The sequence below is a fragment of the Nonomuraea sp. NPDC005730 genome, assembly GCF_040630865.1.
Taxonomy (GTDB): Bacteria; Actinomycetota; Actinomycetes; order Streptosporangiales; family Streptosporangiaceae; genus Nonomuraea.
In genome coordinates this window covers 1-55,672 of sequence record NZ_JBEXYK010000044.1, presented here as the reverse complement: position 1 = coordinate 55,672, position 55,672 = coordinate 1, and the positions used below count along the sequence as shown (strand labels likewise).

Here is a 55,672-nt window from a genome sequence, read left to right as displayed (position 1 = left end):
CAGGGGCGTCGTAGGACGCGACGGCGGCCGGGGGGCGGCCGTTCCAGTCGTCCTCCAGCTCGTCGAGGAGATGCTTGCGGACGAAGTTCTTCGGGTTGAGGTCGGCGGGGTCGAAGTTCTGGAACTCCGGCCCGAGGCCCGCCCGCAGGTCGTCGCGCGCGTTGTTGGCCATGCGCCGCAGGTTGCGCAGCGTCTTGCCCGCCTGCGAGGCGGCCTGCGGCAACTTGTCAGGACCGAAGACCAGGAGCGCGATGACGATCAGCGCTCCGACCTCCATCCACCCGAGTCCGAACACCGTACGCTCCTACCCGCAGTCCACAATCCTCTCCACAGACTAAAGGCTCCAGCCCGTGGCTGAACCGTCCCCCATGGGTCATATCACTCAGGACGGGGTGGGAGCCGGTTGATCGTCGGCGACGATGGTGAGGGTGGCGGTGCGTTCCTGGCCGGCGCGCTGGTACTTGATGGTGAGCTTGGCGCCCGGCGCCTTGCTGCGGATCAGCGCGATCAGCTCGTTGCCGTCCTGCAGCGCCAGCCCGTCGACCTCCAGGATGACGTCGCCCGCCTTCAGCCCGGCCTTGTCGGCGGGACCGTTGGCGTCGACCGGCTGGCGGCCCTCGGCGGGCTCGGAGGCGATGCGCACGCCCTGGCCCTTGTAGTCCTTGTCCAGCACGATGCCGATCTTGGGACGCTTGGCCTTGCCCGTGGTGATCAGCTCCTCGGCCACCCGCCGCGTCTGGTTCACCGGGATCGCGAAGCCCAGGCCGATGCTGCCGCTCTGGCTGTTCACCGAACGGCTGAGGGTGGCGATCGCCGAGTTCACCCCGACCACCTCGCCCCGGCCGTTGACCAGCGGGCCGCCGGAGTTGCCGGGGTTGATGGCGGCGTCTGTCTGGATGGCGCTGATGTAGGCGGGCTCCTCGGTGGCGGCGCCCGTCTCGTCACCGGCGATGACCGGACGGTTGAGCGAGCTGACGATGCCCGTGGTGACCGTGCCGCTGAGGCCGAGCGGCGAGCCGATGGCGATCACCGGGTCGCCCACCACGACCTGGTCGGAGTTGCCGAGGGTGATCTCCGGCGTGCCGAAGGTCTCCTCGGGCTTGACCACGGCCAGGTCGGAGCCCGGGTCGCGGCCGACGATGCGGCCCGCGGTGGTCTTGCGGTTGTTGAACATGATCCGGATCTCGCCGCCCTTGGCGGCCATGGCGACCACGTGGTTGTTGGTCACCACGTAGCCGTTCTTGATCAGGAATCCGGAGCCGGAGGCGCCCTCGGTGTTGGTGCCGTTGCCGACCTCCAGCGAGACCACGCTGGGCAGCACCCGCGCGGCCACGCCGGCCACCGAGTCGGGCGCCCTGTTGGTCGCGCCCGTCGGGGCCGGGCCGAGGCTGTAGGACGGGTCGGTGCCGCTGCTGCCCGACCTGGTCAGCAGGTACGTGCCGAGGCTGCCGAGCACGGAGGCCACCAGCGCGATGACCACGGCGATCGCGATCAGCACGCCGACGTTGAGCCCGCGCCTGGGCATCGCGCCCGCGCCGGGCCCGCCCTGGGGCGGCGGCGGGGCCCATCCCGGGCCCATGCCCAGGGCCTGCCGCGGCGGCGGCGGCTGGTTGCCGCCGTAGGCGCCCATGAAGGGCGGTGGCTGCATCGGCCGCGGCCCGGTCTCCGCCGGCCCGAAGGACGGGGTCTCGTATATCCGCGTGCCGCCAGGGCTCTCGAACGGCCTCTCGTACCCCCGCGGCCCGGCGGGGCTCTCGAAGGACGGGCCCTCGTACGCCCGCGTGCCCCCGTCGTGCGGCGGCACGCCATCGGAACGCCCCGGCGACTCGTACGGCGACACCGGGCTCTCGGAACGGCCGGACGACTCGTACGGCGACGCACCCGCACTGTCGGAACGGCCGAGCGACTCGTACGGCGACGCACCCACGCTGTCGGAGCGGCCAGGCGGCTCGTACGGCGACGCACCCTGGCTGTCAGGGCGGCCCGACGGGTCGCCCCAGGACGCGCCGAACGAGGCGGGCGGGTCGGGCCGTCGGTCCGCCTGCTCGCCCGGCTCGTCGGCGGGCAGGAACTCCGGCCGCCCCTGTGGCTCGGGGAAGTCCGACGTCGTGCGTCCTTCGTCCGGGCGCGTCTCGTCGGTCATCTACGTCTCACCACTCCTTGCTCGGCCACCGCAATCTTGGCTCTGGCGGCATACGAGGGTCATAAAAGGCTTTGTTTGTGACAAATCCCGAACCCAGATCGTATGCCCCAAGCATCGTCGACTACGCCACCCGAGTATCCCAGGCGAGCCCCCGGTTCAGGGCGTGGCGGTCGGCGGCGCGCTGGTGGCCGGCGAGTGCGGGACCCGCCAGAGCTCGACCGGCGGCGGCGAGGTCTGGGGCCCTGTGCCCGAGACCGCGAAGAAGGTGCCGAGTGCGACCGCGGCGGACACCACGCCCACCGCGACGTACGCGCCGCGCCGCCTACCGCCCCGCCCAGGGCCCGAGGCCCCAGCGGTGGCGTCCCTGCGCGGGCGGTTGTCCAGGGGCGCGATGCTGTGGGGCCCAGGAATGGGCACCCCCCCGAACGTACGGGTAGGGAAAGGGCGCTCCCTCGGCGGCAGCGGCCCACCCGGCTCCGCCATGCGCAGCAGCGACATGGTGAGATCGGCCGGCATCGCCGGGCCGTCGAGCGAGCGCAGGCGCGACTTCAGCGCCCGCATCGACTCGACCTCTCGCCGGCAGTCAGCACAGAAGGTCAGGTGGGCGAGCGCGCGATCGCGCTCGGTGTGGTTCAGCTCTCCGTCGACGAGCGCCGAAACGCGTTCTCCTAGATGAGCCATATCAGACTTCCTCCCCACTGATCACGGTCGGGGGGAGTTGGGTAGTACGGGGGGCTCGATGGTCGAGCGCCTCCCGCAACTGCGCCCGGCCACGGTGAATACGGCTTCGGACCGTACCCAGCTTGACGCCGAGCGTGGCCGCGATCTCCTCGTAGGACAGGCCCTCGATGTCACACAGCACGATCGCGGCCCGGAACTCCGGGGCGAGCGCGTCGAGGGCGGCTTGGATATCGGGCTCCAGGTGGGCGTCGTCGAACGCCTGCGCCGGCGACGGCTCACGGCCGCGCAGCCGCTCGGCGGCGTCGTCGGCCAGCCCCTCGAACCGGATGCGCTGCTTGCGCCGCGCCATGTCGAGGAACAGGTTCGTCGTGATCCGGTGCAGCCAGCCCTCGAACGTGCCGGGGGTGTAGCTCGACAGCGACCTGAAGACCCTGACGAAGACCTCCTGCGTGAGGTCCTCGGCATCGTGGACATTGCCGGTAAGCCGGTACGCCAGCCGGTACACGCGTGCGGAATGAGTCCGCACCACTTCCTCCCATGTGGGAGGCGTCCAATCAGACGACACGGGAGTATCCGCCTGGTGGTCGCTTTCGTCCACCAGCACTCCTCTCTTTGGGACCACCGCTACCGTCATAGTGCCTGGTTTCGTCCCTTCGTGCGCACTGCCTGCCTTCCGGACCGGCAAAGCCCGTTTAAACCTGCAACGCCTTCGGACCGTCCTGAGTTCCCGTGCAGGCGTGACTCCCCTAGGCTGCGATCGGTGACCAATCGCACGAAAGTGGGGGGAGGAGGCCGATGACCAGTCCGGTGGAGGCCACTCTGGCCTATGCGGAGCAGTTCCATCACGAGGATGAGATCCTGCACGCGGCGCGTCAGCGCGGGCTGGAGATGGGTGCGGTGCCCATCCTTCCCGGGGGCGGGGCGGCGCTCTGCTTCCTCGCCACCGTCGTCAACGCCAAGTCGGTCGTCGAGATCGGCACCGGCTGCGGCGTCTCGGGGCTGTGGCTGCTGCGCGGCATGCGCGGCGACGGCACGCTGACCAGCGTCGACGTCGAGCCCGAGCACCAGCGGCTGGCCCGGCAGGCGTTCGCGGAGGCGGGCTTCTCCGGCGGGCGGGTGCGGCTGATCTCGGGCCGGGCGCTCGACGTGCTGCCCCGGCTCTCCGACGGCGGCTACGACATGGTCTTCGCCGACGGCGCCAAACAGGAGTACGCCGACTACCTGGCCGAGGCGGTGCGCCTGCTGCGCGTCGGCGGCGTGGTGGCCTTCGACAACGCGCTGTGGCACGACCGGGTGGCCGATCCCACGCAGCGCGACCCCGACACGGTCTCGCTGCGCGAGCTGGGCAAGCTGGTGCAGGGCGACGACCGGCTGCGGTCGGTGCTCATGCCCCTGGGCGACGGCCTGCTGGCCGCCGTGAAGATCGCCCAGTAGCCCGCGCCGGGCCCCGAACCAGCCCGGGTCAGCCCCGGGTCAGCCACTCCAGCAGCACGCGCACGCCGAACCCGGTCGCGCCCTTGGTCAGGGTGCCCTCGTCGACCGTGCTGCGGCCGACGCCGGCGATGTCGAGGTGCGCCCACGGGCGCTTGCCCGCGAACTCCCGCAGGAACAGCGCCGCCGTGATGGACCCCGCGCCGTAGCGGGAGCCGCTCTCGACGTTGGCCAGGTCGGCGATCGAGGACTCCAGGGCCGGGGCGTAGTCGTCGATCAGCGGCATGCGCCAGAGCCGGTCGTCGCTGGCCTGACCGGCGGCCAGGAGCTGGGCGGCCAGGTCTTCGTCGGAGGCGTAGACGGCGCCGACGTTCCGGCCGAGCGCCACGGAGATGGCCCCGGTGAGGGTGGCGATGTCCACGACCGCGTCGGGGTCGAGCTCGGCGTCGGCGTAGGCCAGCGCGTCGGCCAGCACGAGCCGGCCCTCGGCGTCGGTGTTCAGCACCTCGACCGTGCGGCCGCCGTAGTGCCTGATGACGTCGCTGGGACGCTGGGCGGTGCCGGACGGCATGTTCTCGGCCGCGGCGATCAGGCCCGTCACGCGTACGGGGGCGCCCAGCCGGGCCAGCGCGGCCAGCACGGCGATCACCACCGCGCCGCCCGCCATGTCGGTCTTCTGGGTCTTCATGTTCTCGGTCGGCTTGAGCGACAGGCCGCCCGAGTCGAACGTGATGCCCTTGCCCACCAGCACGACGTGCCGCTCGGCCGGCTGCTCGGGGACGTAGGAGAGCTGGATCAGCCGGGGCGGCCGGACCGAGCCGCGCCCGACGGCCACGATGCCGCCGAACCCCTCGGCCTGGAGCTGCTCCTCGTCCCACACCCGCACCGGCAGGCCCTGCTCGGCGGCGCGCTCGGCGAGCCAGGCGGGATGCTTGACCGAGGACGGCATGTTGGCCAGGTCGCGGGCCAGCGCGACGGCCTCCGCCACGATCTCGGCCCGGCGCACCGGCTCCTCGTCGGCGCCGGCGAACTCGATCGACCGCACGCCCTTCCGGCCCTCTTTGCCGATCTTGAAGGTGTATCCGGCCAGCAGCGCGGCCTCCGCGAACGCCGCGACGTCGCCCTCGGGCGGCACCACGGTCAGCGTGTCGCGGCCCTTGACCTTGCGCGCCAGCGCCGCACCGGCCCTGCGCAGCGCCCGCGGCGAGCCGTCGCCCACTCCGTACAGGAGCACGCGCCCGACCCCGCCCGCCCGCGCCACGGGGACCTCGACGATCTCGCCCGCCTCTCCCTTGGCCTCGTAGTGGGCCAGCAGGTCGGCGACCGGAAGGTGCAGCTCGACGTACGGCTCGACAGAGGGACGCAGGTCGGAGGTGTAGGGCACGGCCAGCAGCTCGGCACCCTCGGGAACCTCGGCGACCGCGGAGACGGTGGTCTCGATGGGCACGGAGCCCTCCAAACGTCAGCGACCCTGGCGCCGGACTTACGCCAGGGTCGGAGGATCAGGTTGTCTCGGGAGCGCTCAGCCGACGACGTTCTTCAACGCCTCGCCGAGCGCCTTTGCCTCGTCGGCGGAGATCTCCACGACGAGCCGGCCGCCACCTTCGAGAGGGACCCGCATGACTATGCCGCGCCCTTCCTTGGTGACCTCGAGCGGACCATCGCCGGTCCGCGGCTTCATCGCCGCCATGCGTGCATCCCTTCCTGCCTTGGGCTCCCGCGGCCCGCGATTTCCGACCGCCCGAGGGGGTGGTCGGCGCATTCACGTCTTCTGTGATGTCCTATTCTCCCGCATCGAGAGCCCTCATGGGTAACGATCTCCTCCCAGAATGCGTTGTCGAGGCAGGCGATGGCGTCCAAACTGGACTTCGTGCACGCTCGCGCCGCTCTCTTCGACCTGTACGGAGACCACCTGCGTTCGCGCGGTGGGCAGGCGACCGTGGCCGCGCTCGTACGGCTCATGAACCCCCTGGAAATCGCCGCTCCGGCCGTCCGCACGGCGGTCTCGCGGATGGTCCGGCAGGGCTGGTTGCGCCCGCTGCGGCTGCCCCAGGGAGCCGGCTACGGGCTCACCCCGAAGTGTGTCAGGCGCCTTGATGAGGCAGCGCTGAGAATTTACCGATCAGGGACACTCGCCTGGCACGGCCGCTGGCACGTGATCGTCTTCGAGCCGGTCAGGGAGCGCCAGCGCCGGGAGCGGATCAGGGCCGACCTGACCTTCCTGGGCTACGCCTGCCTGTCGGAGACGACGTGGATCGGGCCGCGCTCCTCCATCGAGCTGGACAACCTGCTGGACGGCGAGGGCGTGCGGGCCGACCGGTTCGACGCGGCGCTGGAGGGCGACCCGCGCGAGCTGGTGGCGCGGGCCTGGGACCTGGCGGCCATCGGCGAGGCGTACGAGCACTGGCACACCGAGGCTGTCACGCTGATCAGCACCCTGCCCGAGGACGCCCCGCCCGACCGGGTGTTCGCCACCAGGAGCAGACTGGTGCACGGTTGGCGCAACTTCCTGTTCCGCGACCCCGGGCTGCCGGCCGAGCTGCTGCCCGCGGGCTGGCCGGGCGAGAAGGCCCGCACGTTCTTCGAGCAGGAGGCCACCAGGCTGCTGCCCGCAGCCGCCGCGTTCGTCGACAGGGAGCTCATGTGATCCGTTACGACATGGCCGACGCCGTCGCCACCCTCACCCTCGACCGGCCGGAGTCGATGAACTCGCTCACGGCCGAGGTCAAGGCCGCGCTGCTGGCGGCGGTGGGCAGGGCGGCGGCCGACCCCGAGGTCAGGGCGGTGCTGCTCACCGGCTCGGGCCGGGCCTTCTGCGCCGGCCAGGACCTGCGCGAGCACGCCGCCAACCTGGCCGCGGGCCGCGGGCTGGCCGACACCGTGCGCGAGCACTACAACCCGATCATCGAGCTGATCGCGACCATGCCCAAGCCGGTCGTGGCGGCGGTCAACGGCGTCGCCGCGGGCGCCGGCGCGGCCCTGGCCTTCGCCTGCGACCTGCGCGTCGCCTCCGACAAGGCCAAGTTCGCGCTGGCGTTCGCGGGCATCGGGCTGGCCCCCGACTCCGGCGCGTCCTGGACGTTGCAGCGCCTGGTCGGCCGGGGCCGCGCGACCGAGCTGCTGCTGCTCGGCGAGCCGCTCGACGCGTCCGCCGCGCTCGACCTGGGGCTGGTCACCCGCGTGGTGCCCGCCGACGACCTGCCGAAGACCGCCCACGAGCTGGCCGTACGCCTGGCCGCCGGGCCCACCACGGCCTACGCCGCCACCAAGCGCGCGCTGGCCCACTCCGCCACGCACTCGCTGGCCGACTCGCTCGCGCTGGAGGCCGACCTGCAGGACGCGTGCGTGGCCACCGAGGACCACCAGGACGCCACCCGCGCCTTCCTGGCCAAGGAGCGGCCGGTGTTCAGGGGCCGCTGAGCGGCGGCGCTCAGCGGGCCAGGCAGCCCTCGATGTGGTCGTTGACCAGCCCGATCGCCTGCATCAGCGCGTACGCGGTGGTCGGGCCGACGAACCTGAACCCGTGCTTGCGCAGCTCCTTGGCCAGGGCCCTGGAGCCGGGGGTGATGGCGGGCACGTCGGCCATCGTCCGGGGCACCGGCGCGTCGGGGTCGGCGAACCGCCACACCAGCTCCGACAGGCCCTCGGGCAGGTCGAGCGCGGCCCTGGCGTTGCCGATCACGGCCTCGATCTTGGCCCGGTTGCGGACGATCCCGGCGTCGCCGAGCAGCCGTTCGACGTCGCGCTCGGTGTAGGCCGCCACCTTGACGGTCGAGAAGCCGTCGAAGGCGGCGCGGAAGTTCTCCCGCTTGCGCAGGATCGTCAGCCACGACAGGCCCGACTGGAACGCCTCCAGCGCCACGCGTTCGAAGACCTCGTCGTCGCCCTTGACCGGGCGGCCCCACTCCTCGTCGTGGTAGGTGATGTACAGCGGGTCGCCCATGCCCGGCCAGGTGCACCGGATGAGTTCGGTCACGGGCGCTCGTCCTCGTCCTTGTCCTTGCCCAGGGTCGCGTGCACGGAGTCGTCGTCCTTCTCGGGCTCGTCCTGCTCGGGCTCGTCCTTCTCGGGCTCGTCGGTCTTGGGCTCGTCCTGCTCGGGGATGTGCCAGTCCGGCTCCTCCGACGGGTCGCGCAGCTCCGGCTCGCTCGCCCACTCCACCGTCGCGCCGCTCGACGTGACCGGGTCGCCGGACTCCGGCAGCTCCCTGGGCGCGGTGGGCGCCTCGGGCTCGTGGTCGGTGCGCAGCCCGGCCCCGGGCGTGGCGTAGATCTCCTGGCGCGCGTGCAGCCGGCTGGACAGCAGCTCCGACACCCGCTGCTCCAGGACGGCGATCCTGGTGTCGCGGGCGCTGATGGCCTGGGCGGCCCGGCGCAGGGTCTCGTCGACGCTCTGCGTGTGGTACCCGACCAGGTTGACCGGTAGTTGCAGCGCCATGAAGTCGACCGCCGTGAGCTGTCCGGCCTCGGGCAGGTCGAGCGGCGGGACGTCCGGCGGGAACTCGGTCAGCTCCCCGCCTCTGCCGAGGGAGACCAGGACCACGCAGGCCAGGATGGCGATCGCGGCGATGGCGAGTATGACCAGCACATTGGCATCGTACTCATATGGACGAGCGCGTTCAGCGATCTACCACAAGTGCGGGCAATCGGGGCAGGCTGGTCAGCCGGTGGCCTCACCCAGCTCGGCGACGCTCGGACGGACCGGCTGCGGACGCGCCTCGAGGTGGGCGAACGCCTCTTCGACCGTGGTCGTCCAGGAGATCGCGTCGAAGACGTCGGCCCGGGTGAAGCCCTCGGCGTGCATGCCGGAGACGAGCTGCCGCAGCGGCTCGTACAGGCCCCAGGGGTCGAGGATCACCAGCGGCCGGTCGTGGATGCCGAGCACCCGCGCCGTCCAGATCTCGAACAGCTCCTCCAGGGTGCCGATGCCGCCGGGCAGCACGAGGAAGGCGTCGGAGCGGGCGTCCATGACGCCCTTGCGCTCGCGCATGCCGTCGGTGACGATCAGCTCGTCGGAGTCGGTGTCGGCCACCTCGATGTCCACCAGCACCTGCGGGATCACGCCGACCGTGAACCCGCCGGCGGCGCGGGCGGCGGAGGTGACCGCGCCCATGCACGAGACCGTGGCGCCGCCGCTCACCAGCGTGTGACCACGCCTGGCGAGCTCGGCGCCCACCTCCCGGGCCAGGTCGACGTACTTCCTGTCGATGCGGAGGCTGGAGGCGCAGAAGACGCAGATGTTCACGGGCCGACAGCCTATTGGGGCTCCGCGGTCTGGGCGGCGGCGGCCTCCAGCTCCTCCTCCCGCTGGTGGGAACGGGCCCGGTCGGAGTCGGCGATGATCCGCACGGCCTCGTCGGGGTCGTCGGTGACGGAGATCAGGTCGAGGTCCTGGGCGGCGATCTTGCCGGTGCCGAGCAGGGTGTTCTTGATCCAGTCGAGCAGGCCGCCCCAGAACTCCGAGCCCATCAGCACGACCGGGAACGAGGTGACCTTGTGGGTCTGGACCAGCGTCAGCGCCTCGAAGAGCTCGTCGAGCGTGCCGAAGCCGCCGGGAAGGGCGATGAAGCCGCGCGAGTACTTGACGAACATCGTCTTGCGCACGAAGAAGTAGCGGAACTCGATGCCGAGGTCGACGTAGTCGTTCATGCGCTGCTCGAACGGCAGCTCGATGCCGAGCCCGACGGACACCGCGCCCTCGACCTCGGAGGCGCCCCGGTTGGCCGCCTCCATGACGCCGGGGCCGCCGCCGGTGATCACCGCGTAGCCGGACTCGGCCAGCGCCCGGCCGAGCCGCCGGCCCATCTGGTATTCGGGGGTGCCCTCGGGGGTGCGGGCCGAGCCGAAGACCGTGATCGCCGCGGGCAGCTCGGCGAGCTGGCCGAACCCCTCCACGAACTCGGCCTGGATGCGCAGCACCCGCCACGGGTCCATGTGCACCCAGTCGGACGGGCCCTGCCGGTCGAGCAGCCGCTGGTCGTGGGTGGAGCTGGGGACGAGACTCCCGCGCACGACCGCCTGCCCCTGACGGCGTTCGGCTCGTTGCTTCTGTTCCATGGTGGTCACGCTAGTCCTCTCCGTACCGGCCCGCGGTGCCGTTCCAGACCCGGGCCGCGCCCGCCGAAGCGGGCACTTCGAGGATGAACGCCCAGGTCGAAGGCCAGATGAAGGCTCCGAAAAAATCTTGGGAAAAGCAGGGAACCGAATTTCGACCCCCCTGCGTCTAACTGCCGAGGGTGCTGCTCGGGACTGAAAGTGGCTTTCCCCGCCAAATGGCCGGCGAGGAAAGCCACTTTCATTTTGTCAGCCAGTTCAGCAGGGCCCGCTCGCTCTCCGTGATCTTCGGCAGCGACACGTACTCGCCCTGCTGGTGCGCCAGGTTCGGGTCGCCGGGGCCGTAGTTCACGGCCGGGACGCCGAGCGCGGAGAAGCGGGAGACGTCCGTCCAGCCCAGCTTGGCGCGCGGGGTGCCGCCGACCGCGGCGGCGAAGGCGGCGGCCACGGGATGCGTCAGGCCGGGCCTCGCCCCGGGCGCCGCGTCGAGGAAGCTCACCTCGTAGCCCTCGAACACCTCGCGCACGTGCTGCTCGGCCTGCTCGACCGTCAGGTCGGGGGCGAAGCGGTAGTTGACGGTGACCACGCACTCGTCGGGGATGACGTTGCCGGCCACGCCGCCGCGCACCGCGACCGCGTTGAGCCCCTCGTGGTACTCCAGCCCGTCGACCACCGGCAGCCGCGCCTCGTAGGCGTTGAGCCTGGTCAGCACCGGCTCGATGCCGTGGACGGCGTTGACCCCGAACCACGACCTCGCGCTGTGGGCCCGCTTGCCGGTCACGGTGACGTCGGCGCGCAGGGTGCCCTGGCAGCCGCCCTCGATCACGCCGTCGGTCGGCTCCATCAGCACCGCGAAGTCGGCCGCCAGCCACTCGGGGTGGTCTCTGGCGACCCTGGTCAGGCCGTTGCGCTCGGCCTCGATCTCCTCGCAGTCGTAGAAGACGTACGTCACGTCGCGGTTGGGGGCCGGGACGGTGGCCGCCAGCTTCAGCGCGACCGCCACGCCCGCCTTCATGTCGGAGGTGCCGCAGCCGTAGAGCAGGTCGCCCTCCACCCGGCTCGGCAGGTTGGCCGCGACCGGGACCGTGTCGAGGTGGCCCGCGATCAGCACCCGCTCGGCCCGGCCGAGGTCGGTGCGGGCCACGATCGTCTCGCCGGAGCGGTCGACCTTCAGGTGCGGCAGCGCGGACAGCGCCCGCTCGACCGCGTCGGCCAGGGCCTTCTCGTCGCCGCTCACCGACTCGATGTCCACGATCGCGGCGGTCAGCGCGCGTACGTCCTGTGTCAGGTCCAGCATCAGGTGTTCACTCCATGTTCGCGCAGCACCTCGTTGAGTGCCGCCTTGTCGTGCCGCTGCTCCGGCTCCAGACGCTTGATCACCAGCACGCACGGCAGCCCGAACGTGCCGCCGGGGAACTCCTTCTGCCGCGTGCCGCCGACCGCCACGCACCAGTCGGGCACCCTGCCCCGGGCCAGCTCCTCGCCCGTCTGGACGTCGATCACGGGGATCGTGCCGGACAGGATGGTGCCCGCCCCGATCACCGCGCCCCGGCCCACCCGCGCGCCCTCGACGATCATCGAGCGGCTGCCGATGAACGCGTCGTCCTCCACGACGACCGGCACCGCGCCCGGCGGCTCCAGGACGCCGCCGATGCCCACTCCGCCGGACAGGTGCACGTTCTTACCGATCTGGGCGCATGAGCCCACCGTGGCCCACGTGTCGACCATGGTGCCCGAGTCCACGTACGCGCCGATGTTCGTGAACGACGGCATCAGCACCACCCCCGGCGCCAGGTACGAGCCCCAGCGCGCGATGGCGCCCGGCACCACCCGCACCCCTTCGAAGGACGTCTTGAGCGGCACCCTGTCGTGGTGCTGGAAGTCGCCCACCTGGGAACGTGCCATGCCCAGCAGACGGAAGGCGAGCAGGATCGCGCGCTTGGCCCGCTCGTCCACCACGACCTCGCCGCCGACCAGGCGGGCGACCCGCGCCTCACCCTTGTCCAGCAGGTCGACGGCGCCGACCACCTGGATGCGCGCCTCCACGTCGGCCGGGGACAGCTCCGCGCGTCGTTCCCACAGCTCGTCCACCACCGGGGACATCACGTGACTCATGGCCACGGAGCTTATCCGGCCGGGTAGGTTCTTCAGGGTGCGCCTGCGCTTCTCCCGTGGAGTCATCACCATCGCGATCATCGTCGTGGTCCTCGCCGTCGGCGTCTCCGTGGGGCTCTACCTCCTGCTCAAGCGGGCGACGCCGCTGGTCCTCCCGGAGGCCTACTGCATGGTGCGCACCCCCGAGGGCGTCCTGACCCTCGATCCGGAGCAGGCGCAGGTCTCCGCCACCATCGCCGCCGTCGCGGCCCGCCGCCGCCTGCCCGAGCGGGCCGTCGTCATCGCGTACGGCACCGCGCTGCAGGAGTCCAAGCTGCGCAACCTCTCCTGGGGCGACCGCGACTCGGTGGGCGTGTTCCAGCAGCGCGAGTCGCAGGGCTGGGGGCGCAAGAAGCAGCTGATGGACCCGGTCTACGCCAGCAACAAGTTCTTCGCCGCCCTGGTGAAGGTCAAGGACTACCGCAAGCTGCCGCTGGCCGAGGCGGCCCAGGAGGTGCAGCGGTCCGCGGGCGGCTACGCGTACGCGCAGCACGAGCAGGACGCCAAGATCCTGGCCGCCGCCTTCACCGGCCGGGTGCCCAGGTCCGTCCACTGCTGGTATCCGCCGCCCAAGCAGACGCCCGCGCCGCGGGCCAGGGCCGCCGAGGCGCGCAAGCAGCTCGCCAGGGCGCTCGGCGACCCGGCGATCACGACGAGGAAGCGGGGCTGGCTGGTGGCGTCCTGGTCGGTGGCGTACGCGGAGAAGTACCAGCTGCGGCGCGTCGGCTACAGCGGCGCGACCTGGGTCAACGACGTCGACGCGGACGGCTGGAAGAAGGGCGGCCAGACCGGCGACGGCGAGGTCGAGCTGTCGTGACCGCCCGCGCCTTCCGCCGCGGCTCCGGCGCGGACGTCAGGTGGCGCGGGTGATGATGGTGATCGAGCCCGGCGGCAGCGGCTGGGCGTAGCTGGCGGTCCAGGCGTGGCCCTGGATGCGGTCGAAGGAGAGCAGGCGGCCGTCGGAGGCGTGGTAGTCGGCGAAGTCGAGCAGGCCGCGTTCGGGGTTGCCGGTCTCGCCCTCGCTCCTGAAGGCCGCGGTGCCGCGCTGGATCGGGAAGAACTCCACGCCCTCCATGATCAGCATGCTCTTGGCCGGGACCATGCCCTGCGTCGGCACCTCGGTCCACAGCAGCACCTCGAGATGGGACGCCTCGCCCGCGGCCTTGCCCTCGCGCACCGCGACCGAGAGCCACAGGCGGCGGCGGGCGACGTCGCGCAGGAGGTATTCGATCCACTGCTGGCCCTGCCAGGAGACGTGCATCGCGCCCAGCACCCGGTAGGGGGAGCCGTGCACCTCGATCCGGTCGGCGACCTGGATCGTGCGCGGGTCGGCGTAGTCGGTGCCGGCATGCCCGGGGGCCTCGACCGGCGCCGGCAGCGGGGTCTCGACCGGAGCGACCTCGACCGGTGGCGGCGGCGCGCTCGACCGGCCCCTCCTGTCCTGCCGCATGGTGGCCAGGAACGCCCCCAGCAACAACAGGACGGTGGCGATGCTCAGCCCGAGTACGACCATGGAGGTCATGCTCATCGATCAGCTCGCTCCACTCGCGGTCTGTCTCGGCAGACGCCTTTATCAATTTGTCCGTGCGCTACGACGGGCGATCCTACTGGAGGCGGCGCACGGCCGCACTGATGCGTTCGTCGGTGGCGGTCATCGCGACGCGGATGTGCCGTCCACCAGCCGATCCGTAGAAGTCTCCCGGCGCGACCAAAATTCCGATTTCGGAAAGCTTACTCACTTGATCCCAGGCGTTCTGCCCATTCGACGCCCATAGGTACAGACCGGCGGTCGAATGGTCGATCGTCCACCCCGCCCGCTCCAGCGCGGGGCGCAGCACGGCGCGCCGCGCGGAGTACAGCTCGCGCTGGCGTTCGGCGTGCGTGTCGTCGCCGAGCGCGACCGTCATCGCGTCCTGGACCGGCTTCGGCATGAGCATGCCGGCGTGCTTGCGCGTCTCCAGCAGCCGCTTGACCAGGACGGGATCGCCCGTCACGAACCCCGCCCGGTAGCCGGCCAGGTTGGAGCGCTTGGAGAGCGAGTGGACGGCGAGCAGCCCCTCGTGGGAGCCCCCGCAGACGTCGGGATGGAGGATGGAGACCGGCTGCTCTTCCCAGCCGAGCTCGATGTAGCACTCGTCGGAGGCCACGACCGTGCCGCGCTCGCGCGCCCAGGAGACCACCTTGCGCAGGTGTTCGGCGGGCAGCACGCGCCCGGTCGGGTTGCCCGGGGAGTTGATCCAGAGCAGGTCGACGTGCTCGGGGCCGACCGACAGCGTGCTGTCGGAGGCGGTGGCGGTCGCGCCGGCGAGCCGGGCGCCCACGTCGTAGGTGGGGTAGGCCAGCTCGGGGATGACCACCCGCCGGGCGCCGAGGTAGGTCGGCAGCCAGGCGACGAACTCCTTGGAGCCGATCAGCGGCAGCACGTCCTGCTGGTCGACGGTGACGCCGTGGCGGCGCCGCAGCCAGCCCGCGGCGGCCTCGCGCAGCGCCTTAGTACCGTGGGTCAGCGGGTAGCCAGGGCTGTCCGCGGAATCGCGCAGAGCCTGCTGGACGACCTCGGGCACCGGGTCGACGGGGGTGCCGACCGAGAGGTCGACGATGCCGTCGGGATGCGCCAGGGCACGTTCCTTGTACGGTTCGAGCCGGTCCCAGGGGAAGTCGGGCAGCTTGTTCACGGTTCTCCAGGGTCGTTCGGGCCGTACACGCCTGCCGCGGACACGGGCGCACGGGGCCCGCCCGACGTGGACGGCCCCGGCGCACGCGACTCGCTAGTGGTCCTCGCCCTGCGGCGGCAGCGCGGCCACCACCGGGTGGTCCTTCTCGATCTTGCCGACCTTCGAGGCGCCTCCGGGCGAGCCGAGATCCTCGAAGAAGTCCACGTTCGCCTTGTAGAAGTCCTTCCACTGCTCGGGAAGGTCGTCCTCGTAGAAGATGGCCTCGACGGGGCACACAGGCTCGCACGCGCCGCAGTCCACGCACTCGTCGGGGTGGATGTAAAGCATGCGCTCGCCCTCGTAGATGCAATCGACGGGGCACTCCTCGATGCACGCCTTGTCCAGGACGTCCACGCAAGGCTGCGCGATGACGTAGGTCACCTCGAGCTCCTTTTTCTCCGCACCATGGCATGACTCTGACCGCGGTTTGCTACGCCCTAGTATTGCCGTGCTTGCCAGCTGGCCGAAACGGAGGGTGGCAAACTCATGGCCGCACGCCTCGTCGTCGCGATCACAACTCAGGACATAGGCGCACGGATCACCACTCGAAGACGCGTCCCTGGAGGCTTCCGAGACGCCGTCGGCGTGCTCGAATCCTGGGCGGGCGGCGTGTTGAAAGTTCGCAAGCGGGACGGCACTTTGGTGGAGATCGACGAGGAAACGCTGGTCGCGGCCAAGGTCGTTCCGGTCGCGCCTCCTCGACCTCGGGCGAAGTAACGGTAAGTATTCATTGTGTGACCGTACGTATCTGCGCCGCCGTAGCAGCCGTTCTCGCCAGCGCCGGATGCGGCGCGTCCACGTCCCAGTCCACGTCCGAGGGGTCCAAGGACCTGCCGGTGCTCAACGTCCGGGCCGCTTCGCTGAAGCAGGGCTTCGGCACGATGGGACGCCTGGCCGAGGCCGCCAAGAGCGAGGGCCAGCTCACCGTGATCGGCCTGCCGCACGACTGGGTGAACTACGGCGAGATCATCGACACCTTCGCCGACAAGTACGACATCAAGGTCAACGAGCTGGAACCGGGCGCCAGCAGCAAGCGCGAGCTCGACGCCGCCGCCCAGCTCAAGCCGGACGTGTTCGATCTCACTCTGGACATGGCCGTCTACGGGGCCGACAAGTTCGCGCCGTACAAGGTGACGGGCTGGCAGGACCTGCCCGACCACGTCAAGGACCCCAAGGGGGCCTGGTACGGCGTGTACGGCGGCTACATGTCGATCGGCTACGACCCGCGCGAGGTCAAGGCCCCGGCCTCGTTCCCCGACCTGCTCAAGCCCGGCTACCGCGTCGCGCTCGACGGCGACCCGCTGCGCTCGGCGGCGGCGTTCGGCGGCGTGATGGCCGCGTCCATGAAGGCCGGGGCCAGGCCGGACGCCAGGCAGGGGGTGGACCTGTTCGCCCGGCTCAAGCAGGCCGGGCAGCTCGTCGAGCCGGCCAAGGCGAACGTGATCATCGACTGGGACCACCTCAACGCGACCCGCAGCGCCGACCACGCCGACTCCTGGGAGGTGACGATCCCGCGCGACGCGCCGTTCGGCGGGTACCACGTCCAGGCGATCAGCAAGACCGCCCCGCATCCGGCCGCCGCCCGGCTCTGGCAGGAGTTCCTGTTCTCCGACGAGGGCCAGAACCTGCTGCAGAAGGGCTACGCCCGGCCGGCGCGCGGCGAGGCCATGCTCATGAAGGGCAAGCTCGACACCGAGCAGGCCGCCCGGCTGCCCAAGGCCGCCGGCCCTCCCGTGCTCCTGACGATCCCGCAGACGGACGCGGCGAAGGCGTACCTCAAGCGGGAATGGAGCAAGAGCGTGGGATGAGTCCGTTGTGACTTGATATGTCGTAGAGACGATCAGGCTCTAAAGTGAACGGACAGCACGGCCACGGGGGCCCGATGTCTGACGAATGTGAGCTGATCGTCTTGCGATACGACGCACCGAGCTTGGAGCGGTGGAACAGTCGCGCCTACGACAGCAGTTTCGGGTACGTCTCCACCCAGGGCGCGCCGCTGGTCGACCTGCTCGACCCGCAGCCCGGGGAGCGCGTGCTCGACCTCGGGTGCGGCACCGGGGTGCTGACCGCGCAGATCGCCTTCAGGGGCGCGGACGTCCTGGGCATCGACGGTTCCGCCGCGATGATCGAGAAGGCGCTGGCCCAGTACCCGGGGATCGACTTCATCATCGGCGACGGCCACGACTTCACCGTGGTGGACCCGTACGACGCCGTCTTCTCCAACGCGGCACTCCACTGGATGAGCCGCGATCCCGCCGCCGTGATCGCCAGCGTCCGCGAGGCGCTGAAGCCGGGCGGCCGGTTCGTCGCGGAGATGGGCGGCGCGGGCAACTGCGCGGAGCTGACCGCCGCGATGCTGACCGCCTGGCGCGAGTACGGCCTGCGCGAGCCCGACCTGCCCTGGTACTTCCCCACGCCCGCCGAGTACGCGCGCCGGCTGGAGCAGGAGGGCTTCGTGGTCCGGCTGCTGGAGTACTTCGACCGGCCGACGCCGCTCGACGAGTGCCCCGGCGGGGCCGCCGACTGGGTGCGCATGTTCGCCTCGTCCGTGCTCGAAGGACTGCCGCCGGAGATCGTCGACCCCCTGCTCGGACGGGTCAACGAGCTGGCCGCGCCCGCCCTTCGGAGGGAGACGGGCTGGATGGCCGACTACGTGCGTCTACGCTTTGCCGCTGTTCGGCGCTGATGCGTAGTGCATGATGCGTAGGGCTGTTTTGCCGGACTATGGTCTGTTCCGTGGGCGGCGAGATGTTGGCTGCGCCGCTCCGGCGGCGTGAGGGGCTGGTGAACGGAACGGGATGAACTTCTGCCTGAGCGACCTCGTTCCACCGTTGAGGTGGAGCGACGCGTCGACGATCACGCTACTGACCGGGCAGCCGGATCTGCCGGACGCGTGGTGGCGAAGCCTGCCCATGCCGCTGGTGCTCGCAGCCATCGGCCCGGAGTCGCTGGGCGAGCTGCTGACGGAGATCGCGCTGGAGCACTGGCCGGCCGCCGCCGTCGGTGACGTCCTGCCGGCTCTGCACGTCCTGGACCCGGACGAGGCCGACGAACCCGCCGTCGCCATCGCGCTCGACCGCGCCGGGTCGTGGACGGGGCTGCTCTCGCTGACCGGGCGGGAGCTGGTGGACCAGCCGTTCATCCAGGCCCGGCCGGTGCTCAACACGCTGTTCGGGGCGGTGCTCGTCCGGCTGGCGCATCCGTACGCGGGTGGGCGGCAGGTCGAGGCGCACGTACCGGCGGCCCTCGCGGCCCCGGCGGACGCCGTCGTGGCGGCGGACGCCGTCGTGGCGGCGGACGCCGTCGTGGCGGCGGACGTCGCCCATGAGCCCGCCTTCCATGAGGGCGAGGCCGTCGAGGAGGCGGCTGACCGTGACGGCGAGCGGGTGCTCGACGCCGACTCGGAGCCGGTCGTCGAGGAGGTGCCGCGGCCCGAGCCCGAGCCCGTGCTCGACGCCGCCGAGGAGCCCGCGCCCGAGCCCGCCGCCGAGGAGGCGTCCGCGCTGGAGGCCGAGGGGGTCGGCGGCGAGCCGGAGCCCTTCTCCCCGGAGGACCACGACGAGCCCGCCGACGTCCCTGAGGTCCCTGAGGTCCCTGAGGTCCCTGAGGTCCCTGAAGGGCGGGACGAGGAGCCGGCCGGGGCCGCACAACCCGAGGCCCCCGCGGACCACACTGAGCCCGACGAGGCGGACGCCGAACACCTTGAGCACCAGGCCGACGCCGAGCACGCCGAGCCCGAGCCCGAGCACGCCGAGCACCAAGCGGACGTGGAGCACGCTGAACCCGAGGCCGAACACGCCGACCCCGAGGCCGACTCCGAGCACGCCGAACCCGACGAGGGCGACGAGATCGACGAGGCGGGCGGCGAGGAGTTGCCCGAGCTGATCGAGGCCGCGTTCGCCGGGCTCGACGACAAGAGCTGGGCCGTGGCGCAGAACCGCGTCTTCACCGACGAGCCCTCGGCGGTCGACCAGCTCGCCAGGCTGTTCGCCGTCCCCCCGGCCGACATCTCCGCCACCGAGCAGGAGCTGCGCGCCCGCCTCGACCAGTGGCTGGCCAGCGAGGAGGCCGCGCCGTACCGCGCCCACCTGGACGAGCTGCGCAGGACGCTGGGCCCGGCCGCCCCCAAGGAGCAGCTGATCGGCGCGGCCGACTGGCACGCCAGGGAGATCCGCGCGCTGGAGGTGCCGGCCTGGCAGTTCGTGCTGGCCACGCTGCCCGCGCAGCCGAATCCGGCGGCGGAGTTCCAGCAGCCGCACTCGGCGTTCGGCGCGATGCAGCCGCCGCCGCCCTTGCCGCCGCCGCCCATGCCACCGCCGCCGCCCCCGGCCGGTCCGCCCGGTCCGCCGCAGTTCCAGGCGTTCACGCCGGCCCCGCCGCCGCCCGCGGAGGGCAACGGCGGCCCGGAGCAGAACAAGCCGTACCAGCCGCTCAAGGACGTCTCCCAGACCAGGCGCTGCTTCCGCCAGCCGGACGGCCGCTGGTGGCTGCGGATCGACGTGACCGCCGAGCAGCTCGCCGGCGGCGAGTGCGCCCTCCCGACGGGCTTCGCGGCCTACCTGGGCCTGTCCCCCGGTGAGAGCCGGGCGGTCAGGAGCGCGGCGGGCGAGCTGACCATGACCTGGCACGGCAGGCCGGTGCTGGAGTCCATCGAGCGCCTGCTCGTGGACGTCGGCGCCAAGGAGGGCGGCCACCTGTTCCTCACGCTGTCGGACGAGGGCGTCCTGCGCGCCCGTCATCTGCCGGTCGCCGCCCAGAACGCCGAGAGCATCACCAAGGCGCTGCGCCTGGTCGGCTACACGGCGCCGGGCGGCACCCGGGACCAGGCGGCCAGGGTGATCGCGACGAGGATCGGGCTCACCGGCCCCGTCGGACTGCCCGACCTGCTCACCAGGCTCCGCGAACGCGGCGACCGCGACCTGCTCGCCCTCTTGGACTGACCGCCCGTGCCGCGGCTCGCGATCGGCCCTGACTTTCCAGGGGAGCTCGGCGCACTGGCTCAGCCGGTGCGCAGGGACGCCGTGGTCGCGCTGCGCCGGTTCCTGCTGAACGTCTCCGGAGCCCCGCACCCCGAGCGGGTGCGGGGCTGCCGGGACGCCAAGGTCGCCACACTGCGCCTGGCCGACGGGCACCGCGGCGTGGTGGTCCGGCAGCGCGACGTCTACTGGCTGCTCGCCGTGCGGCCCGATCCGGAGGCGTGGTCGTACGCCCAGCGCCACCGGTACGGCGTCAACCCCGTCATCGGCGTCGTCGAGGAGTGGGACGCCGAGACCCTGGACCGGGTCGAGCCCGCCTTACGCAGGTCGGCCCGCCCCTCGCGGCTGTTCGAGCAGATCTGCGACGGCGACCTGCTCGCGCTCGGCATCGACGTGCACGCCCTGCCCCTGGTCAGGCTGATCTCCACCGAGGCCGACGTGGCCGCGCTCGAACCGCTGCTGCCGCCCACCCAGTACGCGCCGCTGGCCGTCCTGGCCCGGGGCGGCACGCTGTCGGAGGCGTGGCGCGAGCTGGACAACTGGCGCGCCCGCGACGAGGAGACGGGCGCGATCGACCCCGACGACCTGCACGCGGCACTGCTGCGCAGCCCGGACCGCGCGGTGTTCGCCGCCGACAAGGTGGAGCTCGACCGGGTGCTCGGGGCCCCGGACTGGTGCACGTTCCTGCACCCCACGCAGCACCGGCTGGCCAGGGCCGGACGGTACGAGCAGCCGGTGCTGGTCGTGGGCGGCGCGGGCACCGGCAAGACGATCATCGCCCTGCACCGGGCGGCCCACCTGGCGGCGCGGGGCAGCGGCCCGGTGCTGCTGGTGACGTTCTCACAGAGCCTGGCCGAGGAGCTGGCCGGCCGGCTGGACGTGCTGATCGACGACGAGACCGTGCGCAAGCGCGTCGAGGTGGACAACGCCGAGCGCCTGGCCATGCGGATCGTCGCCGACGCGGAGGGACGCCGTCCCGCCCTGGTCGGCCCGGGGGCCCGGTCGCTGGCCCAGCTCACCGACGAGGCGATCAGGCTGCTGTCGATCACGACCGGCGACCTGCTGGACGACGTGGAGCCGGGACGCAAGCCGTACCGGCACATCGTGGTGGACGAGGCGCAGGACGTCAGCCCGGCGCAGTGGCGGCTGCTGCGGGCGGCGGCGCCGCACGCGCACGACGACCTGTTCGTGGTGGGCGACCCGCACCAGCGGGTGACCGACACGCGGGTGGCGCTCGGCGCGGTGGGCATCCCGGCCGTCCAGCACGACCTGCGGATCTCCTACCGGCTGCCGCAGGAGATCCTGTCCTACGTGGTCCGGCTGCGCGGCGGTGGCCCGGCGAACGGCCTGGTCAAGGGCGTGGCCGAGCTGTTCGGCTACCGCGCCACGCACAACGGCCGGCGGCCGGTGGTCCGCTCGTACGACACACCCGGGTCCGAACTGGCCGGGCTGCGCACCACGGTCGGCGGCTGGCTGGCGGACGGCGTGCCGGAGGGTGAGATCGCCGTCGGGGCGCGCACCCCCACGCTGGCTCGCGCCGCCCGGGAGGCTCTGGACGGGCTGGACGTGCGCGTGGCGACCTTCCAGCATCTGAAAGGGCTGGAGTTCGAACGGGTGGCACTCGTCGGCGTGGCGGAGGGCGTGGTGCCCGGATCGCTGCCCGAGGAGCCGGCCGCGCGGGCTCGAGCGCTGCAACGCGAGCGGAGCATACTGTTCGTCGCCTGCACACGGGCCCGAACGATGCTCTATATCTCGCATTCCGGAAGGGGGAGCCCATTTCTGTCCCCCTGATCACATAGTCTGAACTGCGGATATCTTCCCTTTGCCGGTTGGACCTCAATGAACCTCAGCCTGAGCGACCTCGCGCCACCCCTGCGCTGGACCTCCCCTGGTCAGATCGCGCCGATCGTGGAGGAGCCCCAGCTGCCCGAGGCCTGGTGGCAGGCGATCCCCCTCGACCGCGCGTGCGCGATCGTCGGGACGCAGACCGTGGCGGGTCACCTGGCCGATCTGGCCGTGGCCTGCTGGGGGCACCTGCTGCTCGGCGACATCCTGCCGCTGCTGCGTTTCTCCGACCCCGCCGAGGCCGAGCGCACGCCGGAGTCGCTGGGCAAGGACGTGGTGCAGAAGCTGTTCGCCGGCGTGTTCGAGCGACTGCTCGAACCCGCGCCCGCCGCCCTGCCCGTCCCGGCCCGGCCCGACAAACCCCTTCCCGAGCTGATCGACGCGGTGTTCGCCGCGCTCGACGACCGGCAGCGCGCCATCGCCCGCGACCGGCTCTACGCGGCGCAGCGGGCCACGCTCGACGAGCTGGCGCAGCGTTTCTCGGTCACCCGCGAGCGGATCAGGCAGATCGAGCGGGACCTGCGCGACCACGTGGAGGCCTGGCTGGGCTCGCCGGAGGCGGCGGCGCTGGTGGCGCACGTGACGTGGCTGAGGGGCAGGCTGGGGTCGGCGGTCCCGGCCGACGACCTCGCGGCCGCCGTGCCGTGGCACCGCGGCGACCTGCGCACGCTGGGCATCCCCGCGTGGCGGTTCATCCGGACGCTGCTGACCGGCTACGAGCAGGCCGACGGGTGGCTGGTCTCCGGCGGGGCCGACGAGCTGCGGGAGAAGACGCGGCAGCTGTTCACGGACGGGCCGCGGCCGCTCGGCGAGGCGGTGTCCATGGTGGCCCAGCTCGGCGTCCGCGAGGACGTCGCCGAGCGGTGGATCCTCGCCGTGCCGCAGCTTCGGGTGCTCGGCCGGCACGTGGTGCCCTGGCCGCGCAGCATCAACGAGAAGGCCGAGGCGGTGCTGGCGGTGGCGGGCACGCCGCTGTCGCCCGAGGAGATCCAGGAACGCATCGGCGAGGACTACAGCCTGGTCGGCATCCGCAACCAGCTCACCGCCGACGAGCGCTTCCACCGGGTGGACCGGAACAAGTACGGGCTGACCAGGTGGGGCGGCGACGAGTACCTGGGCATCAGGGAGATGATCGCCAGGGAGATCGAGCGAGCCGGCGGCGAGGCCTCGGTGAGCACGATCGTGACGAACCTGACCTCTCGCTACGACGTGAGCGAGAGCTCGGTGCGCGCCTACTCGGGCGGCCCCGGGTTCGAACGCACCCAGCGGGGCTGGATCAGGGTGGCCGGCACGTCCCCCACCGGGGAGTCGGAGCCGTACCAGCCGCGCAAGGACGTCTCGGAGACGCGGCGCAGCTTCCGCTCCCGCGACGGGCGGTGGTGGCACCGCGTGGACGTCAACGCCGAGCACCTGCGCGGGTCGGGCTCGCCCCTGCCGACCGGGTTCGCCGCCTATCTGGGCATGGCTCCCGGCGGGTCGCTGACCGCCTCGACGCCCTCGGGCGACGTGGTGATCAGCTGGCACAACCAGCCGACCATGGGGTCGATCCGCAACGTGCTGGCCGACTTCAAGGCGAGCGAGGGCGACCACGTGTTCCTGACCGTCTCCGACGGCGGCGAGCTGCTGACCCGCTACCTGCCCGCGGCCGCCGTGGCAATGCCGCCGCTGAACCGGGCGCTCTACCTCATCGGCTACACCGCCCCGGTGCACTCCGAGATGGAGGGGCTGCGGCTGATCGGGGCCCGCATCGGGATGCCCGACACGGCCACCCGCGAGGAGGTGCTGGCCAGGCTGCGCGAGCGCGGGGACAGGGACATCCTCGGCTTCCTCGGCGGGTGAGGGCTAGGCTCGGGTGATGTTGCGGATCCACGACACCCGGGCCAGGCAGGTCGAGGAGATCGCGGGCGGGCGGGCGCTGCGCGTGTACACGTGCGGGCCGGCGCTGCACCGCCGCGCGCATCTGGGCGACCTGCGCGCGTACGTGCTGTCCGACCTGGTCAGAAGGGTCCTGGAGGGGCGGCGTACCCGGGTCGTGGCCGGCCGGCACGTCGCCGACCTCGGGCGTCCCGGCGAGGAGCCGTCGGCGCGCGACCTGGTCCGCGCCCACGAGGAGGCGTTCAGGGACGACGCGGCCGCGCTCAACCTGCGGCCGCCGGAGCACACGCCGCGCGCCGGGGAGACGGTCGACCTGATGATCGAGCTGATCGCCGGGCTCGTCGAGCGGGGGCACGCCTACCCGGCGCCGGACGGTTCGGTGTACTTCGACGTACGGACGTTCCCGGCGTACGGGGAGATCTCCGGCACTCGTCTGGACGACCTCAAGCCCGCCGGCCCGATCGACGCCGCCGATCCGCACAAACGTTTCCACGCCGACTGGGCCCTGTGGCGGGCCGCCGACGGCGACCAGTCCCGGGACGCGCCCTGGGGGCGTGGCCTGCCCGGCCCGCACGTGGCGTGCTCGGCGCTGTCGCTGCGCTTCCTCGGCGAACGGATCGACCTGCACCTCGGCGACACCGGCCGGCGATTCCCGCACCACGAGGACGAGCGCGCCCAGTCGGACGCGGCGACCGGCCACGAGGTGGTGCGCCACTGGGTGCACGGCGAGCGCCCGCTGTTCGACGGGCGCGAGATGACGGAGTCCGCGGGCAACGCGGTGCTGCTGTCCGACGTGGTGGCGGCGGGGCTCGACCCTCTGGCGGCGCGCCTGGCCTTCCTCGGGCACCGCTACCGGGAGCGGCTCGATCTCGGCTGGGACGTCCTGCGGGCCGCCGACCGCACGGTGCGGCGGTGGCGGGCGCGGGTGGCCGAGTGGTCGGAGTCGCCCAGCGCGCCCATGGCCTCGTCGTACGCCGAGCGCGTCGGCGCGGCCCTCGACGACGACCTGGACACCCCGGCGGCGCTGGCCGTCCTGCGGGAGCTGGAGCTGGACGGGTCGGTCGCGCCCGGGTCGAAGTTCGAGACGTTCCTGCACCTGGACCAGGTGCTGGCGCTCGACCTGTCCACGGAGATCGGCAAGCCGCGGGTGCCGCCCGCCGGTGCCGGTGAGCTGCTGGCGCAGCGGGAGCGGGCGGTGGAGGCCAACGACTGGGCGGCGGCCGACCGGCTGCGGGACGAGCTGGCCGACCTGGGGGTTCGCGTCACCGACACCCCGGAGGGACAGAGCTGGGCCCTCTGACCGGGAGACCCCCGCGCGAGGCCGCTCCGACCACCTGAGACGGCCGGAGCAGTGAGCCGGTACTGCCAGACTTGTTCCAGTTCGGCAAGATGGAGGTATCGGTGAGACCCTTTGCGTGGATGCCGTGGCCTTTGCGGTGGCTCGCCCGGGTGTTGACCGTGCTTCTCGTGCTGGCGCTCGTGCTGGCCGGGGTCCTGGTGTACACCGTACGGAAGTCGTTCCCGCAGGTGGACGGGTCTTTGCGGCTGCCGGGTCTAGCCAGGAACGTCGAGATTTATCGCGATAAATCGGGGATCCCGCACATCTATGCCGACACTGCGGCCGACCTGTTCATGGCGCAGGGTTTCGTCCACGCCCAGGACCGGTTCTTCGAGATGGACTTCCGCCGCCACACCACCGCCGGACGGCTCTCCGAGCTGTTCGGCAAGGCCACGCTCGGCAACGACAAGGCGCTGCGGACCATGGGCTGGCGCCGGGTGGCCGAGCAGGAGCTGCCCGGCCTCGACCGGCAGACCCAGGACTTCCTGGCCGCGTACGCCAAAGGGGTGAACGCCTGGCTGGACGCCAACCCCAACGCCTCCGACCGGAGCCTCGAATACTCGGTGCTCAAGCTGCAGAACGGCGAGTACCGGCCGGAGAGGTGGACCGCGGTCGACTCCGTCGCCTGGCTCAAGGCCATGGCGTGGGACCTGCGCTCCAACATGGAGGACGAGATCGACCGCGCCCTGGCGCTGACCAGGCTGCCCAAGGAGCGCGTCGACCAGCTCTACCCCGGCTACCCCTACGACCGTCACACCCCGATCGTCGGCGAGGGCGCGCTCGCCCAGGGCCGCTACGACCAGCAGGCCGAGCCGCGGATCGGCGGCGTCCGCGCGCTCTCCCAGGCCGCCGCGACGCTCGACGCCGTGCCGAGCACGATGAGCAGCGAGGAGCGCGAGGGCATCGGCTCCAACTCGTGGGTGGTCTCCGGCGAGCACACCACGAGCGGCAAGCCGCTGCTGGCCAACGACCCGCACCTGTCCCCGCAGATGCCGTCCGTCTGGTACCAGGCCGGGCTGCACTGCAGGAAGCTGTCCGAGCAGTGCCCGTACGACGTCACCGGGTTCACCTTCTCCGGCGTGCCCGGCGTGATCATCGGGCACAACGACAAGATCGCGTGGGGGTTCACGAACCTCGGGCCGGACGTGGCCGACCTCTTCCTGGAGAAGGTGGACGGCGACACGTACCTGTACAAGGGCGAGCAGGTCAAGCTGGAGACGAGGCAGGAGCAGATCAAGGTCGCCGGCGGCGACCCCGTCACGATCACCGTGAAGAGCACCCGGCACGGCCCGCTGATCAACGAGGTGATGGCGGACGCCCGCCCCAGCGGCGAGGCGAACGCCGTGGCCCTGCAATGGACCGCCCTCACCCCCGGCAGGACCGTGGACGCGATCTTCGCGCTCAACAAGGCGGGCGACTGGCCCGAGTTCCGCTCGGCGGCGGCGCTGTTCGAGGTGCCGTCCCAGAACCTGATCTACGCCGACACCAGCGGCAAGATCGGCTACCAGGCGCCCGGGCGCATCCCCGTACGGGAGAAGGGCGACGGCACCTGGCCGGTGCCCGGCTGGACCGGTGAGTACGACTGGAAGGCCGCCCCCATCCCCTACGACCAGCTCCCCACGGTGGAGGACCCGGCCGAGGGGTTCGTCGTCACGGCCAACAACGCCGTCATCGACCCCCGCCGCTACCAGCCGCTGCTGACCAAGGACTGGTCCTACGGCTACCGCTCCCAGCGCATCCGCGAGCTCGTCGAGTCCGCGATCGGCAAGGGCAAGATCGACGCCGGGACGATGTCGGACATCCAGCAGGACACCTCCAACGAGTTCGCCGGGACGCTGGTGCCCGCGCTGCTGCGGGTGGACCTGGCCGGGGCCGCCCGCCAGGCCCGCGAGCTGCTGCGGACGTGGGACCACTCCCAGGGGCTCGACTCCGCCCCCGCCGCCTACTACAACGCGGTGTGGCGGCACCTGCTCATGCTCACGTTCGACGACGACCTGCCCGAGCAGGTGTGGCCCGCCGGTGGCGACCGCTGGTACGACGTGGTCGCCAACCTGCTCACCGCCCCCGACGACCCCTTCTGGGACGACGTGACCACCAAGAACCTCACCGAGACCCGCGACGACATGCTGCGGCAGGCGATGGCCTCGGCGTACCAGGAGCTGTCCGAGCTGTTCGGCACGGACGTCAAGTCCTGGAAGTGGGGCGACCTGCACCAGCTCGAACTGGTCAACGGCACGCTCGGCACCTCGGGCCTCGCGCCCGTGGAGGCGCTGTTCAACCGCGGCCCGTTCGCCGTGCCCGGCAACAAGGACGCGGTGAACGCGACCGGGTGGAACGTGCAGAAGGGGTACGGGGTCACGGCGGTGCCGTCGATGCGCATGGTCGTCGACCTGTCGGACCTGGACAAGTCCCGCTGGATCAACCTGACGGGCGCCTCGGGGCACGCCTTCCACGACAACTACTGGGACCAGGCCGAAGCCTGGGCGCGGGGCGATCTGCTCCCGATGTACTCAAAGCCCGAGTCCGTGAAGAACGCAGCCATCCACACCCTCACCCTTTCCCCCTGACCCCTCACCGCCGCCCTCCCTGAGGGCGCGTCCTCCCTTTTCGAGGGCGTGTCCTCGCTGGAGGACGGCCTGGCGAGGGCCGGGTGCCGCGCCCGGTGTACGACCGTGGTTGTAGTCGAAGGCCAGACCGTGGTCCGACGCGCCCGGACCCCGGTCGCTGTCAGCATGGCCGCATGAATCGCCTCCGGTACTCCGATCGCCTCTGGTACGCCGTCGGGATCTTCCTCCTGCTCGTGGGCCTGGCGCACCTGGGCGTGCTCGTCGTGGCCGGCGGCCCGTGGGAGGGGGCCGTGTCGTGGCGCAAGCCGTTCACCTTCGGGGTGTCGTTCGGCTTGAGCGTGCTGACCCTGACCTGGGTGTCCCAGTGGTTACGGCTGCGTGCCCGCGCGTTCGTCCTCGGGGCGTTCGCGGTGGCCTCCACGGTCGAGGTGGCGCTGATCACCCTTCAGGCGTGGCGCGGCGTGCCGTCCCACTTCAACATGGAGACCCCCCTCGACACGGCCATCGCCCGCACGCTGGCCGCGTTCGGCATCACGCTCATCGTCATCGCGATCACCATGACCGTCGCCGCCTTCCGCCCGGCGCCGGAGGTCGCCCCGAGCACCCGTCTGGCCGTACGCGCCGGCTTCGCCACGCTGCTGGCGTCCATGGTCTTCGGCGGCGTGATGATCGCCCGTGGCGTCGTGGCGGTGATGACGGGCAACCAGCAGTTCGCCTACACGGTGGCCACCGCGCTCAAGCCGGCCCACGCCGTGCTCATGCACGGGGTGCTCCTCCTGCCGGCCCTGTCCTGGCTGCTGTCCCGCACGCTCCCGTCCGAGGGCCCGCGACTGCGAGCCGTACGCCTGGCCACCTGGGCGTACGTCGCGGTGGCCGCGCTGGTCTCCGGCCTGGCCGTGGCCGGGGTGGCGGTCGTGGGGCCGTCCACGGCGTCGGTGTTGTCGGCCGGGGTGATCTCGGCCCTCGCCATCGCGGCGGTCGCGCTGGGCCGGTTCAGCCCCCGCCTCGGCCAGGCGAAACATTGAGATCGGGGTAATGGGTCAGCCGTTATGCCGTCGTCTCCGCCACCACACGGGCGCGCGCGGATAGCCACCGTCGTCCAGGTCGGCCAGCCGCTCGAACACGTTGTACGACGCCTGATGCCCGCACACGACGACCGACAGGAGCATGGCCAGCAGGTAGAGCGGGAGCATCGGCAGTCCGGCGCAGCAGGCCCACTGGGTGGCGTGCCGTCCTTCGTGCCGGATGAGCCGGTCGTCCAGCTCGTCCCACCTGGTCAGGACGACGTTCCCCACCGTGAACGCGCCCGCGACGGGGAAGCGGTAGCGGTAGCCGAAGGCGAGGATGAGCCCGTCGGGGCCGGGCCGGCGGGCCGCGCCGCCGACGAACGAGATGAGTAGGCCGAGCGGGGTGGCGAGGTTCAGATAGTTCACCGCCCGCCGGAACCGATAGCGCCTGTTCATGCGTCTCAGTCTTGACCAATCTTGACAAGTCGGAATAATGATCTGCGTCCTGAAATCTCCCATAAGAGCAGGATTATGAGATTTTCCATCCTGGGCGCGCTGCTCGGCGCTGTTGCACTGGCCGGAGCCGGCGGAGTCGCGATCACCCAGACATCAGCCACCGATCCCCTACGTTCCACCGATTCTCCTTCCGGCGCGCAGGTGGCGTTACCCGTCGCCGCGACCCCGACGGCCACGCCCACGGCGACGCCCTCGGTCGGGGATTACACCGCCACGACGAAGGTGGTCAAGAAGAAGGGCGTCTCGTACTTGAATGTGTCCGTCAAGTACGACGGAGCGGCCCGCTTCACCGTGAAGCAGAAGGTGTGCAGGAGCAAGTCCTGCAGGAGCGCCACCGCCCAGATCCCCGTCACCACCGGGGCCGGGCAGACCACGAAGAAGCTGGGCAAGGGCACGTACAAGGCGAGGGGCAAGCCGGCCGTCAAGGTCAGGCCGCTCCCCTGGCCGACCCGCACCGTGACGGTCTCGCCGACCGCCACGGCCGCGCCGAGCGCGACGGCGACCGTGACGTCCACGGTGACCGAGCAGGCCACGGTGACCGCCACGGTGACCCAGCCCGGCCCGACCGTGACCGTGCCCGGCCCGACGGTGACCGTGCCGGGGCCGACGGTGACGTTCACCTGTCAGCCCGCTCCGCCGACGTCCCCGCTTCCGCCGACCGAACCGCCGACCGCCACGCCGTCGCCCTCGGTCTCGGAATCCCCGGACGTCCCGGACGCCCCGGCCCAGGCCCCCGCCCCACCGCCGAGCGACACGCCGACGCCGACCCCCACCCCGACGCCGACGCCGACCGCGACGGACGTCCCGACCGACGACCCCACAGGCGCCCCGACCGACGTCCCCACGGACGTCCCGACGGACATCCCGACGTGCGCGCCACCCACGGATCTCCCCTCCGAGACCCCGACCCCGACCGTGACCTCCACGGACACCGGCGCCCCCACCGACACCCCCACCCCGCCGGAGCCCCCCACCCAGTAACCGCCGACCGGCATTACGCATGACCCCGGGCCAGGCCCCAGCGCCTGGCCCGAGTCATGTCCCGCCCCCTGTCCCCAATCACCCAGCCTCGGCCCCCTCCCGCAGCCGGGACCTCAACTCACCCCAGCCCCCTGTCGCACCGCGGCTCCATGTCCCCCGGCCCCACATCGCATCCGGGACCCAACTCGCCCCGGACCGATGTCCCACCGCGGCTCCATGCCGCACCCCGCCCCCACATCGCACCCGGCTCCGCCGCACCGCCGCGTTACCGCCGCCTGCCTTGCCGGGGCTCGTGATCGGGTACGCCCGGGACGCATGGGTCACTGTGGGGGTGGGGTGGTGGTGAGCAGGCGGGTGAGGGTGTCGGTGAGCCAGCGTTCGTAGGTGTCGGCGTCCCAGCTCATCATCCCCCGGCCCAGCAGGTACGTCTCCGTGTGCACCAGGACGGCGGTGGTGTCGGCCAGCCAGTCGAGGTCGTGCCCGCCCGCCAGGAGCCCGTCGGCGGCCATCTTGTCCCAGAAGGCGCGCATGTTCGCGCGGGTGGCCTCGCGGCCGGCCCGGGCGGCGGCGGCCAGGTCCGGCTCGGTGGGAGCGGCCTGCAGGGCGACGGCCAGCAGGTCGCCGGCGCGTTCGGCCATCTGGCGGCCGGCCCCGGCCAGGGCGGCGATGCGCTCCTCGGCGGTGGGGGCGGTGCCGGCGCGGACGTACCAGTCGCGGCCGGTGATGTCGACGGCCGCGCCGTCCCCGGCGTAGGCGACGTCGACGCAGCGTTTGAGCAGCGCGGCCTTGGTGCCGAAGCGCAGGTAGACGGTGCGGTCGCCGACCTCGGCGGACCGGGCGACGGCGGTCAGGGTGGTGGCCGCGTAGCCGTTGCGGAGGAACAGCTCGGTGGCGGCGGTCAGGATCTTCTCCTCGGTGGCGGCGATGCGGGCGGCGCGCAGATCGCGCTTGACGGGGTCCGGCATAGAATGCAGTATAACTGCATCGATGCAGTGCAACTGCAAGGAGGGGATTCCCGTGTCGCACCTCCCGCGCCTGGACGGCGTGCACCACCTCAAGCTCCCGGTCACCGACCTGGACCGTTCCCTGGCCTGGTACCGCTCCCGGTTCGGGTACGAGATCGACATCGAGTTCGTCGAGCAGGGCGTGCCGATGGGTTATGCGCTCGCCCATCCGGACGGCGGTCCCGTACTGGCGCTGCGGCTGGACCCGGAGCGGGCCAACGCCGCCGCGGGTTTCGACTACTTCGCCATCGGCGTGCCGGACAAGCAGGCCATCGAGGATCTGGCCGCCCACCTGACCGCGTCCGGCGACAGCCACGCCGGCGTGCACGAGGCGACCATCGGCTGGATCCTGCCCGGCCTGCACGACCCGGACGGCCACGAGATCCGCTTCTACACCACGCAGCCGCTGCCCCCGCGCGAGCGGCCCGCCCCCACCACGGCGGACGCGGACGAGTAGCGCCGGAGCAGCGCCCCCCGTCCGGCCGAGACCTCCTGAGGGGCGCCATGCCCGTGGTCCGCAACCAGAACGGGCGCCTGGAGGTCTTCGCCCGCGGCCAGGACGCCCGCCTGTGGCACAGCTGGCAGCAGGCTGGTCGCGGTGGGACGGAGGGCTCGAGAACGACCGGCACCGCCCGCTGGGCACCTTCCCCACCGTCGGGCAGAACCACGACGGCAGGCTGGAGACGATCGTGATCGCCTCCGACGGCCTCAGCCCCGTGCACTCCTGGCAGCATCAGCCCAACGGCGACCGGCCATTGGCAGAACAAGGCCGGCCGGTACGCGCCCCGGGGCCGGGCCTCCGCGAGTTGTGAACCCGGCCGGTCACCTCACGGAGCAGGGCCGAGCGGCCCCCCGGACGGGACGCCGCCCGCCCCTTCCTTGAGCTCGACGAAGATCGCGTGCGACTCGGTGCCGCCGATGTTCCGCCCCGCGTGCTCCTGGGCGCCGACCCACCGCGCCTGCCCCGCCTCCAGGTCCAGCTCGACCTGTTGCGCGCCCGAGGTGAGGCGGCGGCTGAAGGACGACAACGTGACCATCACGCTGTCGGGATGGCCGTGCGGGCTGGTCGAGTCGCCCGGCCGGTCACGGTAGCGCAGCACCCTGACCCGTTCGTTCTCGAAGATCACCGTGTACAGATCCGGGTTCGTGACCACGGGATCGGCGCTCATGGACCACCTCACAGGGCGAGTCAGCTACATGGGACGACGGTACCATGATGGGCATGTCGGTACCATATGAGCAGACCGGCCGCCACCGGCAGAAGGCCCGCACCCGCACCGCCCTGGTCGAGGCCGCCCGCAACCTGCTGGCCGACGGCGCGGACCCCACGGTCGAGGACGCCGCCGCCGCGGCCGGCATCTCCCGCACCACCGCCTACCGCTACTTCCCCAACCAGAACGCCCTGCTGACCGCCGCGCACCCGCAGATCGAACAGACCTCCCTGCTCCCCCCGGACCCGCCCGCCGACCCCGTGGCGCGGCTGGACCTGGTGATGACCGCCTTCACCCGGCTCACCCTCGACTGGGAACCACAGCTGCGCACCTCGCTGCGCCTGTCCCTGCGACCGGGCGCCGAACAGCCGCACCTGCGCGGCGGCCGGGCCATCGGCTGGATCGAGGACGCCCTCACCCCGCTCCTCGACACCCACCCCGGCCTGGACGTCCACCACCTGGCCGTGGCCATCCGCGCGGCGACCGGCATCGAGTCGCTGGTCTGGCTCACCGACATCGCCGGATACACCCGGCAGCGGGCGGCCGACACCATGCGCTCGTCGGCGCGGGCGCTCCTGGTCGCCGCCCTCGACCAGCACGCCCGCCCCACCGGCCAGGCGTAGCCGCGGGATCAGAGGTTCTTGTACCGGCCGTCGTGGTAGAGCAGCGGCGAGCCGTCGGCGGGGGTGCCGAGGGCCGTCACCTGGCCGAGCACGATCGAGTGGTCACCGCCGTCGTACACCGCCGTCGTGGTGACCTCGACCGTGGCCAGGGCGCCCGTGAACAGAGCCACCCCCGACTCCCCGCGATGGTGCTCCCAACGGGCCAGTTGCCCGTTCAGCGGACGGCCGCGGTGGGCGAAGAAGCGGGAGGCGTCCTCCATCGAGGCGTGCAGCACCGACACGCCCCACACCCCGGCCTCGATCACGGCGTCGTGGAAACGGGCCACCTTCTCGGCGCAGAAGAGCACGAGCAGCGGGTCGAGGGACACCGACGTGAAGGAGTTGACGGTCATCGCGTGGTCCACGCCGCCGAGCCGGGTCGTGACGATCGCGACTCCCGTGGCGAAGCGGCCGACGACCTTACGGTAGCTTCCGGGGTCCACATGCCGCTCTATGGAATGCACGACGTTACTTTATGCCTCTACGTCGGATTCTTTGGAGGTGGGTATCCCCGCAACAACCACGAACCCCCACCGGATGAGGGCGAGAACATGAACGCCACCACAAGGGCCAGCAATCCGCCATACAGGTAGACGTACCCCGCCGCACCCTGAGAGATCACCAGATCCCCGGCATTGAGTTCGAGCGTGAACGGCATCGTCACCAGCAGCCAGCCGAGCCCGACCGCGAACGCCGCCAGCTTCGTCCGCATGAGCCTGGCCGCGCCCAGCGGGAGGAGGAACAGCGCGAGCACCCACCCGATCGCCACCCACGGCACGGCGCCCTGCTGGTCGAGCGCGTGCGTGAACCCGCCCACGACGCCGAGCACGACACCCAGCACGAACAGCATGCCGTACGCCGCCCCGCCCAGCGCCGACTCCGCCTGGCTGCGATGTTCCATGGGGAACGAGGTTAGTGGATGCCCGCGAAGAGATCGTTCTCGCGGTTGTGCGGCTCGCCGAGCCCACCGGCGTCGACCGGCGGCCCGGGCACCGGCCGGCCGGGCACGCCGATGGCCAGGACGAAGTGCTCCACGCCGAGCACCTCCTGACCGATGTTGTTGGACAGGGCGTACCACGGGCCGTCGACGGTGATCTGGGTGGCGTGGGCGCGCATGGCCTCCCGCTTGTTGCCGACCCAGGGGCGGGCGTCGATCTCGGTGGTGATGTCCTCGTCAGGGCTGCCGAAGGGGATGTCGTCGACGTCCTCGACGAGGAAGCCGGTGCCGGAGTCGTGCAGCGCCTCGGCCGTGCGCCGCATGACGGACCTGGGCACGGCCGTGTGGTAGAAGTTCGCGATCTGCCACGGCTCGTCCTGGCGCGGGGCGGGCCGGCCGCCCGGGACGTAGTCGGGCTTGGCGGCCAGCTCGAAGGCGCGGCGGGCCACCCGGTGGGCCTGGATGTGGTCGGGATGGCCGTAGAAGCCGTTGGCGTCGTAGGTCACCAGCACCTGCGGGCGCACCTCGCGGATGACCTTGACCAGCTCGCCGGCCGCCTCGTCGAGGTCGGCCTGCCAGAAGGCGTTGGGCCGGTCGTTGGTGGCGACGCCCATCATGCCGGAGTCGCGCCAGCGTCCGGGTGAGCCGAGGAAGCGGTGGTCCTCGACGCCGAGCGCCTGGCAGGCCGCCGCCAGCTCCCCGATCCGGTACGGCCCGAGCAGGTCGTCGCGGTCGGCCGCCAGGTGGGCGAGGTCGGCGGGGATGACCTCCCCCTCCTCCCCCAGCGTGCAGGTCACCAGCGTGACATGGGCGCCTTCCGCGACGTATTTGGCCATGGTCGCGCCGGTGCCGATCGACTCGTCGTCCGGATGGGCGTGCACGAGCAGGAGGCGGCGATCAGTCATAGTCATGAGCGTAACAATGGCTGGATACTGGCAGGATTGAGCCCATGAGTGAGAGCTTCCCGCGACTGTCGGCAAGGACCCGCCGGTTCACCCTGGGAGTGCCCAGGGGGTTCACGATCTCCCCCGACGGCGGACGAGTGGTCTTCCTGCGGACGAGGTCCGGCACCGACCCGGTCACCTGCCTGTGGGAGCTCGACACCGAAACCCACGTCGAACGCCTGGTGGTCGATCCCCGCACCCTCCACGCCGACGACGAGGACCTGCCCCCGGAGGAGCGGGCGCGGCGCGAGCGCAGCCGTGAGGCGGCCGGCGGCGTGGTGGCCTACGGCGCCGACGCCGCGCTGACCAGGGCGGCCTTCGCCCTGTCCGGCGGGCTCTACGTCGTCGAGCTGGCGAGCGGCGAGACCCGCAGGCTGGAGACGACGGGCGCGGTCATCGACCCCCGGCTGTCCCCCGACGGGCGGCAGGTCGCCTACGTCACCGGCGGCGCCCTGCACGTCCAGGACCTCGACTCGGGGCGCGGCGAGGTGCTCGCCACGCCGGAGTCGCCGACCGTCACCTACGGCCTGGCCGAGTTCATCGCCGCCGAGGAGATGGACCGGATGCGCGGCCACTGGTGGTCGCCGTCGGGCGACGCGCTGCTGGTCGAGCGGGCCGACGAGGAGCCGGTCGACACCTGGTACATCGCCGACCCGGCCAACCCCTCCCGTCCGGCCGTGGCCCAGCGCTATCCGGCGGCCGGCACGCCCAACGCCCGTACCGAGCTGTTCGTGCTCGGGCTCGACGGGTCGCGGGTGGCGGTGCCGTTCGAGGAGGAGTACCTCACGACGGCCGCCTGGGACGACCACGCGCTGTCGATCGTGACGATGACGCGCGACCAGAAGACGCTGCGGCTGTTCTCCGTCGATCCGGCGACCGGCGCGTCCACGCTGGTCCGCGAGGACACCGACCCGGCCTGGGTCGACATCGTGACCGGCGTGCCGGCGCACCTCGACGACGGCTCGCTGGTCTGGGTGGCCACGTCGGAGGGCGGCCACCGGCTGTTCGTCGGCGACCGCGCGGTCACGCCGCCCACCCTGCAGGTCCGGTCGGTGCTCGACGTCGACCACGACAGCGTGCTGTTCAGCGCCAGCGGCGGCGACCCGACCGACATCCACCTGTGGACCTGGGACGGCCACTCGCTGCTGCCGGTCTCGACCCGGTCCGGGGTGTTCTCGGGGCGGATGTCCGGCGGCGTCGGTGTGTTGTCGGAGCAGAGTCTCGACGCCGAGGGCGTCTCGACCACGGTGGTGCGGCGCGACGGCATGGCGGTCCCGATCCCGTCGTACGCCGAGCGTCCCGGGCTCGACCTGCGGGTGTCGCTGGGGCGCTCGGGCCGCCGGGAGCTGGCCACGGCCGTGGTGCTGCCGTCCTGGTACGAGCAGGGCTCGGGCCGGCTGCCGGTCCTGATGGACCCGTACGGCGGCCCGCACGCCCAGCGGGTGCTCAACCGGCGCGGCGCGTTCCTGGAGAGCCAGTGGTTCGCCGAGCAGGGCTTCGCCGTGATCGTGGCCGACGGCCGCGGCACGCCGGGCCGCGGTCCCGCGTTCGAGCGGGCGGTGCTGGGCGACCTGGCGACCCCGGCGCTGGAGGACCAGATCGACGCCCTCCAGGGCGTGGCCGAGCAGTACCCCGACGATCTCGACCTGTCGAGGGTGGCCATCCGCGGCTGGTCGTTCGGCGGCTTCCTGGCCGCGCTCGCCGTGCTGCGGCGTCCCGACGTCTTCCACGCGGCGGTGGCCGGCGCGCCGGTGACCGACTGGCGGCTGTACGACACCTGCTACACCGAGCGCTACCTGGGCCACCCCGACGAGCAACCCGAGGTCTACGACAACTCCTCGCTGTTCGCCGACGCGCCCAAGCTCGAACGCCCGCTGCTCCTGGTGCACGGCCTGGCCGACGACAACGTGGTGGCCGCCCACACGCTGCGCCTGTCCTCGGCGCTGCTCGCGGCCGGCCGCCAGCACAGCGTGCTGCCGCTGTCGGGCGTGACGCACATGACGCCCCAGGAGGTCGTGGCCGAGAACCTGCTCCTGCTCCAGGTCGACTTCCTGAAGAAGGCGCTGGGCTAGGCGGTCCGCAGGGCGTCGAGCAGCCTCGACGCCCCCAGGCCGATCAGCACGACCAGCCCCATGACCACCAGGAACACCCACAGGGGGGCGCCGAGGTAGGCGAGCAGGCCCTGCGCCACGGCCAGGATCAGCACGCCGAGCACGGTGCCCGCCACGCCGGCGCGCTCGCCGTACGGGCTGGTGCCTCCCAGGAGGACGGCGGCGAGCGCGAACACGGTGCTGTAGAGCCCCTGGTCGCCCGGGGGCGCCGCGCCGAGGCGCAGGAGCAGCGCGATGCCGCCCGCGGCGGCGAGCATGCTCGACCCGGCGAGCCCGAGCACCGCGCCGGGCCATCCGGCGCCCAGCTCCTGGCGCACCTCCTGCCGGTTCCACAGCAGGCCGCCGGCGATCGAGACGACCGCGAACACGGCGAACCCCAGCGGGCCGGGATAGAGCGCGGCGGTCGCCAGCGGGATCGCCCCGTCGCCGAGCAGCGCGACGGCCAGGGCCTCGCACACGACGGCGGCCCCGAGCGTGACGGCCCAGGCCGGGGCCGACAGCAACATCGTGAACACGCTCATGGCGGCCCCCACGAGCCCGGCGAGCACGAGCGCGAGCAGCATCGCCAGCGGCAACGGCACCCCGGCGCCCGCCGTGAACGCCACGAAGGCGCCGCTCGCGGCGGCGACCGCGCCCACGGCGAGATTTGGCGTGCCGGTGCGCAGCGACAGGCCGAACCCCATGACGATCAGGCCGAGCTGCCCGGCGTGGGCGAGGATGTCGTGCAGGCGGTCACTCACCGTAGTGGCCAGGACGAGCGCCAGGCCCAGCAGGGCGAGGAGTGCGAGCACGCCTTCCCATGCGCGCTGCCAGGTGCTCACTCCGACGATGCTGACAGCGCCGGACGATCATCGCAACCCCCGCCGGACGCTACCGCGCCGCCGCCCGCTCCAGCGGCCCCTGGAGCACGGACTGCTCGTCGGGCGTGAGCGCGGCCAGCGGCGAGCCCTCGGTCAGCAGCCCCAGCAGGCGCTCCCGCAGGCCGGCGCCCTCCTGGGTGAGCACGAGCAGCTTGGCCCGCCGGTCGCCCGGATGGGGCGGCGCTCCACCACCCCCTGCCGCTCCAGCCGGTCGATGACGAACGTGGCGTTGGACGGCTCGCACCCCATGCGCCCCGCCGGCCCGCGCTTTCCGGTCGCTGCGCGGCGGCGACCTGCTGGACTACACGATCACCTCGGGCGGACAGCGGCTGCCGGCCTTCGGCGACGCCCTGCACTCCCCGTGCAGGTGCGCCACCCGGAGTGGCCGGCGGGCTCCGACCTGGACCGCGCGGAGCCGACCGTGGCCTAGGGAGTGGTGGCTGGGGTGCCGTGCCAGCTCGCCCACAGGGCCGCGTACGAGCCGCCCTCGGCGACCAGCTCCTCGTGCGGGCCCAGCTCGGTGATCCGGCCGCCCTCCACGACGGCCACCCGGTCGGCGTCGTGCGCGGTGTAGAGCCGGTGGGCGATGGCGATCACCGTACGGCCCTCCAGGACGGCGGCCAGCGAGCGTTCCAGGTGGCGCGCGGCTCGCGGGTCGATCAGCGAGGTCGCCTCGTCGAGCACCAGCGTGTGCGGGTCGGCGAGGACCAGCCGCGCCAGCGCGAGCTGCTGGGCCTGCGCGGGCGGCACGGCCGTGCCGCCGGACCCGACCTCGGTCTCCAGCCCCTCGGGCAGCGTCTCCACCCAGTCGAGCGCGTCGACCGCGGCCAGCGCCGCGCGCACCGCCGCGTCGTCCGCGCCGGGGCGGGCGATCAGCAGGTTGTCGCGGACGGTGCCCTTGAAGACGTGGTGCTCCTGGGTGACCAGCGCGACGTGCCCGCGCAGGTCGTCGAGCGGCAGGTCGACCAGCGGCACGCCGCCCACGCTGACCTCGCCGGTACGCGGCCCGTGGATGCCGGCCAGCAGCCGCCCGAGCGTGGACTTGCCGGCCCCCGACGGGCCGACCATGGCCAGCCGCTCGCCCGGCTCGACGGTCAGCGACACGCCGTGCAGCACGTCGCGGCCCTCGCGGTAGGCGTATCTGACGTCGTCGGCCCGCAGCAGCTCGCCGGCCGGGCGGGCGGCGGAGGGCTCGCGGTCGTCGGGCACGTTGGCCACGCCGAGCAGCCGGGCCATGGCCGCGCCGCCCACCTGGAGCTCGTCGATCCACATGAGGAACCGGTCGAGCGGGTCGATGAGCTGCTGGGCGTAGACCAGGGCGGCGGTGACCTGCTGGACCGTCACCCAGTCGTTGGTGTAGAACAGGCCGCCGACCAGGAGCGTGGAGACCACCGGGATCACGTAGCCGAGCTCGACCGCGGGGAACCAGATCGTCCGCAGGCCCAGGGTGTAGCGCTCGGCGGCGTAGGAGCGGCGGATGTCGCCGTCGGTGCGCTCGCGCCGGCGTTCCTGGAGGCCGAGCGCCTCCACGGCCCGCGCGCCCTCGACGGTCTCGGCCAGGCCCTCGGTCATGTCGGCGTACGCGGCGTTCTCGCGCAGGTAGCCGTCGCGCGCCCGCTTGAGGTACCAGCGGGTCGCGAACCAGATCAGCGGGCCGGCGACCAGCATCGGCAGCATGAGCAGCGGGCTGACCAGCACCAGAGCGCCCATGGTGATCACGAACGTGACCAGCGCGATGAGCGTCTCGGGCACGGCGTGCCGGACGGTCCTGGACAACGAGTCGACGTCACGGGAGGTACGGGTGATCAGGTCGCCGGCGCCCGCCCGCTCGACCGTGGACAGCGGCAGGCCGAGCACCCGGTCGACGAACTCCTCGCGCAGCTCGGCCAGCACCTTCTCGCCCAGCCTGGCCGAGGCCAGCACGGCGAAGCGGACCAGCAGGCCCTGGAGGAACAGGAACGCGCCGATGACGACGGCCACGAGCAGCCCGTCGACCTCGCCGCCGTCCTGGACGGTCTGGACCAGGCTGCCGAGCTGCCACGGCACGACGAGCCCGGCGACGGCGGCCAGGCCGTGCAGGGCCAGGGCGACGGTGAGCTGCCGCGGGTACTTCAGCGTCAGCCTGCGCGCGTAGGCGCGCACCTGTTTCCGGTCGGCGACCGGCAGGATCTCGCGGGCCACGGTCAGCCCTCCCCTCGGGTCACGGTCGCGGCGTATTCGGGGGACGCGTCCAGCAGGTGCCGGTGTGTCCCCTCGGCCAGCACCCGGCCGTCGGCCACGTAGAGCACGTGGTCGGCCCGGTCGAGCACCAGCGGGCTGGTCGTGCAGATCATGGTGGTGCGGCCCGCGCGCGCCTTGGCCAGCCGCTCGGCGATGCGGGCCTCGCTGTGGGCGTCGACGGCGCTGGTGGGCTCGACCAGGATGAGCACCTCGGGGTCGGCGACCAGGGCCCGCGCCAGGCGCAGCCGCTGCTGCTGGCCGCCGGAGAACTCGCGCCCGGCCTCGGACACCTCGGCGTCGAGGCCGTCCGGCAGCGCCTCGACGATGTCCTCGGCGCAGGCGGCGTGCAGGGCCTCGCGCACGTCCTCGTCGGTGGCCGCGTCGCGGACGTCGAGCTCGTTCCTGAGCCTGCCGGTGAACAGGCGGGCGTCGTTGCCGGCGACCAGGATGCGCGCGCGGATCTCGGCCATGGGCAGCGTGGCCAGCTCGACGGCGCCGAAGGTGACGTCGCCCGGCGCGTACCGGCCGAGCCGGTCGGCGATGGCGGCGGCCTCCTCGGGGGCGTCGGCCGCGACGGCGGTGAGCATGCCCGGCTGGAGGGTGACGCCGCTGTAGGAGTCGCGCAGCACGCCGCCGCCGCTGGTCTCGGTGCCGCCGGCGACCTCGGGCTCGATCGCCAGGATGCGGATGACGCGGCGGGCCGCGACATGGCCCTTGGTGAGCTTGTCAGCGGCCTCGGTCAAGGTGCGCAGCGGGCCGATGAGGAAGGCGGCGTAGCCGTAGAGCGCGACGAGGTCGCCGGTGCTGATCTCGCCGCCGACCGCGAACGTGGCGCCGATGCCGGTGACGGCCGCGATGAGCAGGCCGGGCAGCAGGATCTGGGCGCCTTCGAGCAGCGACTCGACCCGGGCCACGCCCACTCCGGCGTGGCGCACGCGCTGGGACTCCTCGCCGTAGCGGCCGGCGAACACCTGCTCGCCGCCGATGCCGCGGAGCACCCGCAGGCCGGCCACGATGTCGGCGGCCCTGGTGGACAGGTCGCCGGTCAGCTCGCGCTGCCGCTTCTGCCGCCGGTGCAGCGGCTTGAGCAGCGGCGAGACGGCGACCGCCATGAGCGGCACGCCGAACAGCACGAGCAGCCCGAGCGGGACCGAGGTCGTCAGCAGGATCACGGTGACCGCGACGATGGCCACGACGGACCCGGTGCCGCGCAGCAGGATGTCCATGGAGCTGCCGATGTGGGCGATGTCGGAGTTGCCGACGCTGACGACCTCGCCGGTCGAGACCTTCTTGGGCAGCGTCGCCCCGAGCCTGGCGGCCTGCCGCGCGGTCACCTGGACGGTGCGGTAGGCCGCCGACAACCAGTTGAACACCGCCATCCGGTGCCGCATGATCCCGGTGAAGGACTGCAGCAGCCCCAGCCCGAGCAGGATCGACGCCCAGGTCAGCAGCGCCCGGGTGTCCTTGGCGGTGACCGCGTCGATGCCCTTGCCGAGCACCGCGGGCACGAGCGCCTGCACCAGCCACCACAGGGTGGCGAAGCCGATGCCGGCGAGCAGGGCACGCCCCTGGCGCCGCGCGTTCCACCACAGGTAGCGGAGCGGGCTGCGGATGTCGGGCAGGCCGGGATCGGCCTCAGGAAGGGAGCGCATAGCCTGACAAGGTTGACAAGCCATCGACCGGCCCGGCAAACGGTTTTTCGCCTGGCTAACGATCGGGCACGTGCCGGAACGTGCGCACGGTGTAGAGCAAAGTGACCAGAGCGGTCAGCGCGAGCAGCAGGTAGCCCACGGTGTACGACCCGGACGCGCCGTAGACGGCCCCCATCACCAGCGGCGGGAAGTACCCGCCGAGCCCGCCGGCCGCGCCCACGAGCCCCGTCACCGTCCCCACCTTCGACGCCTCGACGAGCTTGGCCACCAGGGCGAAGACGCCGCCCGTGCCGAGCCCGAGGAAGAAGGCGATGAGCACGAAGCACGCCCCGGCGGGCACCTCGGCGGGCGGCCGGAACGACAGCGCGACCGCCATCACGACCGTCCCGGCCAGCGAGATGAGCAGCACCCTGACCGGCCCGACCCGGTCGGACAACGTGCCGCCGATCGGCCGGGCGGCGACGGCGGCGATCGAGAACCCGGCCGCCCGCAGCCCGGCGCCCGTCTGGGCGAAGTGGTAGACGTTCTGGAGCAGGGTCGGCAGGTACGTCGAGAACGCCACGAAGCCGCCGAAGGTGACGGCGTACAGGAAGGCGCACTGCCAGGTGGCCCTGAGCTTGGTGGCCTCGCGCATCCTGGGCAGGGCCGGGGCGGTGGCGGGCGACCAGGCGGGCGAGTCGCGGCTGCCGCCGATCATGATCAGGCCCATCAGGGCGAGCACCGCGGCCATGAGCAGGTGGGTCGGGAACCGGCCGAAGTCCTCCACCAGGCGGGGGGTGAAGAACGCCGACAGGGCGGTCCCGCCCATGCCGGCGCCGAACACGCCGGTGGCGAACCCTCTGCGGGCGGGCTCGTACCAGGCGTTGACGAACGGGATGCCGATGGCGAACGACGTGCCGGGGATGCCCAGGAGGAAGCCCCAGAACAGCAGCCACCCGTACGACTCGGACCAGCCCACGAACAGGACGGGCACGATCGACACGAAGCAGATGACCGCGAACATGCGCCGCCCGCCGAGCCGGTCGGCCAGCACGCCCACCGGGATGCGGCCGAGCGAGCCGACCAGCACCGGGATCGCGACCAGCAGCGAGGTCTGTGTCGCGGACAGGTGCAGTTGCCTGCTGTAACTGCCCGACAGGGGACCGATGAGGTTCCAGGCCCAGAACGTCACGGCGAAGGCCGCCGTGGCCAGCGCCAGGTTCCGCACCTGACCTTTACGAAGCGCAGACATACACCCTGTGTAACAGAGGGTCACCTTCTGTGATGAAGTGGGGGTATGAGCGCCGAGGATCTCCTGCTGAAGACCGGTCGGTTCCTCCGCAGATCGGCCACCAGTGGTGACCTGCGGACTCTCTACCTGAAAGGCGGCACGGAAGGCGACGCCTTCTACCGCGACCGGTGGAGCCACGACAAGGTGGTGCGCTCGACGCACGGCGTGAACTGCACGGGCTCGTGCTCGTGGAAGGTGTTCGTCAAGGACGGCATCATCACCTGGGAGACGCAGGAGACCGACTACCCGGGCGTGGGCCCCGACCGGCCGGAGTACGAGCCGCGCGGCTGCCCGCGCGGCGCGGCCTTCTCCTGGTACACCTACTCGCCGACCCGGATCCGCTACCCGTACGCGCGGGGCGTGCTGGTCCAGCTCTACCTGGAGGCGCGGGAGCGGCTGGGCGACCCGGTGGCCGCCTGGGCCGAGGTCACCACCGATCCGGAGAAGCGGGCCGGTTACCAGGGCGCGCGCGGCCGGGGCGGGCTCGTCCGGGTGACCTGGGACCTGGCCGTCGAGATGATCGCCGCGGCGCACGTGCACACCATCCAGGCGTACGGGCCCGACCGGGTCGCGGGGTTCTCCCCCATCCCGGCGATGTCGATGGTCTCCCACGCCGTCGGCTCCCGGTTCGTGTCGCTGATCGGCGGCACGATGCTCTCCTTCTACGACTGGTACGCCGACCTGCCCGTGGCCTCGCCGCAGGTGTTCGGCGACCAGACCGACGTCCCGGAGTCGGCCGACTGGTGGGACGCCGCGTACCTGATGATGTGGGGCTCCAACGTCCCGGTCACCCGCACGCCGGACGCCCACTGGATGGCCGAGGCGCGCTACCGGGGCCAGAAGGTCGTGGTGGTCTCGCCCGACTACAGCGACGCGGCCAAGTTCGCCGACGAGTTCCTGAGCGTGCGTCCCGGCACGGACGGCGCCCTGGCCATGGCCATGGGCCACGTGCTGCTGAAGGAGTTCTTCGTCGACCGCCAGGTGCCCTACTTCACCGACTACGTCAAACGCTGCACCGACCTGCCGTTCCTGGTCACGCTGCGCGAGCACGAGGACGCGTACGTGCCGGACAAGTTCCTCACGGCCAAGGACCTGGACTCGACGGAGGAGGCGGCCGAGTGGAAGACCGTGCTCATGGCCGGGTCCGGCGAGCCGGTGGTCCCGAACGGCTCGGTCGGCTTCCGCTGGACCGACTCCGGCGAGGGCCGCTGGAACCTCGACCTGGACGTCGACCCGAAGCTCACCCTGTACGGCGGCGAGTCCGCCCAGCTCCTGCTGCCGCGCTTCGACGGCGAGGGCGCCCTGCGCCGGGGCGTGCCGGTCGCCCGCGTCGGCGGACGGCTGGTGACGACGGTGTTCGACCTGCTGCTCGCCCAGTACGGCGTCCCCAGGCCGGGCCTGCCGGGCGTCTGGCCCGGCGGGTACGACGACGCGGCCGAGCCGTACACGCCGGGCTGGCAGGAGCCGGTCACCGGCGTCCCGGCCGAGCGGGTGGTCAAGATCACCCGCGAGTTCGCCAGGACGGCCGAGACCACCCGCGGCCGATGCATGATCATCATGGGCGCGGGCGCCACCCAGTGGTTCCACGGCGACACCATCTACCGGGCGTTCCTGTCGCTGCTGCTGCTGACCGGCTGCCAGGGGCGCAACGGCGGCGGCTGGGCCCATTACGTCGGCCAGGAGAAGTGCCGTCCGCAGAGCGGCTGGGCGGTGCTGGCCGGCGCGCTCGACTGGTCGCGCCCGCCCCGGCAGGCGCCCGGCACGCCGTACTGGTACCTGCACACCGACCAGTGGCGTTACGACCGGTTCGACGCGGGGGCGCTGGCCTCGCCGCTCGGGCCCGGCGCGTTCCGCGGCAGGCACACGGCCGACCTGGTGGCCGAGGCCGTGCGCAACGGCTGGATGCCCATGTCGCCCGCCTTCGACCGCAACCCGCTGGAGCTGGGCGAGCAGGAAGACCCCGTGGCGTACACGCTGGAGGAGCTGCGGCGGGGCAGGCTCCGGCACGCCGCCGAGGACCCCGACGACCCGGCCAACTGGCCGCGGGTGCTGACCCTGTGGCGGTCGAACCTGCTCGGCTCGTCGGCCAAGGGCAACGAGTACTTCCTGCACCACCTGCTCGGCGCCACGTCCAACCTGGAGCACCCCGACGCCGAGGCGCCGAGGGGCAAGCTGGACCTGCTGCTCACGCTCGACTTCCGGATGACGTCCTCGACGGTCTACTCCGACATCGTGCTGCCCGCCGCCACCTGGTACGAGAAGTACGACCTGTCCTCGACGGACATGCACCCGTTCGTGCACGCGTTCAACCCGGCCATCTCGCCGCCCTGGGAGACCAGGACGGACTTCGCGGCCTTCCACGCCATCGCCAGGGCCTTCAGCGCGCTGGCCAAGGAGCGGCTGGGGGTGCGCAAGGACGTCGTGCTGGTCCCGTACCAGCACGACACGCCGGGCGAGACCGCGCAGCCCGGCGGGCGCGCGTCCGGCGCGCCGGAGCCGACGCTGAAGGTGGTCGAGCGCGACTACGGCGCGGTCGCGGAGAAGCTGGCCGCGCTCGGCCCGCTCACCGAGCAGCTCGGCCTCCAGGTCAAGGGCGTGACCTTCATGCCGGACGAGGAGGTCGCCTGGCTCGGCCAGCGCTGCGGCCTGGTGCCGCGCGGCGTGGCCAAGGGCCGTCCCGAGCTGGACACCGACGCCAAGGCGTGCGAGACGATCCTCGCGCTGTCCGGGGTGAGCAACGGCAGGCTGGCCGCCCAGGGCTTCCGCCAGCTCGCCCGGCGCACCGGCCGCAGCTTCGACGACCTGATGGACGAGGGCCACCGCATCGTCTTCGCCGACACCCAGGCCAGGCCCACGCACGTCGCGGCCAGCCCGGAGTGGTCGGGCAAGGAGGCGCACGACCGCCGCTACTCGCCGTTCACGATCAACGTCGAGAACGGCAAGCCCTGGCACACGCTCACCGGCCGCATGCACTTCTTCCTCGACCACGACTGGATGCACGAGTACGGCGAGGCCCTGCCGGTCTACCGCCCGCCGCTGGACATGGCCGAGCTCTTCGGCGAGAGCGCCACCCTGCGCTACCTGACCCCGCACTCCAAGTGGTCGATCCACTCCGAGTACCAGGACAACCTGCTCATGTTGTCGCTGTCGCGCGGCGGCCCGACCATCTGGATGTCCACCGAGGACGCGACCCGGCTCGGCATCGCCGACAACGACTGGATCGAGGCGGTCAACCGCAACGGCGTCGTGGTGGCCAGGGCCATCGTGTCGCACCGCATGCCGCAGGGCACGGTCTACATGTTCCACGCCCAGGACCGCCTGATCGACGTGCCGAAGTCGGAGGAGACCGGCCGCCGCGGCGGCATCCACAACGCGTTGACCAGGGTGCTGATCAAGCCCACGCACATGATCGGCGGCTACGCCCAGCTCTCGTACGCCTTCAACTACCTCGGCCCCACGGGCAACCAGCGGGACGAGGTCACCACCATTCGCCGCAGGTCGCAGGAGGTGCGCTACTGATGAAGATCATGGCTCAGATCGCCATGGTGATGAACCTGGACAAGTGCATCGGCTGTCACACCTGTTCCGTCACCTGCAAACAGACCTGGACCAACCGTCCCGGCGTCGAGTACGTCTGGTTCAACAACGTCGAGACCCGCCCCGGCCAGGGCTACCCCCGCCGGTACGAGGACCAGGAGCGCTGGCGGGGCGGCTGGAGGCTCGACCGCAGGGGCCGGCTGACGCTGCGCGCCGGCGGGCGCTTCCGCAAGCTGGCCAACATCTTCGCCAACCCGCTCATGCCCTCCATCCAGGACTACTACGAGCCCTGGACCTACGACTACGAGAACCTGACCCGCGCCCCGCTCTCCGACGACGTCCCGGTGGCGCCGCCGAGGTCGCTGATCAGCAACGAGCCCATGAAGATCCGCTGGAGCGCGAACTGGGACGACAACCTGGGCGGCGACCCGTCCCCCGACCCGGTGCTGGGGAAGGTGTCGGAGCGGGTCAGGCTGGAGTTCGAGCAGGCGTACATGTTCTACCTGCCGCGCATCTGCGAGCACTGCCTGAACCCGTCCTGCGTGGCCTCCTGCCCGTCGGGGGCCATGTACAAGCGGGCCGAGGACGGGATCGTCCTGGTGGACCAGGACAGTTGCCGGGGCTGGCGGATGTGCGTGACGGGGTGCCCGTACAAGAAGGTGTACTTCAACCACCGGACCGGCAAGGCCGAGAAGTGCACGTTCTGCTATCCGCGGGTCGAGGTGGGGCTGCCGACGGTGTGCTCGGAGACCTGCGTGGGCCGCCTGCGCTACCTCGGGGTGCTGCTCTACGACGCCGACCGGGTGAGCCAGGCCGCCTCGGTGGCGGACGAGCGGGACCTGTACGAGGCCCAGCTCGGCGTCTTCGTCGACCCCGACGACCCGGCCGTGGCCGCGGCGGGGCTGCCCACCGAATGGATCGAGGCGGCCCGCAGATCCCCCGTCTACGACCTGATCATGAAATATCGCATAGCGCTCCCCCTGCACCCGGAGTACCGGACGTTGCCGATGGTCTGGTACGTCCCGCCGCTCTCCCCCGTCGTGGACGCCCTGGCGAACACCGGGCACGACGGCGAGGACGCGGACAACCTGTTCGCCGCCATCGAGTCGCTGCGCATCCCCGTGGAGTACCTGGCCGAGCTGTTCACCGCGGGCGACCCCGTGCCGGTGACGGCCGCGCTGCGCCGCCTGGCCGCGATGCGCTCGTACATGCGGGGGGTCAACCTGGGACAGCAGCCGGTCCTGCCGGACACCGGCCTGACCGAGGACGACATCAAGGCCATGTACCGCCTGCTGGCCCTGGCCAAGTACGACGAGCGGTACGTGATCCCGACCGCGTACGGCAACGTGCCCGGCGTGGTCGAGGAGGCCGGCTGCAGTCTCGACTACTACGGCGGCCCCGGCATGCAGGGCCCCTTCGGAGAGGCGTCGGGCAAGCCGCTGCCGGTCTCCGTCGAGTCCTTCCACGGGCTCAAGGACCGCCAGACCAGCGACGAGATCACCCACGACCGGGTGAACCTCCTCAACTGGGACGGCCGGGGCATCCCAGCAGGGCTCTTCCCCCCGAAAAAGGGAAAATCATGAACAAGGCCGTGATCTGGCAGGCCGCCGCACATCTGCTCGCCTATCCCGACGAACGTTTCCACCGCCGCCTGCCGCTGATCAGGGAGGCCGCCGAGCCGCACTTCACGGCGTTCCTGGCGCGGATCGCGGACATGGAAGCGGGCGACCTGGCCGCGCACTACGTCGAGACGTTCGACCTGAACCGGCGCTGCTGCCTCTACCTGACCTACTACACCGACGGCGACACCCGCCGCCGCGGCGTGTCCCTGGCCGCGCTCAAGCAGCGTTACCGCGTGGCCGGCTGGGAGCTGATGGACGACGAGCTGCCCGACTTCCTGCCGGTTGTGCTGGAGTTCGCGGCGCTCGACCCGTCCGGGGTGGCGCTGCTGAGGGAGCACCGCATCGGGCTCGATCTGCTGCTGTCGGCCCTGACCGAGCTGGGCTCGCCGTACGCGGAGGTGATCGGGGCGGTGTGCGCGGCCCTGCCGCCGCTCACGGCCGCCGAGCGCGCCGCGGCGCACCGCCTGGCCGCCGGGGGGCCGCCGGCCGAGACCGTGGGAGGGTACCGGTGAGCTGGGGCGAGAGCATGTTGTGGGTGGTCGCGCCGTACGTCACCCTGGTGATCTTCATCGGCGGCCTGATCTGGCGCTACAGGTACGACAAGTTCGGCTGGACCACCCGCTCGTCGCAGCTCTACGAGAGCCCGCTGCTGCGCGTGGCCAGCCCGGTGTTCCACTACGGCCTGATCTTCGTGATCATCGGGCACGTGACGGGCCTGCTCGTCCCGCTCTCCTGGACGGACGCGATCGGCGTGTCGAACGAGGCGTACCACGCCAACGCCCTGATCTGGGGCGGCCTGGCCGGGCTGGCCACGCTGGTGGCGCTGGTCCTGCTGGTCTACCGCCGCCGGACGAACGGGCCCGTCTTCCTGGCCACGACGAAGAACGACAAGACCATGTACGTGGTGCTCGCCGCGGCGATCGTCGCGGGGGTGGTGACGACGGTGGCCGGGTTCGTGCCGAGCGAGGTGAGCTACCGGACGACGGTCGCCCCCTGGTTCCGCGGCGTCTTCGTGCTCAACCCGGACGCCACCGCGATGGGGCACGCGAGCATCCTTTACAAGGTGCACACCGTGATCGGGATGGCGTTGTTCGTGCTTTTCCCGTTCAGCCGCCTCGTGCACGCCCTTTCGGCCCCGATCACCTATTTGTTCCGCCCTTACATCGTGTATCGGGCCCGGTCCCGATAGCGCGCCGCGACGCCCGGAACGGGGGCCGGTGCGTCAGAATCGTTGGCTGTGGAGCACGGGTACACCAACAGCACGGTCGGCGACGGCGCTCTGGTCGTCAAGTGTTACCAGGGCCCGGAGGCCGCCTTCAGGCTGAGCACGGAGAGCAGATACCTGCGCCGGCTGCGCGGCCGGCTGCCGGTGCCGCGCGTCCACCAGATCACCGCCACGAGCCTGACCACCCGCTTCGTGGCCGGTGCCCACGGCCAGGACCTGCTGGACGAGGGCCGCGCCGCCGAGGTGCTGGCCGAGTGCGGCCGGGTCCTGGCCCGCATCCACCGCCTCGGCATCGTGCACGGCGACTACGGCCCCCAGAACCTGCTGTTCGACCCCGCCACGTTCGAGACCACCGCGATCCTCGACTGGGAGTGGGCCCATCCGGGCCGGCCGGTGGAGGACCTCGCCTGGTGCGAGTGGATCGTCCGCAGCCACCACCCCGAGCACGCCTCCCTGCTGCCGCGCTTCTTCGACGCCTACGGCGGCCCGGTGCCGTCCTGGGCCGAGCGGCAGGCGTCGATGGTGGCGCGCTGCCGCGACCTGCTGGAGTTCTGCGGCCGGTGGGAGCCGGGCGGGGGCGGCGAGAAGTTGTGGCGCGAACGCCTCGACCTCACCGCCGCCTGGAGCGCCTGAGGCGTCCGCGGTGCCCGAGCCCCCCGTGGGCGAGGCCCGGACGTCCTCGACCCGGATCAGCCGCAGTGGCTCCAGCCGCTGGTCCACACGTACGGCGACTCGTCCCAGGCGCCGCCCCACTTGACGCAGGTGTTCACGGCGGACAGGATCACCGGCCCCGCGTACGACTTGAACTCACCGGCGTCGGTCTTGGTCGCGCCGCCCTGCACGGTCAGCGTCGCCCGCATCCACCGCGTGTACGGCGTCTTGTTGACCGTCACCACACAGTTCTTTCCGGTGCCGGCGTTGTAGGACAGGTAGATCGTGCCCAGCGCCGTGCTGCCCGACTTGAACGGGTGCGAGTCGATGACGCGGAACCCGGACCCGCACACGCCGGCCGGGTCCACGGCGGCGACGGCGGCCTGTGCGGGCAGGGCGCTCGCCAGACCGCAGGCGAGCACGCCCGCGGCGAAGAGCGTCTTGGTGATCGTGCGCATGTTCATCCTTACTGTCGCTCTTGAACGCCCGTCAGCTTCGCGCAGCGAGTGATCAAGAAAGCGAACAGCAGGCGAACAACACACAAATGCGATTTCGGTTCCCCCGTAATCCACGGCCTTCCAGCTCGCCCGGAGGACGACCGCGCAGGTGCGGCGGCCCGCCCCGGCGCCGCGGCGAGCCACGTGATCTCCGCCACAGCGGTGGCGAAGACCGGGCGGGTCTCGTGCGACATGCGCGCTGCTTTGGGGCAGGATCCCAGCCATGGTGTCGGTATTGCAGAACGTCGCGATCGACTGCGCGGATCCGTACGAGCTCGCCCGGTTCTGGAGCGAGGTGACCGGCTGTCCGGTTCACCCGGAGGACCGTCCAGGTGACGAGGAGACGCGGGTGATGCTGAAGGAGGGCCCGATCCTGCACTTCAACAAGGTGCCGGAGCCGAAGGCGGCCAAGAACCGGCTGCACCTGTGCCTGCGCCCCGACTCCACGCGCGACGAGGAGGTCCAGCGCCTGGTGCGCCGGGGCGCCACCCTGATCGCCGACCTGCGCGAGCCGGACGGCACGGGCTGGGCGGTGCTCGCCGACCCCGAGGGCAACGAGTTCTGCGTCCTGCGCAGCGCCTCGGAGCGCGCCGGGACGGCCCCGCACCCCTGAGCCGTCCCGCGTGACCGCGCGCCCGCACGGCCCCTGTCAGGGCCGTGCGGGCCTCAGCCCTTGATGGAGATGAGCTGCCGCAGGTGCGCCACGACCGTCACCAGGTCCCGCTGCGCGGCCATCACCGACTCCAGGTCCTTGTACGCCCCCGGGATCTCGTCGATCACCCCGGGATCCTTGCGGCACTCCACCCCGAACGTCTGCTCCTCCAGGTCCTTGACCGTGAACGTCTTCTTGGCCTTGGTCCTGCTCATCTTCCGCCCGGCCCCGTGCGAGGCCGAGTTGAACGCCCGCGGGTTCCCCAGCCCCTTCACGATGTACGTGCCGGTGGCCATCGAGCCCGGGATGATCCCCAGATCCCCGCTCCCCGCCCGGATCGCCCCCTTACGGGTGACGAGCACGTCCACCCCGTCGTAGCGCTCCTCGGCCACGTAGTTGTGGTGGCAGGAGATGGGCTGGTCGAAGGTGATGCCGGGGAGATGGCGGCGCAGCACGTCGCAGACCAGGCCCATCATCAGCGCCCGGTTGCGGCGCGCGTAGTCCTGGGCCCAGTACAGGTCGCGGCGGTAGGCGTCCATCTCCGGGGTGTGGCCGAGGAACACCGCCAGGTCCCGGTCCACCAGGCCCTGGTTGTGGGAGAGGCCGCGGGCCACCCCGATGTGGTGCTCGGCCAGTTCCTTGCCGATGTTGCGCGACCCCGAGTGCAGGACCACCCACACCCAGCCCTCGTCGTCGGCGCACACCTCCAGGAAGTGGTTGCCGCCGCCGAGCGTGCCCATCTGCGCCTCGGCCCGCTCACGGCGGGCGTGGACGGCCGGGGCCAGATCGTCGAACTCGCGCCAGAACTCCGCCCACCCGGCCGTCCGCATCCCGTGCACCTTGCCGGGATCGACGGGCCGCTTGTGGTGCTGGAAGCCGACGGGGACCGCCTGCTCCAGCTTCCCCCGCAGGTAGGCCAGGTTGTCGGGAAGCTGCGACGCCTTGAACGACGTCTTCACGGCGGTCATCCCGCAGCCGATGTCCACCCCGACGGCCGCCGGCGACACCGCGTCCTTCATCGCGATGACCGACCCGACCGTCGCCCCCTTGCCGTGGTGCACGTCGGGCATGACGGCGACGCCATGGACCCAGGGCAGGTTGGCCACGTTCCGCAACTGCTGCATCGCCTGCGGATCGACCGTCTCCGGCTCCGCCCACATCCGCAGCGGATGCCTGGTGCCGCTCACCTCGTTGTACGCCATGTCGCCTCCTCCCGGCCGCCTTCATGAACACGATCTATCTGGCCAGACACGACATACCCCCTGCAACCGAATTAGTACGGCCCCGGCCCGGGAGATCTTGGCAAGCCCGGACCGGTTCCGTACTCCATTGGCTATGGTGACCGTGGTGTGCCGACATACACCCTGTATGCGCGCACCCGGGAGACATACCGTTGAGAACGGCCCGACCCCTCCAACCGCTCGCGGCCGGGCAGCAGCTCGCCGTCGGGGAGAAACGGGGCGCACATGATCGCCGTCGCCGACCAGCCGGACGCGCATCCGCTGGTCCACCAGGCGCTCGTCTACTCCACCGACGCCGGCTTCCTGGCCGCGGCCGTCCCCTTCTGCCGCGACGGGCTGGCCGCGCGGGAGAGGGTGCTCGTGGTCACCACGGCCGCCAACATCGACCTGCTCGCGCGGGCCCTCGGCGGTGACGCGGGCGAGGTCGAGTTCGTCGAGGCCGGCGGCTGGTACGACGCCCCGGGCCGCACCCTGGCCTCCTACGGCCGCTACCTCGACGCGTACCGGGACGCCCACCCTCGCGTCAGGGTGATCGGCGAGCCCGTCTGGCACGGCCGCACCCCGGCCGAGGAGGCCGAGTGGACCCGGTACGAGTCGGTGGTCAACGCCGCGTTCGCCGTCCGGCCGGCCTGGATGGTCTGCGCCTTCGACGCGCGCGCGGTGCCGGACCGGGTCGTGGCCGGCGCCCGCCGTACCCATCCGGGGCTGCTGACCGGTGACGGCCCCCGTGCCAGCACCGATTACGTCGAGCCCGAGTCCTTCAGCTGCGCCTCCGACCACGATCCGCTGCCGCCTCCGCCGCCCGGGGCCACCGGGCTGCGCTTCGACGGCGACCTGCACCGCGTGCGCCGGCACGTGCGGACGACCGCCGAACGGCTCGGCCTGTCCCGCGCCCTGACCGACCGCCTGCTGCTGACCGTCAACGAGGTCGCCGCCAACGCCGTCGAGCACGGCGGCGGGCACGGCGACCTCGCGATCTGGACCGACGGGAACGCCGTCGTGTGCGACGTCACCGACCCGGGCAAGCTGACGACCGTCCTGCCCGGCTACCTGCCGCCCGCCCCGACCGCCCTGCGCGGGCACGGCCTGTGGGTGGTGCGCCAGCTCTGCGACCTGCTCCAGGTGCGTTCGGAGCCGGCCGGGACCCGCTTCCGCCTGCGCCTGCTGCGCGACTGACGGCGCGGGCCGCCGCAGCGCTCAGCGCTTGGGACCGGCGTCCGTCCAGCCGGCCTCCAGGACGGCCTCGGAGCTCGACACCGTGCCCGGCTCAAGGGCCTTCTGCGGGCCGCGCGGCTCGACCACGACGCTCTCGGTGCCCAGGGCCCGCCCGGTGGCCTCGTCGAAGATCAGGCGGCTCTCCCGCACGCCGGTGCGCTCGTCGCTCTGCTGGATGGCCGCGGCCGTGCCGGTACGGCCCTCGGCGTCGGTGACGTTCTCGATGACCTTGACCGAGTCGAGCCCGGCCAGCATGCGGAAGGCGGCGCCGCGCACCTGCGGCGTCACCGGCATGGAGACGATCAGCCCGACGCCGACCGTGAACAGCCAGGTGTCGGAGGACATCTCCACGCTGGAGGACTCGGTCGAATGCCCGTCGTAGGAGTCGAGCAGCCACTTCTTCAGCCTCGCCGGCTCGTCCGGCAGGCCGCGCAGGTCCTTCATCGTGACGTTGCGGCCGAGCCAGAACACCTTGTCGCCGTCCACCAGGGGGCTGTGCGAGGTCGTGGCCTTCTCCGGGGAGGTCCGCAGGGTCAGCGGGGCCACCTTCTTCATCGGCACGACCACCTCGATCCCGGCGGGCGAGCCCGCCTGCTCCCAGGCCAGCCGGTCGGCCTCGCGGGCGGGCACCGCGCCGAGCCGGCGCGTGCGGCTCCACTGCTCGCCGCCGGTCGCGCGCGGCGTCCACTCCTCGTTGCGCTGCTGGTCCAGGACCAGGTACCCGCCCTTGACGGCGGGGTAGGCGTACCTGCTCACCGTCACGGTGTACCACCAGTCGCCGGTACGGTCGGGCTGCCGGTCGGCCTTCTCTGCGGCGGCCAGCAGCACCTCCCTGGCCGACAGCGTGACCTTCCGCGGCGTCGCGGACGCGCTCTGCCCGGCCTGCGGAGCCTGCTTCCGGGGCGCCGGCGCCGCGTTCCCCGCCACCACGACGGCCACCGCGGTCGCCCCCGCCGCGAGGGCCGCGAGCCCCCACACCGGCCGTACGACCGTGCGCCGCCGCCGGGACCCGCGCGGCCCGGACATGGCCTGCGCGAGCTCGGCGGCCCTGGTGCGCTCGTCCACCGGCCGGTCGCCGAGGTGCGCGGGCCGCGCGGCCCGGAGTTCGTCCATCGGGTTCATGACCACTCCTCGCTGAGGTTGCGCACGTAGGGACGGGACGGTTCGGCGGACTCCATGGCTCGTGCGAGCCGCTTGCGGGCCCGGTGCAGCCGGACGCGGAAGGCCGCCGACGAGCAGCCGACGACCCGGGCGCCCTCCTTGGGCGACAGCCCGTGCCAGGCGACCAGCATGAGCACCTCACGGTCGTCCTCGTGCAGCTCGGCCAGCGCCCGCAGCACGCCCATGCGCTCGGTCACCTGCTCGGCCACGTCCGGGCGGCCGTCCTCGGTCCACGAGCTCAGCTCGGCGGCCAGCGCGTCCCTGCGCGCCTGCGAGCGGGCGTCGTCGCGCAGCAGGTTGCGCGCCACGCCGAGCAGCCACGGCAGCGGCGGCTCCGGCACGTCGTCCAGCCGCCGCCACGCGATGGCGAACGTCTCGCTCACCACCTCGTCGGCCACCTGCCGGCCCGCACGACTGACCGCGTAGGCCCACACCCGTTGTCGGCATTCGTCGTACATGCCGGTGAAACGGTGGGAATCATCCGTCACCGCGCAGCCCCTTCGTCCCTGGTGCGTTCTTCTGACACCGGGAAGTGGGGCGAACGCCCCCGTTGTTACAGCTCGTTCGGAAATCTCCAGATGTGCCGCGAGCCGTCCGTACGCAGAAGCCCCGCCCCGGTGCGAGGTGAAGTCAAGGGGTCGTCGCAACACTGATTGATCAACTGGCTGTTGCCAGGAGCTTGGTGAGACGCTCGGCTGGGGTTTCCCAGCCGAGCGTC

At 72.0% G+C, this 55,672-nt stretch carries 55 protein-coding genes (1 of these 55 cut by a window edge); 25 read left to right on the top strand and 30 right to left on the bottom strand.

What is annotated here, in order from left to right; genetic code table 11:
- From ABZ444_RS35475 to sigE, 4 genes are all read right to left on the bottom strand, one after another.
- Positions 1-295 carry the 5' portion of a sec-independent translocase gene (locus ABZ444_RS35475; RefSeq protein WP_358006783.1) on the bottom strand. It extends 59 nt beyond the left edge of the window, so the window shows 295 of its 354 coding nt (coding positions 1-295); it begins with the start codon at positions 293-295; its stop codon lies off the left edge, out of view.
- Between the two features lie 87 nt (positions 296-382).
- A complete protein-coding gene (locus ABZ444_RS35470; protein WP_358006780.1) occupies positions 383-2,143 on the bottom strand; it encodes a trypsin-like peptidase domain-containing protein in 1,761 nt (586 codons plus the stop codon).
- 156 nt (positions 2,144-2,299) lie between these two features.
- Positions 2,300-2,824 (bottom strand): anti-sigma factor, encoded by a 525-nt coding sequence (locus ABZ444_RS35465; protein ID WP_357974326.1) that lies wholly within the window; start codon positions 2,822-2,824, stop codon positions 2,300-2,302.
- Position 2,825: 1 nt separating this feature from the next.
- Entirely contained in the window at positions 2,826-3,458 is a 633-nt protein-coding gene (gene sigE, locus ABZ444_RS35460) for an RNA polymerase sigma factor SigE (protein WP_358006777.1), read from the bottom strand.
- A 161-nt stretch (positions 3,459-3,619) separates the two neighbouring features.
- Between sigE and ABZ444_RS35455 the strand changes: the two genes are divergently transcribed.
- The gene (locus ABZ444_RS35455) at positions 3,620-4,258 is read left to right on the top strand and encodes an O-methyltransferase (protein WP_358006774.1); all 639 of its coding nucleotides are present in this window, start codon (positions 3,620-3,622) and stop codon (positions 4,256-4,258) included.
- A gap of 28 nt (positions 4,259-4,286) precedes the next feature.
- Here the strand turns inward: ABZ444_RS35455 and ABZ444_RS35450 are convergent, their stop codons facing one another.
- Both ABZ444_RS35450 and ABZ444_RS35445 read right to left on the bottom strand, forming a co-directional pair.
- Positions 4,287-5,702 carry a leucyl aminopeptidase gene (locus tag ABZ444_RS35450; RefSeq protein WP_358006771.1) on the bottom strand — a complete coding sequence of 472 codons (1,416 nt, stop codon included), beginning with the start codon at positions 5,700-5,702 and terminating at the stop codon, positions 4,287-4,289.
- A 75-nt stretch (positions 5,703-5,777) separates the two neighbouring features.
- Positions 5,778-5,945, bottom strand: a complete 168-nt coding sequence (locus tag ABZ444_RS35445) for a DUF3117 domain-containing protein (protein WP_020545024.1) — start codon at positions 5,943-5,945, stop codon at positions 5,778-5,780.
- Between the two features lie 159 nt (positions 5,946-6,104).
- Here ABZ444_RS35445 and ABZ444_RS35440 point away from each other — a divergent pair, with 159 nt between their 5' ends.
- Positions 6,105-6,902 (top strand): PaaX family transcriptional regulator C-terminal domain-containing protein, encoded by a 798-nt coding sequence (locus ABZ444_RS35440; protein ID WP_358006768.1) that lies wholly within the window; start codon positions 6,105-6,107, stop codon positions 6,900-6,902.
- A gap of 11 nt (positions 6,903-6,913) precedes the next feature.
- Entirely contained in the window at positions 6,914-7,675 is a 762-nt protein-coding gene (locus ABZ444_RS35435; protein ID WP_358006870.1) for an enoyl-CoA hydratase-related protein, read from the top strand.
- A 10-nt stretch (positions 7,676-7,685) separates the two neighbouring features.
- On the opposite strand, the gene ABZ444_RS35430 is transcribed toward ABZ444_RS35435, so the two are convergent.
- The 6 genes from ABZ444_RS35430 to ABZ444_RS35405 all read right to left on the bottom strand — a co-directional run bounded on the left by ABZ444_RS35430 (position 7,686) and on the right by ABZ444_RS35405 (position 12,423).
- Positions 7,686-8,231: a DNA-3-methyladenine glycosylase I gene (locus tag ABZ444_RS35430; RefSeq protein ID WP_358006765.1), complete on the bottom strand. Its 546-nt coding sequence runs from the start codon at positions 8,229-8,231 to the stop codon at positions 7,686-7,688.
- Positions 8,228-8,842 carry a hypothetical protein gene (locus ABZ444_RS35425; protein ID WP_358006762.1) on the bottom strand — a complete coding sequence of 205 codons (615 nt, stop codon included), beginning with the start codon at positions 8,840-8,842 and terminating at the stop codon, positions 8,228-8,230. The genes ABZ444_RS35430 and ABZ444_RS35425 overlap by 4 nt, the downstream gene beginning before the upstream one ends.
- Before the next feature lie 72 nt (positions 8,843-8,914).
- Positions 8,915-9,499 (bottom strand): TIGR00730 family Rossman fold protein, encoded by a 585-nt coding sequence (locus tag ABZ444_RS35420; RefSeq protein WP_357974343.1) that lies wholly within the window; start codon positions 9,497-9,499, stop codon positions 8,915-8,917.
- A gap of 11 nt (positions 9,500-9,510) precedes the next feature.
- Positions 9,511-10,311, bottom strand: a complete 801-nt coding sequence (locus ABZ444_RS35415; protein WP_358006759.1) for a TIGR00730 family Rossman fold protein — start codon at positions 10,309-10,311, stop codon at positions 9,511-9,513.
- 238 nt (positions 10,312-10,549) lie between these two features.
- Positions 10,550-11,605: a succinyl-diaminopimelate desuccinylase gene (dapE, locus tag ABZ444_RS35410; RefSeq protein ID WP_358006756.1), complete on the bottom strand. Its 1,056-nt coding sequence runs from the start codon at positions 11,603-11,605 to the stop codon at positions 10,550-10,552.
- A complete protein-coding gene (locus ABZ444_RS35405; RefSeq protein ID WP_352325370.1) occupies positions 11,605-12,423 on the bottom strand; it encodes a 2,3,4,5-tetrahydropyridine-2,6-dicarboxylate N-succinyltransferase in 819 nt (272 codons plus the stop codon). The genes dapE and ABZ444_RS35405 overlap by 1 nt, the downstream gene beginning before the upstream one ends.
- Here ABZ444_RS35405 and ABZ444_RS35400 point away from each other — a divergent pair.
- Complete coding sequence (locus tag ABZ444_RS35400) at positions 12,422-13,279, top strand: hypothetical protein (protein WP_358006753.1); 858 nt, start codon at positions 12,422-12,424, stop codon at positions 13,277-13,279. The two genes, ABZ444_RS35405 and ABZ444_RS35400, sit on opposite strands and share 2 nt — an antisense overlap.
- Positions 13,280-13,315: 36 nt before the next feature.
- Here the strand turns inward: ABZ444_RS35400 and ABZ444_RS35395 are convergent, their stop codons facing one another.
- From ABZ444_RS35395 to fdxA, 3 genes are all read right to left on the bottom strand, one after another.
- Positions 13,316-13,990 (bottom strand): DUF4178 domain-containing protein, encoded by a 675-nt coding sequence (locus ABZ444_RS35395; RefSeq protein WP_358006750.1) that lies wholly within the window; start codon positions 13,988-13,990, stop codon positions 13,316-13,318.
- A 76-nt stretch (positions 13,991-14,066) separates the two neighbouring features.
- On the bottom strand, positions 14,067-15,137 hold the full coding sequence (gene dapC, locus ABZ444_RS35390; RefSeq protein WP_358006747.1) for a succinyldiaminopimelate transaminase: 1,071 nt from the start codon (positions 15,135-15,137) through the stop codon (positions 14,067-14,069).
- A 93-nt stretch (positions 15,138-15,230) separates the two neighbouring features.
- The gene (gene fdxA / locus ABZ444_RS35385; RefSeq protein WP_106240826.1) at positions 15,231-15,557 is read right to left on the bottom strand and encodes a ferredoxin; all 327 of its coding nucleotides are present in this window, start codon (positions 15,555-15,557) and stop codon (positions 15,231-15,233) included.
- 105 nt (positions 15,558-15,662) lie between these two features.
- On the opposite strand from fdxA, the gene ABZ444_RS35380 reads away from it, so the two are divergent.
- The 9 genes from ABZ444_RS35380 to ABZ444_RS35340 all read left to right on the top strand — a co-directional run bounded on the left by ABZ444_RS35380 (position 15,663) and on the right by ABZ444_RS35340 (position 28,803).
- Positions 15,663-15,893, top strand: coding sequence for a hypothetical protein (locus ABZ444_RS35380; protein WP_358006744.1), 231 nt, complete (start codon positions 15,663-15,665; stop codon positions 15,891-15,893).
- A 17-nt stretch (positions 15,894-15,910) separates the two neighbouring features.
- Positions 15,911-16,984: an extracellular solute-binding protein gene (locus tag ABZ444_RS35375; RefSeq protein ID WP_358006741.1), complete on the top strand. Its 1,074-nt coding sequence runs from the start codon at positions 15,911-15,913 to the stop codon at positions 16,982-16,984.
- 101 nt (positions 16,985-17,085) lie between these two features.
- The gene (locus tag ABZ444_RS35370) at positions 17,086-17,862 is read left to right on the top strand and encodes a methyltransferase domain-containing protein (RefSeq protein ID WP_357974368.1); all 777 of its coding nucleotides are present in this window, start codon (positions 17,086-17,088) and stop codon (positions 17,860-17,862) included.
- Positions 17,863-18,088: 226 nt separating this feature from the next.
- Positions 18,089-20,116 (top strand): hypothetical protein, encoded by a 2,028-nt coding sequence (locus ABZ444_RS35365; protein ID WP_358006738.1) that lies wholly within the window; start codon positions 18,089-18,091, stop codon positions 20,114-20,116.
- 6 nt (positions 20,117-20,122) lie between these two features.
- Positions 20,123-21,943, top strand: coding sequence for a UvrD-helicase domain-containing protein (locus ABZ444_RS35360; protein WP_358006735.1), 1,821 nt, complete (start codon positions 20,123-20,125; stop codon positions 21,941-21,943).
- Between the two features lie 48 nt (positions 21,944-21,991).
- Positions 21,992-23,836, top strand: a complete 1,845-nt coding sequence (locus ABZ444_RS35355; protein ID WP_358006732.1) for a sigma factor-like helix-turn-helix DNA-binding protein — start codon at positions 21,992-21,994, stop codon at positions 23,834-23,836.
- Positions 23,837-23,852: 16 nt separating this feature from the next.
- Complete coding sequence (locus ABZ444_RS35350; RefSeq protein ID WP_358006729.1) at positions 23,853-25,172, top strand: cysteine--tRNA ligase; 1,320 nt, start codon at positions 23,853-23,855, stop codon at positions 25,170-25,172.
- A 119-nt stretch (positions 25,173-25,291) separates the two neighbouring features.
- Positions 25,292-27,778, top strand: a complete 2,487-nt coding sequence (locus ABZ444_RS35345; protein ID WP_358006867.1) for a penicillin acylase family protein — start codon at positions 25,292-25,294, stop codon at positions 27,776-27,778.
- Between the two features lie 173 nt (positions 27,779-27,951).
- Entirely contained in the window at positions 27,952-28,803 is an 852-nt protein-coding gene (locus tag ABZ444_RS35340) for a hypothetical protein (protein WP_358006726.1), read from the top strand.
- Between the two features lie 15 nt (positions 28,804-28,818).
- Here the strand turns inward: ABZ444_RS35340 and ABZ444_RS35335 are convergent, their stop codons facing one another.
- Positions 28,819-29,241, bottom strand: a complete 423-nt coding sequence (locus ABZ444_RS35335; RefSeq protein WP_357974386.1) for a hypothetical protein — start codon at positions 29,239-29,241, stop codon at positions 28,819-28,821.
- A gap of 75 nt (positions 29,242-29,316) precedes the next feature.
- On the opposite strand from ABZ444_RS35335, the gene ABZ444_RS35330 reads away from it, so the two are divergent.
- On the top strand, positions 29,317-30,282 hold the full coding sequence (locus ABZ444_RS35330) for a hypothetical protein (RefSeq protein ID WP_358006724.1): 966 nt from the start codon (positions 29,317-29,319) through the stop codon (positions 30,280-30,282).
- A gap of 320 nt (positions 30,283-30,602) precedes the next feature.
- On the opposite strand, the gene ABZ444_RS35325 is transcribed toward ABZ444_RS35330, so the two are convergent.
- Positions 30,603-31,247, bottom strand: a complete 645-nt coding sequence (locus tag ABZ444_RS35325; protein WP_358006721.1) for a helix-turn-helix domain-containing protein — start codon at positions 31,245-31,247, stop codon at positions 30,603-30,605.
- Between the two features lie 52 nt (positions 31,248-31,299).
- Between ABZ444_RS35325 and ABZ444_RS35320 the strand changes: the two genes are divergently transcribed.
- Positions 31,300-31,743, top strand: coding sequence for a VOC family protein (locus ABZ444_RS35320; protein ID WP_358006718.1), 444 nt, complete (start codon positions 31,300-31,302; stop codon positions 31,741-31,743).
- 112 nt (positions 31,744-31,855) lie between these two features.
- Positions 31,856-32,098, top strand: coding sequence for a hypothetical protein (locus ABZ444_RS35315; protein ID WP_358006715.1), 243 nt, complete (start codon positions 31,856-31,858; stop codon positions 32,096-32,098).
- 15 nt (positions 32,099-32,113) lie between these two features.
- Here the strand turns inward: ABZ444_RS35315 and ABZ444_RS35310 are convergent, their stop codons facing one another.
- Positions 32,114-32,455 (bottom strand): hypothetical protein, encoded by a 342-nt coding sequence (locus ABZ444_RS35310; RefSeq protein WP_358006712.1) that lies wholly within the window; start codon positions 32,453-32,455, stop codon positions 32,114-32,116.
- Positions 32,456-32,508: 53 nt separating this feature from the next.
- Between ABZ444_RS35310 and ABZ444_RS35305 the strand changes: the two genes are divergently transcribed.
- Positions 32,509-33,120 (top strand): TetR/AcrR family transcriptional regulator, encoded by a 612-nt coding sequence (locus tag ABZ444_RS35305; RefSeq protein ID WP_358006709.1) that lies wholly within the window; start codon positions 32,509-32,511, stop codon positions 33,118-33,120.
- Positions 33,121-33,128: 8 nt separating this feature from the next.
- Here ABZ444_RS35305 and ABZ444_RS35300 read toward each other — a convergent pair whose 3' ends face one another.
- Genes ABZ444_RS35300 through mshB form a run of 3 tightly spaced genes read right to left on the bottom strand, consistent with a single transcriptional unit; the run spans position 33,129 to position 35,001 of the window.
- A complete protein-coding gene (locus ABZ444_RS35300) occupies positions 33,129-33,623 on the bottom strand; it encodes a flavin reductase family protein (protein ID WP_358006706.1) in 495 nt (164 codons plus the stop codon).
- Between the two features lie 17 nt (positions 33,624-33,640).
- The gene (locus ABZ444_RS35295) at positions 33,641-34,060 is read right to left on the bottom strand and encodes a DUF6113 family protein (RefSeq protein WP_358006703.1); all 420 of its coding nucleotides are present in this window, start codon (positions 34,058-34,060) and stop codon (positions 33,641-33,643) included.
- A gap of 11 nt (positions 34,061-34,071) precedes the next feature.
- Positions 34,072-35,001 carry an N-acetyl-1-D-myo-inositol-2-amino-2-deoxy-alpha-D-glucopyranoside deacetylase gene (gene mshB / locus ABZ444_RS35290; RefSeq protein ID WP_358006700.1) on the bottom strand — a complete coding sequence of 310 codons (930 nt, stop codon included), beginning with the start codon at positions 34,999-35,001 and terminating at the stop codon, positions 34,072-34,074.
- Positions 35,002-35,045: 44 nt separating this feature from the next.
- Between mshB and ABZ444_RS35285 the strand changes: the two genes are divergently transcribed.
- A complete protein-coding gene (locus tag ABZ444_RS35285) occupies positions 35,046-37,112 on the top strand; it encodes a prolyl oligopeptidase family serine peptidase (protein ID WP_358006697.1) in 2,067 nt (688 codons plus the stop codon).
- Here ABZ444_RS35285 and ABZ444_RS35280 read toward each other — a convergent pair.
- The 5 genes from ABZ444_RS35280 to ABZ444_RS35260 form a co-directional block, all read right to left on the bottom strand.
- Complete coding sequence (locus ABZ444_RS35280; RefSeq protein WP_358006694.1) at positions 37,109-37,972, bottom strand: hypothetical protein; 864 nt, start codon at positions 37,970-37,972, stop codon at positions 37,109-37,111. The two genes, ABZ444_RS35285 and ABZ444_RS35280, sit on opposite strands and share 4 nt — an antisense overlap.
- A gap of 49 nt (positions 37,973-38,021) precedes the next feature.
- Complete coding sequence (locus tag ABZ444_RS35275) at positions 38,022-38,156, bottom strand: hypothetical protein (RefSeq protein ID WP_358006691.1); 135 nt, start codon at positions 38,154-38,156, stop codon at positions 38,022-38,024.
- A 281-nt stretch (positions 38,157-38,437) separates the two neighbouring features.
- Complete coding sequence (locus ABZ444_RS35270; RefSeq protein WP_358006689.1) at positions 38,438-40,192, bottom strand: ABC transporter ATP-binding protein; 1,755 nt, start codon at positions 40,190-40,192, stop codon at positions 38,438-38,440.
- A 2-nt stretch (positions 40,193-40,194) separates the two neighbouring features.
- Positions 40,195-41,883 (bottom strand): ABC transporter ATP-binding protein, encoded by a 1,689-nt coding sequence (locus tag ABZ444_RS35265; RefSeq protein ID WP_358006687.1) that lies wholly within the window; start codon positions 41,881-41,883, stop codon positions 40,195-40,197.
- A gap of 55 nt (positions 41,884-41,938) precedes the next feature.
- Complete coding sequence (locus ABZ444_RS35260) at positions 41,939-43,114, bottom strand: MFS transporter (RefSeq protein WP_358006686.1); 1,176 nt, start codon at positions 43,112-43,114, stop codon at positions 41,939-41,941.
- Positions 43,115-43,159: 45 nt separating this feature from the next.
- Here ABZ444_RS35260 and ABZ444_RS35255 point away from each other — a divergent pair, with 45 nt between their 5' ends.
- Genes ABZ444_RS35255 through ABZ444_RS35235 form a run of 5 tightly spaced genes read left to right on the top strand, consistent with a single transcriptional unit; the run spans position 43,160 to position 50,170 of the window.
- The gene (locus ABZ444_RS35255; protein ID WP_358006684.1) at positions 43,160-46,672 is read left to right on the top strand and encodes a nitrate reductase subunit alpha; all 3,513 of its coding nucleotides are present in this window, start codon (positions 43,160-43,162) and stop codon (positions 46,670-46,672) included.
- A complete protein-coding gene (gene narH, locus ABZ444_RS35250) occupies positions 46,672-48,273 on the top strand; it encodes a nitrate reductase subunit beta (protein WP_358006682.1) in 1,602 nt (533 codons plus the stop codon). Before ABZ444_RS35255 ends, narH begins: the two co-directional genes overlap by 1 nt.
- Positions 48,270-48,824 (top strand): nitrate reductase molybdenum cofactor assembly chaperone, encoded by a 555-nt coding sequence (narJ, locus tag ABZ444_RS35245; RefSeq protein ID WP_358006679.1) that lies wholly within the window; start codon positions 48,270-48,272, stop codon positions 48,822-48,824. Before narH ends, narJ begins: the two co-directional genes overlap by 4 nt.
- Positions 48,821-49,501, top strand: a complete 681-nt coding sequence (gene narI / locus ABZ444_RS35240; RefSeq protein ID WP_358006676.1) for a respiratory nitrate reductase subunit gamma — start codon at positions 48,821-48,823, stop codon at positions 49,499-49,501. Before narJ ends, narI begins: the two co-directional genes overlap by 4 nt.
- 48 nt (positions 49,502-49,549) lie before the next feature.
- On the top strand, positions 49,550-50,170 hold the full coding sequence (locus ABZ444_RS35235) for a phosphotransferase (protein WP_357974448.1): 621 nt from the start codon (positions 49,550-49,552) through the stop codon (positions 50,168-50,170).
- Between the two features lie 56 nt (positions 50,171-50,226).
- Here the strand turns inward: ABZ444_RS35235 and ABZ444_RS35230 are convergent, their stop codons facing one another.
- Positions 50,227-50,646 carry a spore-associated protein A gene (locus tag ABZ444_RS35230; protein WP_358006673.1) on the bottom strand — a complete coding sequence of 140 codons (420 nt, stop codon included), beginning with the start codon at positions 50,644-50,646 and terminating at the stop codon, positions 50,227-50,229.
- Between the two features lie 262 nt (positions 50,647-50,908).
- Here ABZ444_RS35230 and ABZ444_RS35225 point away from each other — a divergent pair, with 262 nt between their 5' ends.
- Positions 50,909-51,298 (top strand): VOC family protein, encoded by a 390-nt coding sequence (locus tag ABZ444_RS35225; protein WP_358006670.1) that lies wholly within the window; start codon positions 50,909-50,911, stop codon positions 51,296-51,298.
- Positions 51,299-51,351: 53 nt separating this feature from the next.
- Here the strand turns inward: ABZ444_RS35225 and ABZ444_RS35220 are convergent, their stop codons facing one another.
- Positions 51,352-52,539 carry an RtcB family protein gene (locus ABZ444_RS35220; protein WP_358006667.1) on the bottom strand — a complete coding sequence of 396 codons (1,188 nt, stop codon included), beginning with the start codon at positions 52,537-52,539 and terminating at the stop codon, positions 51,352-51,354.
- A 264-nt stretch (positions 52,540-52,803) separates the two neighbouring features.
- Between ABZ444_RS35220 and ABZ444_RS35215 the strand changes: the two genes are divergently transcribed.
- Positions 52,804-53,754, top strand: a complete 951-nt coding sequence (locus tag ABZ444_RS35215; protein WP_358006664.1) for a sensor histidine kinase — start codon at positions 52,804-52,806, stop codon at positions 53,752-53,754.
- A gap of 21 nt (positions 53,755-53,775) precedes the next feature.
- Here the strand turns inward: ABZ444_RS35215 and ABZ444_RS35210 are convergent, their stop codons facing one another.
- Both ABZ444_RS35210 and ABZ444_RS35205 read right to left on the bottom strand, forming a co-directional pair.
- Positions 53,776-54,915: a CU044_5270 family protein gene (locus ABZ444_RS35210; protein WP_358006661.1), complete on the bottom strand. Its 1,140-nt coding sequence runs from the start codon at positions 54,913-54,915 to the stop codon at positions 53,776-53,778.
- Complete coding sequence (locus tag ABZ444_RS35205; RefSeq protein ID WP_352324151.1) at positions 54,912-55,442, bottom strand: RNA polymerase sigma factor; 531 nt, start codon at positions 55,440-55,442, stop codon at positions 54,912-54,914. Before ABZ444_RS35205 ends, ABZ444_RS35210 begins: the two co-directional genes overlap by 4 nt.
- Between the last annotated feature and the right edge of the window lie 230 nt (positions 55,443-55,672).

Excerpts from the sequence above, each read along its gene's own strand:
- ABZ444_RS35400 (WP_358006753.1), top strand. The coding sequence starts at position 12,422 with ATGGCCACGGAGCTTATCCGGCCGGGTAGGTTCTTCAGGGTGCGCCTG.
- ABZ444_RS35260 (WP_358006686.1), bottom strand. The coding sequence starts at position 43,114 with ATGTCTGCGCTTCGTAAAGGTCAGGTGCGGAACCTGGCGCTGGCCACG.
- ABZ444_RS35340 (WP_358006726.1), top strand. The coding sequence starts at position 27,952 with ATGAATCGCCTCCGGTACTCCGATCGCCTCTGGTACGCCGTCGGGATC.
- narH (WP_358006682.1), top strand. The coding sequence starts at position 46,672 with ATGAAGATCATGGCTCAGATCGCCATGGTGATGAACCTGGACAAGTGC.
- ABZ444_RS35350 (WP_358006729.1), top strand. The coding sequence starts at position 23,853 with ATGTTGCGGATCCACGACACCCGGGCCAGGCAGGTCGAGGAGATCGCG.
- sigE (WP_358006777.1), bottom strand. The coding sequence starts at position 3,458 with ATGACGGTAGCGGTGGTCCCAAAGAGAGGAGTGCTGGTGGACGAAAGC.
- dapE (WP_358006756.1), bottom strand. The coding sequence starts at position 11,605 with ATGCTGGACCTGACACAGGACGTACGCGCGCTGACCGCCGCGATCGTG.
- ABZ444_RS35445 (WP_020545024.1), bottom strand. The coding sequence starts at position 5,945 with ATGGCGGCGATGAAGCCGCGGACCGGCGATGGTCCGCTCGAGGTCACC.
- mshB (WP_358006700.1), bottom strand. The coding sequence starts at position 35,001 with ATGACTGATCGCCGCCTCCTGCTCGTGCACGCCCATCCGGACGACGAG.
- ABZ444_RS35395 (WP_358006750.1), bottom strand. The coding sequence starts at position 13,990 with ATGAGCATGACCTCCATGGTCGTACTCGGGCTGAGCATCGCCACCGTC.
- ABZ444_RS35455 (WP_358006774.1), top strand. The coding sequence starts at position 3,620 with ATGACCAGTCCGGTGGAGGCCACTCTGGCCTATGCGGAGCAGTTCCAT.
- ABZ444_RS35440 (WP_358006768.1), top strand. The coding sequence starts at position 6,105 with ATGGCGTCCAAACTGGACTTCGTGCACGCTCGCGCCGCTCTCTTCGAC.
- ABZ444_RS35220 (WP_358006667.1), bottom strand. The coding sequence starts at position 52,539 with ATGGCGTACAACGAGGTGAGCGGCACCAGGCATCCGCTGCGGATGTGG.
- ABZ444_RS35285 (WP_358006697.1), top strand. The coding sequence starts at position 35,046 with ATGAGTGAGAGCTTCCCGCGACTGTCGGCAAGGACCCGCCGGTTCACC.
- ABZ444_RS35365 (WP_358006738.1), top strand. The coding sequence starts at position 18,089 with ATGCCGCTGGTGCTCGCAGCCATCGGCCCGGAGTCGCTGGGCGAGCTG.
- ABZ444_RS35225 (WP_358006670.1), top strand. The coding sequence starts at position 50,909 with ATGGTGTCGGTATTGCAGAACGTCGCGATCGACTGCGCGGATCCGTAC.
- ABZ444_RS35335 (WP_357974386.1), bottom strand. The coding sequence starts at position 29,241 with ATGAACAGGCGCTATCGGTTCCGGCGGGCGGTGAACTATCTGAACCTC.
- ABZ444_RS35265 (WP_358006687.1), bottom strand. The coding sequence starts at position 41,883 with ATGCGCTCCCTTCCTGAGGCCGATCCCGGCCTGCCCGACATCCGCAGC.
- ABZ444_RS35305 (WP_358006709.1), top strand. The coding sequence starts at position 32,509 with ATGTCGGTACCATATGAGCAGACCGGCCGCCACCGGCAGAAGGCCCGC.
- ABZ444_RS35310 (WP_358006712.1), bottom strand. The coding sequence starts at position 32,455 with ATGAGCGCCGATCCCGTGGTCACGAACCCGGATCTGTACACGGTGATC.
- ABZ444_RS35210 (WP_358006661.1), bottom strand. The coding sequence starts at position 54,915 with ATGAACCCGATGGACGAACTCCGGGCCGCGCGGCCCGCGCACCTCGGC.
- ABZ444_RS35415 (WP_358006759.1), bottom strand. The coding sequence starts at position 10,311 with ATGGAACAGAAGCAACGAGCCGAACGCCGTCAGGGGCAGGCGGTCGTG.
- ABZ444_RS35405 (WP_352325370.1), bottom strand. The coding sequence starts at position 12,423 with ATGAGTCACGTGATGTCCCCGGTGGTGGACGAGCTGTGGGAACGACGC.
- ABZ444_RS35330 (WP_358006724.1), top strand. The coding sequence starts at position 29,317 with ATGAGATTTTCCATCCTGGGCGCGCTGCTCGGCGCTGTTGCACTGGCC.
- ABZ444_RS35380 (WP_358006744.1), top strand. The coding sequence starts at position 15,663 with ATGGCCGCACGCCTCGTCGTCGCGATCACAACTCAGGACATAGGCGCA.
- ABZ444_RS35295 (WP_358006703.1), bottom strand. The coding sequence starts at position 34,060 with ATGGAACATCGCAGCCAGGCGGAGTCGGCGCTGGGCGGGGCGGCGTAC.
- ABZ444_RS35345 (WP_358006867.1), top strand. The coding sequence starts at position 25,292 with ATGCCGTGGCCTTTGCGGTGGCTCGCCCGGGTGTTGACCGTGCTTCTC.
- ABZ444_RS35465 (WP_357974326.1), bottom strand. The coding sequence starts at position 2,824 with ATGGCTCATCTAGGAGAACGCGTTTCGGCGCTCGTCGACGGAGAGCTG.
- ABZ444_RS35325 (WP_358006721.1), bottom strand. The coding sequence starts at position 31,247 with ATGCCGGACCCCGTCAAGCGCGATCTGCGCGCCGCCCGCATCGCCGCC.
- ABZ444_RS35435 (WP_358006870.1), top strand. The coding sequence starts at position 6,914 with ATGGCCGACGCCGTCGCCACCCTCACCCTCGACCGGCCGGAGTCGATG.
- ABZ444_RS35355 (WP_358006732.1), top strand. The coding sequence starts at position 21,992 with ATGAACCTCAGCCTGAGCGACCTCGCGCCACCCCTGCGCTGGACCTCC.
- ABZ444_RS35255 (WP_358006684.1), top strand. The coding sequence starts at position 43,160 with ATGAGCGCCGAGGATCTCCTGCTGAAGACCGGTCGGTTCCTCCGCAGA.
- ABZ444_RS35470 (WP_358006780.1), bottom strand. The coding sequence starts at position 2,143 with ATGACCGACGAGACGCGCCCGGACGAAGGACGCACGACGTCGGACTTC.
- ABZ444_RS35215 (WP_358006664.1), top strand. The coding sequence starts at position 52,804 with ATGATCGCCGTCGCCGACCAGCCGGACGCGCATCCGCTGGTCCACCAG.
- narJ (WP_358006679.1), top strand. The coding sequence starts at position 48,270 with ATGAACAAGGCCGTGATCTGGCAGGCCGCCGCACATCTGCTCGCCTAT.
- ABZ444_RS35230 (WP_358006673.1), bottom strand. The coding sequence starts at position 50,646 with ATGCGCACGATCACCAAGACGCTCTTCGCCGCGGGCGTGCTCGCCTGC.